We start from the raw sequence: 57,671 nt of genomic DNA, 5'->3' as shown, positions 1-57,671 counted from the left end.
AGTATTTTACTAAAACTTTAAATTTGGCATATATCAATAGGTAGATTTTTTGATTTACTTACTTGCTTTTCATACCTCTATACCTCTACAGATAGATTTATTGATACGGTTATTTGCTTTTTATACGTCAATAGATAGATTTTAGCTAACAGGCTAAAAATTTTTGACCGATAGGCTGATCCATTTTTAGTCAATTATTTCCGACATTAGAAAGAGTACATTTAGCCAGTTATTGAGGTAAGTCATGAAAAACATTAGAGCAGCAATTATCGAAGACAACAATTTGGCAAGGGTCGGTATCAGTAGTTGTTTAAACGAGCAAAAGAATATTCAAGTTGTGGGAGATGCTGAAAATGCTGCTGCTGGTTTAAAACTACTTCAAGATACTAAGCCAGATATTGCCATTGTTGATATTGGTTTACCAGACATGGATGGGATAGCACTGATACAACAGTTTCAACAATCTGTGCCATCAGCAAAAGAAACAAAAATCATTATGTTGACTTCTTTTGCTAAAGAGCAGATGGTTCTAGCCGCGTTTGCAGCTGGGGCAGATTCTTACTGTATCAAAACCATTAAGTTTGAGTTGTTGTTAGAAGCACTGTACATGACTTATGAGGGATATTCTTGGATTGACCCAGTAATTGCACGGGTCATTCTCAAGCATATTCGTCGCTCAGTGACGGCAAAACTAAATATTACTTCCAAAGCGATTATCTCTGCTATTGAACCAGAGCAAGCAAGTATTTTGGCAGCAGATCCATTAACAGACAGGGAAATGCAAGTTTTAGAGTTAATTGTCCAAGGATTCAGCAATCAAGAGATTGCTGAAAAACTGTATATTAGTTTGGGAAGTGTAAAAGTATATGTGCGGGGTATTTTGAACAAACTTTGTGTCAGTGACCGCACTCAAGCTGCTGTTCTAGCATTGCGGGCTGGTTTACTCAATTGAGGTCTTTTTTGGTTATTTAGGACTTACATAAGATGTGACCAAATAATTACAAATACTGTCTTTAGTTCCGCCAGGGATAAGTAATTCGTAATTATTTGGTCAAGTTTTTGTTGTTGACTGAATCAGGACTTACACAAACTACTGTCAAACATCTTTTCTCTGTTACCGCTGCGCCTCTGCGGTCAAGCATTAAGTGAATTATGCGTAAGTCCTTTCAACAATTCACAATAGACAATTGACAATTAGCTCTCAGAAGAAAATCAAAGGATTGGGTAATAGGAAATTTTTCTTTTTTCTTCTTGAAAGGAGAGGCTTTAAACCTTGAATTAAACAATCATCAATTATCCATTGATGAATTATAGTTAATCGTTGAAGTCTTGAATTGCTGTTGCTGTTAAAGCATAAACAACCCGACGCTTACGTTCAACATGAGTACCATCAACAGGAATTCCTTTCTTCCAAGCAGCAATAATTGCTTTCTTATCTGCTGAGTAAACAGTCTTTTCTCTGCGGTATTTTAAAGGCAATTTTTCTGCATCTATAAGTACATCACAACTTGGTGGATTTTCTTTAATTGTGATCCGCAGTGAATTACCAACTATTTGCTCAGGGATAATTCCTGTGGCATTATGTTCTAAAATGGTTTCATCTAATTTCTCTCGCCAGCGTTCTAGTCTTAATAGTGCTGATTGATGCACAGCTTTGAGATGTTCTAATCGTTGCTTAATAGCTGCTATTTCTGCATCTAATTGCAATGCCAATTCGGCTTGAATATCAACAGCTTCAGATTGTACTTCTTGAGTTTCCCAAATAGCGGTGATGATAGCAGCTTCCTCTTCAGAAGTCTGACAATTGGTTAACTGTTCCCAGAGATGAGCAGCAGTTTGGGATAGTCCTGCTAAGGATTGTTGAGCGAGTGATAAAACCATGATTACCACCTACCGCAAGTTTGATAGTAGTTATGTTCAGCTTCAATTTGGTTTAGAATAGCTATCGTGCCTGCATCTAAATTAGTATGGAGGCATAAATCAGAAATGACCTTTTGTGTAACTTGATTATTTTGGTCAGTCACAGCAGTCAACTTAGGTTTAAGTGTGGTTACACTTTCTGTTACAATTACTATTAGTTGTTGCATTGTTTGGGTTACATAACGCCATAAATTTGAGCGCGGTAGCGCATTTGTCTATGTTGCTATTCCACCCTTTCTAAGTTAATTTGGTGTCATCTGTTTTTTTTATCAATATCAAAAGTTAAACCTGTCAATAGATATGAAACTCATCAAAAAATCTGAAAAGCTCGTTCAAGAAACAAAAATAAACAAGGAAGCGAAAAAGGAACCTAAAGAACCAAATTTGCAAGTTGATTTTGCAAATAATCCTGACTTTGTAAATAATATAGAAGAACTAACAGGTGTAGAACAGCCAAAAGTAGGGATAGAATATCAAGAACCTAATTATGTTCCTTTACGATATAATCCCATAGTTCACTCTGTTGGCAAGACGGGATGGCAGGTTTCTGATATTTGGAAAGATATTAGATTGGATAGTTTTTAACTATTACTTAATTCCACTGCTTTTGAATTGGTAAATTTTTACAAAAAGTGTGGTTATTTGGTTATGTCTACTGCTTATTATCCCCTAATTCTTTACCCACCGTTAGCTAGGCAGTTTACTGGTGGTAATCAAGGACAGAAGCATCTGAAAGCTTCGTTTCAAGGATGTGTGGCATTACCAGATGATAAGAGTACAGCCAAGCAAGGTGTGAGTGAAAAGCAGTTTTTTCGGCATTTACTGGCGGCTTTTCCTGGAAATTTGATTTGTCAAGCGGTTGAGTTTGAAATTCCCGGTTATTCTCTCCGCTACTCGGCTGATTTTATCTTTTATCATCATTCATCTGGGTTAGCTTTGGATATTGAAATTGATGAACCTTATGCTGGAAATACAGGGAAACCTCACCACTGTATTGATGTTGATGATGATAAAATTCGTAACCGATTTTTCTTAGAACGGAATTGGGGTGTAGTCAGGTTTGCAGAAATTCAGGTGGTGCGTCATCCTTGGAATTGTTGTAAGGTTATTGCTCAAACAATTGCTAAGTTGACAGGAGATAATAGTGTGTTTATGCTGCTGCAAAGATTGGCTGATGTACCTTTACAAAAATGTTGGACAAGGCGTGAATCTAGGTTAATGGCTAAAAATAATTATCGTCAGTCTTATCTGCCCAAAATGGTAAAATAAAGCCAGATATAACAAAAGTAAAATTGTAATTTTTTATGAAAACATATTCAAATGGATATTTTTTTTATTCTTGCTGACATGAATCATCAATAGGTAAGTAGGTTCGTGTGATAAAATCCAAATATATTGGGTTTTGTTAAATTGCTAAAACTCAACAAGAATAACGGATTGAATCAACCTTACATACCGTTACATGATTTGAATTTTTCCAGCCAACCTGCTGCTAACCAAAGTTGACGAGAATTGAGAATAAATCCATTATCTATGATTTTTGCAAAAGCCCAGTAATCAATAATTATTTATGAGTAACACAGAAGTAGTCGTAATTGGTAGCGGTATTGGCGGATTGAGTTGTGCTGCACTCTTGGCACGCTATGGAATTGATGTCACAGTAGTAGAAAGCCACTCGATTGCCGGTGGTGCGGCTCATGCTTTTGAACGCAATGGCTACAAGTTTGAGTCTGGACCATCTTTATATTCTGGTTTATCTTATACCCCTTCACCTAATCCCTTACGTCAAGTTTTAGATGCCATTGGCGAAGATTTACCCTGCGTCAATTATGATACCTGGGGTTGTTATTTACCAGAAGGCTACTTTGATGCTCAAGTTGGTGCTGACCAGTTCTGTGAAATATTGCAAAAACTGCGGGGAGATAAAGCTATAGCACAATGGCGCAAACTCCAGGAAATTATGACACCTTTGGGTAAGAGTGCGATAGCGAAGCGCTGCTGCAAAGCAGTTCGCTCTCCCACCCTCTGCCTTGCGCTACGATTTAGGTGCGGTGTTAACTATGGGTAAATTTGCCCCAGCTTTACTGCAACAAGCCGCTAACGTCATCAAATTAACAGGGTCTTTTTCTAACATTATTGATGGTGTAATCACAGACCCTTTTATTCGCAACTGGTTAGATTTACTTTGCTTCCTCTTATCTGGATTACCCGCAGATGGGACAATTGCCGCAGAAGTGGCTTTTATGTTTGCAGACTGGTATCGTCCCAATGTCCAGTTAGATTATCCCCTTGGGGGAAGTGGTGCATTGGTTGATGCACTGGTACGGGGGTTGACTAAACATGGTGGTAAGTTAGTTTTGAATGCTCATGTCGAGCAAGTTTTAGTAGAAAATAACCGTGCTGTCGGGGTACGTCTGCGGAGTGGTCAAGAAATCCGAGCCAGTAAAGCTGTTGTTTCTAATGCTTCTGTTTGGGATACTCTCAAACTCATTCCTGAAGGTGCTTTACCTAAACGGTATGTAGAAAAGCAACAAGCAATACCTGAATGTGATAGTTTTATGCACCTGCATTTAGGTATTGATGCAGCAGGATTACCTGAGAATCTAGGTATTCACTACATTGTAGTTAACGATTGGGACAAAGGCGTAACTGCACCGCAAAATGTGGTAGTTGTATCTATTCCTTCAGTTCTTGATTCGTCTTTAGCACCAGTGGGTAAGCACGTAATTCACGTTTATACTCCTGGTAATGAACCTTATGCTATTTGGCAAGGACAGGAACGCAATAGAGAAGAATATGCGTTGTTAAAACAAGAACGTGCAGAAGTGATGTGGCAAGCTTTGGAAAGAATTATTCCTGATATTCGTTCCCGTTGCGAAGTTAGTTTGGTGGGTACTCCCCTCACTCATGGGCGATTTTTGCGTCGTCATCATGGTAGTTATGGACCAGCTATAGCGGCAGGTAAGGGTTTATTTCCTGGTGGGAATACGCCTTTATCGGGGTTGTTGTGTTGTGGAGATTCGACTTTTCCGGGGATTGGGTTGCCGGCTGTGGCTGCTAGTGGGATGATAGTTGCTAATGCGATCGCTCCGGTACAGAAACATTTACAATATATTTCAGAGACATTTGGTTAAAATATCTTTACGCATGATTTGTATATCAGAAAATATAAATCTCCAATATCTGGGAGTGTAATTAAGTTAATACCAAAATACTTTCCATGTCACTACTATCAAATTGGGTAATTGTGGACAAATTATCTCTCAAAATCTGCACAATCTTTGATGTGGGACTATTACCAACACGCAGATAAATAAATTTTGGTGGATGACCATAAAGTAAACTACGTTGATGAAAGTCAGAATCTTTGGAAATAATCACAAAACTATTCATTTTGGCGAATTCCCAGATAATGGCATCATCAGTATTTATAAGTCCTAAAGTTTTAACGTGTTGAGAATCAGGATACAGATCAATAATTTTATCAACCATCCGATCTGACAAATTTTCGTCTAATAGCAATTTCATAAAGATGCAACAAATAACTTTTTCTCTCGGTCAGCAGCAAAAGAAAGACAAGCTTTAATATCTTCAGATGTCAGTTCTGAAAAATCTTCCAGAATTTCGGCTTCTGTCATCCCACCTGCTAAATATTCTAGAATATCATACACAGTAATACGCATTCCGCGAATACAAGGTTTACCACTACGTTTTCCAGGTTCAATGGTAATAATATCTTGATAATTCATGATCTCTCCTGTTGTTTAATCTTTGGTCTATATAATTTTAGGGTAAATCATGGCAAATTAGTCTTAAGATAGCGATCGCTTACTGAGAGAGAAAGGAAAGGATGAGCGATCGCTAAAATCATTACTTGGTTAATGGATCAATATAGTCAAGAGGAAAATTCTTGTATATTTGAACTTAATAAAGTTCCCTTATCAGCTAATCTTTTCCAATTAAATATTATATCATTACCGGATTTATTGGAATTACCTTGTAAACCAATCAATACTTCTATCGTATTACTATTATATCCACAAAAAGTAGAAGATTGTTGATTAAGTTTTGAGAAAATCTCTTGTAATGTTTTCCATGCAGATTGAATCTGAATCATTTTAGTAACTGTAACACCAACATGGAGAACTATGAATAATTCATACTTGTTTTGATTCTCAAGTATACACATTTTATGCCACTCATTTGGTGTTATCCGAATTACATCATTATAATTGGGATTAATTGTTTTTACTTCTACAAATAATTCACTGTTTGATTTAACGCAACGAAAATCATAACCAGTTCCATCTAGCTGTTTGGAAACAGTATAACCAAGCTTTTTGTAAAATAATTCAGCCTTGTTTTCTCCAAACTTACCCCAATCTTCCGCATCTTCTCCAAGACCTTGTTGGTAGCTTGAAGTCGTACTACTTGTTTCTTGAACTATCGTGAAATCATTACCATTCAAATTTTGTGAAACAGATTTTGCATTATCTCGCATTTCAGGAGATGGATCAGGAATGTCAAAACCACCTTCTCTGAGATAACTAATTACTTCATCTAAAGGATCATCCAAGAAATCTAATAACTTTTCACTACTAATTTTTTTCTTATCTAATCCCAATCCTTTAATGAGGTATTCACCAATTTTAGCATTTTTTCTGCTATTCCACCGACCAACATAAAAAATTCCATTGCTACCATCAAAATTATAAATTGGTTCTTTATAGTTTATATCTTCAATAGCATAGTAAAGCTTACTAGGATTACTAATAGTAAGTTTATCTAACGCATTAAGAATTTTTTGGCTTTGATTATTAACTAATTCTAGAATAGTAGAGTTAGCTAGATAAACACTAATATAGTAAACTCTATTACCTATCAATTTTGGTAGAATTTCACATGGTTTATTTTCGTCATAATAACCCTGAGCTTTTGTAATTTTTTTAACATTAAAAGCAGATAATAAATTTTCAGCATTATAACTGCTCAAACTTTCTGGAAACTTAACGAGTCGAGGATTTTGTTTATAAGGTAAACCAAGTGATGAATCAAGATAATATAATTCATTAGTAGGATGAAGTTTATCATCACAACCAAGCAATTTACCAGTTTTACTCCATTGACTAATCAAAATTTTATCTTCAGAATTTCCACTCTGTACAACTTTAGATAGTCCTTCATAAACAGACAATAATTTTTGTATATGGTTTTTTGAGAAATTGGCATTTATATTGTCTATTATTTGTAAATATGCTCTAACATCTAAGGTTCTCTTAATTCCTAAAAAAGATTCTATGTTACTGGGAAAATCTATTGATGATACAGGTAAACCCAAAGCGATTAAATCATTTTTGGTAGGAATAGAATATGAATAAATTTCAGCAGGTTTACGACATCGTTTATCTATGCAAGGAATTGATGGATATTGGGTAAATAAAAACTTGAAGTAAGAAGAAACTTTTCGTCTCTTGTCAGAACTAATCCAAATTTGGGAATCAGCTTCTAAATTGATATTCCAAATTTGCTTCAAATATGACCATAGTTGGTAAGCAAAGTCATAGTTTTGAATATAATCCTCTATGTCAGTAATTTCAACAAAATTTTCCATATCATAGCTATCAGCATAATCCACTTGAATATATTTTAAATATGCTTTTTCTATATCTTTAGTAGATATAAAAGATACTCGTTCCTCATATTTTAAAACTCTAAGCTCTTCTGCGACTTGAATTTTGACAAAAAATTGCTTCCATAATTCTGCATTATTTTCAGTAATATATTGAGAACTTACAATTTTGTGAAATTCTGTACTAGCAAATAAACTTTCTAAATCTTGTTTAGGATGATAATCATTAGATAGATAACATTCATTTGCTGGTGCAAGTTGACCGTTTTTTACTAAGATGGGTAGTTCAGATAATTTCTGAAAATCATCCTCTGTTAAATCACGGTTATAATTAAATATTTCTATAGTAATTTGAATAACATTCTTGGGATTAATAAAATCCTTGTTAGTTTCTAACAAAGCAATTTTTTTTCTAATTAATTCTATTCCATTAACCTCTTTAACACCTATTTTAACAAAAAATTGTCTCCATTTTTCTGGAGATTCATTACCACTGCAATATTGATTAATAATACGGTTAGGAAGTTTAAATTCTTGTAGAAAATTTGATGATTGAGAGACATTAATGTAAAATTCAGATAAATTACATTCAATAACTTGTTTTAACCCTTCATTAGTCAGCAATAATAACTTACTAAGTTTTTGCTTAATATCAATATTGATTATTTGATTATGAAGTACACTAAACATAAATCTGGTAATTTGTATAGTGTTACTTTCATTAATTTGATTATTATCAATCAGGGGTAAAATATACTTTTTAATAATTTCTAACCCATCTGGTTTAACAATATTAATTTTAAGGAAAAATTGTTTCCATGAGGTAATATCTTTCTCATGTTCACAGTAATCAGATGCAATAAATTGAAAATTATTAGCAATTTTATTATTTTCGCCTAAATTTTTAGCTACTGACTCTAAAGGATATTGTGGTTGATAGTAATCAGATAAATAGCAGCTAGAAGCTACCGCAGGAAAATATTTTTCCTCTATTATATAAAGAAGTTTGAGGTTACTTAATCGTTGATATTCAATATCAGTAAGTTGATGGCGGTTTTGAAAAATAAAACGAATATGATTAATATGATCATTAACTGTATTAGCTATAGGTTCATATTGACTTTTTGTAATTCTTTCCTTAATCACTTGTATAGGATTAAAATCTTTTACTCCCAGTGATGTTAAAGCAGAACGCAAATGAGTATTTTCAGAACTGTCCTGATCTAGTTGAGGGAGAATAAAGGCAAAATTATCAAAAGTCAATAACTTTTTCAATTCTATTGATGGTTGAAAATATACAGTTTGATCAGATGCAGATGCTATGATTTTTTCATTTTCATCCCAAATAATTGGTAATTGTTTTTCTTTTATCTTGGTTGCATATTTTTTATTTTCTAAATGAATAATAATTTTGATATATTCTTCTAAAGATTCATAAGAATATTGCTTAAGTAAGTTAATAAGCTGATTCAAATCAAATGTTTCAACACCTAGTCGCTGTAATTTGTCAGAATTTCTTAATGATCTACTTACAAAACACTTTTGAATATTTAAGATAGACTTGATTTTTGCAGTAGGAATGATTTCAGTAATACCTGTATTGTCAATAATTGCTTCATTTACTTTCAAAAGTTTATCTGTTTCATCTGATGGGATAAAGGCAATATTTTCTATACCTTTAGCAAATCCATCATTAAAACTTTGTGATACCTTCTCTTTGCTATTTAATGGAGAAGGTATTAAGTCAGTAATATAATTTCTATATGTTGGATAGAAATTACATATCCAAGCTAAAAATTCAAAAATATGGTAGCCTATTTGTTCAAAAATAAAACAATTCCAGTCATTGTCCCGATGTAAATCTTCACGATCAGCTTTAGTCAAAAAATCTGCATTAACTAACAAAGGAAACTGATAATCTTTAACATTAGTAGGTAAATAGCTAAATAATACTGATTCATCAGTTGATAGAGCAATTAATTTTTCATTCTCAATTTTAGTACCAAAACTTAATTTTGTTTTTGTAGCTTGTTGTAATTTTGTAGGTACACTGTTATCATTTTTAACTCTATCCCTTACATTTTGAGTAACTTCAAATACAAAATCTTGGACTAACCAGTTGTTTCTAAATTTACCATTAGATGATATTTTGCTAAAATTGTTTTCTCTATCTAATTGCAAGCTGATTTTTAAATCATGAACTAACCCTGATATTTCTATTAAATTTACATGACGTAAAAATAGCATAAATCTAGGTTCAGAAAAAATTTCTTTGATTTTTTGTCTATATTCATTTACTTTATCTATTCCAACATGAATACCAATTGCAACAGGATGTTCAAAAAAATCGCCAGCTAATCTGATTTCTTCTGGTAGTTCCTGTTTATCTGTCCATATTGGTTTAATTTGCCAAGGAGTTATTTCTGGTTTATCATAGTAGTTTTTATCATATCTAAACTGATAATTACCAGAAAATATATAAACACAGTCTGCATGAACAAAAACAGATTTAAAACCAATACCTTTATAGCCAGTTGTAGAAGCATCTTTTAATTTTGTGGTATTACGAATCATACATATTGCTTCTACTTCTTCTCTGGAAAATGGTTTGCCAGTATGAAGAATCAATAAATGCTCTTGTAAAAGAATAAATTTAATTTGTACTTTTCCTGATGCTCCTGGGAAATCATCAGCATTCTGTAAAAGCTCAAAAATAAAACGTTCTGCTTTTGTGTATAAATCTTCAGAAAATATGATTAATGAACCTGCTATATTTCTCGCATCTCGTTCGGTTTTTCCATTCTCATCAAATATTTCCTGCACCCATTTCTTGTAATTTCCAAGTTGTGGTTTTTGTGTTTTAATGACTAATTTATTTGAATCTGTATTATTTTTATTTTCTTGATTATAATCAAGTTTAATAATTTCCTGGCTTCTATCGGTTTGAATCAGAAAACGATTCTTTTTATTTTGGCGTTCTTTTAGAGATGCTAAACAGAACCTAAATTTATAATAAGCTCCTTCCTCTAAATCGTCCCGATAAATATATACACTTACTTCACCTAATCGCTGCGGATATGATAAAAGTTTACCAGCTTTATTCTTAACATTATTAAAAAAACCGAAAGGTTTGTCTTGAACTCTCGTATATTGTCCCATCAGTATTGGTTCTGACAATCCCCAATATTGCAGAAGTTGCTGCATGAGATTATTATCATCTTGACTAAAGGGTGTTGCGATTTGGTTGTTTGTCATAATCTATGGTAATTGGGTTAGTTAGTCAAAACCGATTATACCGAGTATAGCAAGTTCATAGAGACAAAATTTACATCTATACCCAATCAAAAGTTTTAGTAACAGCCTTCTTCCAAAGCCGATAACAACCTTCCCTCTCCACAGCATCCATCTTTGATTCCCAAGTCTGATCTAAAAGCCAATTCTCAGACAACTCCTCCAAACTACTCCAGAAAGCAGTCGCCAACCCAGCAGCATAAGCTGCCCCTAAAGCAGTAGTTTCTGATACCTGGGGACGAATCACTGGCACACCTAACACATCGCTTTGAAATTGCATCAGTAGATTGTTATAAACCATCCCACCATCTACCTTCAAAGCAGTTAAATTTACCTGCGCGTCTTCTCTCATGGCATCCAAAACTTCACGAGTCTGCCATGCTGTCGCTTCCAACACCGCACGGGCAATGTGTCCTTTATTGGTGTAGCGAGTCATACCCACAATTACACCCCTAGCATCATTGCGCCAATAGGGAGCAAATAACCCAGAAAACGCAGGGACAAAATAAACACCACCGTTATCTGTAACTGTACTGGCTAATGCTTCTACCTCTGCACTGCTTTGAATTAATCCCAAATTGTCACGCAACCATTGAACCAAAGCACCAGCGATCGCAATACTCCCCTCCAAAGCATAAACCGCCGGAGTATCACCCAACTTGTAAGCTACCGTTGTCAGTAAACCATGTTGGGAAACCACCTTTTGCTGGCCTGTATTCAGCAGCATGAAGCAACCTGTACCATAGGTATTTTTGGCTTCACCTACCTGAAAACAAGTTTGTCCAATTAATGCGGCTTGTTGATCACCTAAATCAGCAGCAATGGGAACTTCTGCTAAAATACCTGTAGCTTTGCCATAGATAGCTGATGAAGAGCGAATTTCTGGCAACATTTGCCGGGGAATGCCCATAATATCCAAAATTTCCGGTTCCCAGTCCAGAGAATTCAAATTCATCAGCAAAGTCCGGCTGGCATTGGTAACATCAGTAATATGCAAACCGCCTTCTGTACCACCTGTTAAATGCCAAATCAAAAAAGTGTCAATTGTGCCAAAAAGAGCATTACCATTTGCGGCTGCGGCTTTTAATCCTGGTATGTTTTCCAATAACCATTTGATTTTGGGGGCGCTGAAATAGGTAGCCAGTGGTAAACCTGTTATGGCGCGAAAACGGTCTATCCCACCATCTGCTGCTAGTTGATTACAGATGTAGTCAGTTCTGGTATCTTGCCAGACAATGGCGTTGTAGTAAGATTCGCCTGTTTGCTTATCCCAAACTACTACTGTTTCTCGCTGATTCGTAATGCCAATCGCTGTTATCTCAGCAACAGTAATATTACTCTGCTCTAAGGCATCTTTAATCACAATTTGAGTAGATGACCAGATTTCCTTGGGGTCGTGTTCTACCCAACCAGGTTGAGGATAAATCTGCTGGTGTTCTTTTTGGGCATAGCCAACAATTTTACCCTGCTTGTCAAAGATGATAAAGCGGGTGCTGGTCGTTCCTTGGTCAATTGCAGCGACGTATTTGGTCATGAGTTTATGTTGCTTGGCTATGCACGTTAGTATCACGAAGTTTTCGCCATGTGAATACCAGTCATATACTAAGACAAATATTGTTGACAAAAAGAAATTGCTCCCATTCCTAAAAAAAGCAGCAAGCTACATCGCAATATTGTATTGCTTTGCTTCAACTAGAAAAAGTCAGCTTTTTGAGTTTAAACTCAGTATTCAGGTTCTACTTTAGCTAAGTACAAAACCAAACTACGCTTAATCTCATCATGAACCTCCTTCGGTAACACAGATATCAAACAATCCATTAAAAAAGCTTTGATTTCTCGACAAGCTGTATTTACAGCCCTAGAAAACCCATTCCAGCCAAGATGTTCAGCAAATGTGATCACCTGTTCAATCACCACTTCCACTGATTCATTCCCCACTTCCCTATCCTGTTTAAGAATAGGCAAATACTCATCAATCAGCCACTGTTGCTCTTGAGTCAAAATCTCTAGAGAATTATTATTACCCCTATAAAGAGAGTTATATAGGAGCAGTAATAATTTTCTGAAACTTTTCCACCCATCCCAATACTTATTAGCAATTTTACTAATCCATTCTTGAGAAATACCAGCCGCCTTACCCAGCATCTCCTGAGTAACTTTCTCCCACTCTGTCACCCCATCTGCTACCAATTGCTTAAACCCTTCAAAAATACCCCGGCGTGTTTGCTGTATCTGTGTTCCTGCTTCTGGACAAATATCAAAAGCATCAGATTTAATAAACCTAGCATTAGGGTAGTAATCCGCTAAATAAGATAAATCTTTGTCACTAACCACATAAAAAGTAACCTCCTCCGTCCTGCGGTTAGCTCTAGTTCGACCTGCACACTGAACAACTTCAGTCTGAACCAAATGGTTAATTACATCTTGAAAAGCCTTATTCTCTTTACCAACACTTCTATCTCCTGTTAAAGTTATATAACTTTGCCCAGACGCGCCAATATCCTGGTAAGGAGTACCAAAACTGCAAAGAGCTTGCTTATCTTGATAGGCATTACTGCCGCGATTATCAGCAAACCAATGTCCATCACCCTTGTTTTTATGTGCCAAGTGGTCTATATAGGCAATATTGCCATCATGACGCTGATTTAATTCTTCACGCAATGCCGCAATTCGTTCTTTTAATTTATTACCTCGGTCTTTATTCAGTAATCCAAAGCCCGTAATTTGGTGAATAGTCAGATTACTGTAATCTGGTGGAATTTCCGAAATCACCAGTATTTCCTCTGGATTAATGCCCAACTGCATAGCCACATTGTCACGGTTAGCAGTAGCGTCCATCAAGAAAACAAAGTCAAAAGCTTTGAGAACATCAACTTGACGACTGTTTTTAGTAGCAATAATTAAATGTTTGTTCTTAACCCGTAAAGCCCCTGGTTGAATGTCTCCGATAACTTCTAGAAGGGGAATTAACCATCTCACAGGTAAATCGCTGATATTCCTGTAAGTCTCTTGGGCAGCTTGTTTATTCAGGTGGCTACGGATAAATTTTAAGGTTTTTCTGTTGATATTTTCGCGATGGCTTCGCCCGCCGCAGGCATCGCTCTTATCAACACCATACAATGTCACACTATCAGCCTGTTGTACCAATTCCTCAATATCTGGAGCAATAGTTTCCAGTTCAGTGATAATTTCCGGTAAATCTGTAGGAATTGCTCCTAATAAAGCCCGGATTAACTCATCATTGTACCCATGATATGTTTCCTCAACAGGGGGAATTTCACCAGTTAGCAGTACCCGCAGTGGTAGAACTAAACTTCTAATTTTGTCATACACTGTCGGTAATTTAGTTTGCACCTCCATCATTGAGGAATCAAAATCTCGTAAACTAACTTTAATAAAGTCAACTGGTTGTAGTTGTCTAGAAGCTTCATCAACAAAAGCACCTGACTTCATAGCAGTAATATCTGTAGCTTGGGGTAAGGAGTTGATATTGGCACGAATCCGCTGAGATGCTAGAGCATCCCTTCTATCACGTCGGAAGGTTGCACCATTAACTTTCGGGAGGACATTACCAGCAGCATCTCTACCTGCACAATTAGCCCTGAGTTTACAACCATTGCAGATAGGATTAAGGCTGGCTTCTGCGGATGTTTCTTTTTTGTATCCTTTGGTTGCAAGAGCATTAAAAAAATCTGTCAGAGGACAAGTTCCTTCAACGTTGGGTTCTTCCCCCGGTTGAGGCCAGTGTACTTGTGGGTTTCCCAGTGGAGTGAGCTTATAAGCATCTGCTACTAGTCCATTGTGACGTACTGGTAAGTCTGTCCAGTTTTCAATAGTTGCTACAGTGGGATTACGGTGTTCATTGCTGAGGTAGAAAAGTGTATTGACTCCTAACTGCTCTGGCATAAATTCACCAACTGTGTGAGATTTTCCAGCACCTGCGTGTGATAAATCTAAGATGAATTTTTTACCTGATTTAGCTGCATCTAGGTAAGTCTGAGTGCGATTCTTCGGTTCAAACCAGATATCAACGTCTAGGTTGTTGTTTGGTAAAAGTATAGTTGGTTTTGGTTGGTAAACAACGTTACCTATAAACCGTTTGGCTTTATTAGTGACAGTAATTAAAGTTTGCAGGAACTCTTGAAAGTCTCTCTTTATACCGTATTTAGCTTGCCATTGTTCTTTGCTGATTGTGGGATCTGTTACGGTGGGGTGTAGGTTATTACTGGAGTATTTTCTGCGGTAATTTTCAAATATCTCCCTTTGATAATTGTTTAACTCTTCTTGTTGGTAATCTTGAAATACAGCACTTTGGTAATTGTTTAATTCTTCTTGTTGGTAATCTTGGAATACAGCATTTTGATAATTGTTTAATTTTTCTTGTTGGTAATCTTGGAATACAGCATTTTGATAATTGTTTAATTTTTCTTGTTGGTAATCTTGGAATACAGCATTTTGATAATTGTTTAATTTTTCTTGTTGGTAATCTTGGAATACAGCATTTTGATAATTGTTTAATTTTTCTTGTTGGTAATCTTGGAATACAGCATTTTGATAATTGTTTAATTTTTCTTGTTGGTAATCTTGGAATACAGCATTTTGATAATTGTTTAATTTTTCTTGTTGGTAATCTTGGAATACAGCATTTTGGTAATTGTTTAATTCTTTTGTTCGGTAATTGCTGAATCTCTTTACTTGGTATTTGTTATACTGGCTATCTTGGTAATTACTATTAAAAGTTGTACCTTCAACTTTTGGAAATTTAAACCCATACCGTTTAGCAATGTAAAATAGTGTACCAATAGAGATACCAGAACGACCGCGAAAACTCTTAATTTTAGCTCGAATATTCCAAGTCGTCCCCTTAATTGATGGACTCCACTGTTCTCCTATAATTTCAGCATCTACAGCACCATAATGAGCATTTAGCGCCATTAATACATCTATGCACTCTTTGTAGTTGTTGCTACCAGGACTACGGGAAGGAATGTAAGTTAAAGCTTGTTGAATTAGCTGATCAATATCCCAGTTGTTAGCTTCTGCACGTTCTTGAAACTGTATCCGACGGGCTGTAATTTCAGCTATGCGTTTTTCGTACTCGATTTTTTCTTGATGAGCGGTGGTGACAGCTTCATCTATCCAAGATTGCGGTAATCTAGCGTTAGGGTTGATCAGTGGGAATGTTGCCTCAGTTGACCCGTAAAACACCCGTGAAGCATCTTTACAAGCTGGGTCATGGGGCAGGTGTTTCATTAAGTAGCGTGTTAGCACTTCTACAGTTTCTGCACCCTGAACGTATTCGGGTAGTACGAATACTAGCCGGAATTTATGCCAGTCTGGTTGATGACTGGCTGTGGTGTAGATTAACGCGCAATATTGCTTAATGAATGGATGCTCTATTGCTTCATCTAATGTGAGTTGATGTTGGTAGATTTTTTTTGCTTGTCTACCATCTGATTTTTCAATGACATTACCGTTAATATCTACCCAAGCTCCATTAATCTTGATCGGTCTGCCATTTTCATCAAGTGGATTATTATTTTCATCTTTCCAAGTTGCGGAGTTGTCAATATCTAGTAGTACCCATTGAGAACCAATAATATTGGCTTTACTTCGCCATTGCCCACCCAGTAAGCCAGCACATAAGGCGTGTCCTGCTTGTACTTGTCTAGCAACGTCCCAAATTGTGCCTTTTGTATCTTGGAAGTTGGCGGCTAGTTTACGAAAATCCCAGTCTTTATTTTTACCAGTAGGATTAAAAGCGAATTTGATTTTGTCGTTCTGGATAGGCTCTGGTTCTAACCGTGGTGTAAATTGAGGCTGTTGTACGGTTGGTGATTGTAGTTTTGGCTGCTGTTGTAACTCTGTGGGAGTTTCAATTTGTTGACTGGTTGGTGGTTGTAGTTCGGACTGGTTATGAAATTGCTGTTGTTCAGCTGGGTATTGCAGTTCAGACTGGTTGTTAAATTGTTGTTGCTCGGTTTGATGCTGTGTTTCTAATGGGTTGTAAAAATGCTGTGGACTGCTTGGTTGCTGCGGTTCTTGTTTGATTTCACCGGGAGATTGAGTTTGTTGATCAGCTAGGTGTTGCTGCTCCCACTGATTGTTAAACTGCTGTGGAGTGCTTGTTTGTTGAAAATTGGACTGGTTGTTAAACTGTTGTTGTTCGTTTGGATGTTGTGATTCTGACTGCTTGTTAAATTGTTGTTGAGCGGTTGGTTGTTCTGTTTTTGACTGATTGTTAAATTGCTGTTGTGACATGAGAGCCAATCCTCCAGTAAGTGTGTTGGAGGAATTGGAGCCATCCCGTGTTAGTAATCTTTTACACACATACTCAGGAAGATAAGAAGATAAAATTCCTGAATTGCTGATTTACTAGGACTTACGCACGAGGTATGAACAATATGGGTTTGAGATTGTTTCCCGGCGATCGCAATGACAAATATACTTTTATCTTGCTTAAGTCCTAATTTATTTGTAAAATCAGTGTTCTTCTGGTTTTACATCTCAACTTTTTGAGATAGGATTACTAACAGGGATATAAAAATTAGGCTTGTCAACCCAATACCCCGCTCCAATTCCATGACGGAATGTATTTTGAAAACCTCGGTATCCCGACGGGACACGTAGTTTTCACCTTTTAATCTTTTTTGTACCTAGCTAACCAAGCTTTAATAAACTCGACTACTTCCTCCTTTTCAATCACAAAGGCAGTGCCTTTTCTTCTGAAAGCCAGAATTTTCATGTTTCCTACTTCAGAATAAAGATGTTCCTTGTGATTTCCAATTGCCTTGGTGGGAGGCCATAAAACCAGAACTTTAGCTGTGGGAGTCTTTTGCGCCTCACGGGAGGACATCCCAAATAAGTCTCTATTCTTATTGAGCCACTTTTCATAATCTGCCAATTCAACTAATGGGCAGGGTTTCCAGATTTTGAGCGCATTCTTGTCTTTACGTTTTACCTGTAAAGCCTCTCTCGCTTCGTTGTAAACAATCTCCCTATGTCCTTGGGAACGAATAGAGATAAACAGGTGAGTTTTGCGCGGAAACCTGATAAACAAGTCAATAGGGTTCTTATCTTCAATTTGAAGCACTGGAAAAACTTGTATTCCTTCGCTTTTAAACTCCTCTAAAAGTACAGTGGTTAAATTTTCCAGTCGCGCAATCTTTTCCACCCTAACCAACGGTTTGTAAGCCAAGCCAAAAAGTAACCAGCCAGCCGGGCCGATTGTGCTTGTAGCAATTGTTGAATCACTAGCGGCTAGAGCAACAGTGGAGTCAACGTTTTTTGCTTCCCTAAGTCCCTCTAAAGCCGCTTCGTTGTGCGGCGGTAGCTGAAAATCGGTTGGTGGGTCTTTCACGGTCAACATTGGCGACATCAACAATTAATGATGTGAAAATAACACTTCCTTTCCAAATACTAATGCCTAATATGGCATTTTGAACCAATGGTTGTTTAATGTTATCCAGTTTAATAGCTATCCAAAGGAATGCGTTTATACAAGAAATCGACCTTTTGATAGGGATTAAGCGCGATGGGTTATATCTAACGCTTGCTCCCATAATTTTTGAGTTTCTTCTTGACTGGAAACACCTAAAAGCAATGTACACCAAAGTCGAGCATCTCTTTGCAGTCCTATTGAATACCAGCCTGAAAAATATCCAGGATTTTCTACTGATGGTTGCGGCTCACAGAGAGTTTCAATTTGTGAAACCGTTTTAAATTTTGTTCTATAACAGTTCTCTGTCCAGGGAAAGATAGGACTATTTCCCAGGATTATCGTTCTGTCGTAAGAACAATCTGTGATTACAGCTTGTCCAGGGAGAAATTCTGAACATAATTCTGATAAGTCTACGAACTCATGGTTGAACGGATGGGCGCACATGATTTTCTTGGCTATTCCAGATGGGAATTTGGAGCTAATATCTATTGGTTCTATCTCACAGTAAAAATCTAAGTACAACCATTCATTTGTTACATTACGGACAAATCGCATTCCCACTTTAAATTTAGGAAACCAACCTGTGAATCCTTCTTGACAATGGGGTGTGTATTCCCAATCAAGATCCAATAAATCAAAATATGCTGCCCACCTCGCTTCTAGTTGTGAGTTAAAATTTACTCCTCTATACTGAAATGCTTTCACTTTTTGAAAGCCGTAACTTGTTTTTTTGCGGTAATTATTCAAATAACTTGACATATTCACCTCTATTAATTTCTTTTTAAGCTATTTTTTTGAGGTTCTAATCAGTTTTTTTCCTCGTTTTTGCTCAATAAATGACTCTGTACAGACTTAAAGTTCCCAATTTAGAGTTTGTGTAAATTTGCGCTTTTTGACTGGTTGTTTCCTGTCATATAACAGCTGATTCCAACCAGCTTGACCGGGAGACACTCTTTTGGCTTGGGGGAGTTCAGTCAATAGGTCAGATATCAAGTCTTCAACTTTTTCATTATCTTTAAAAGCGATGACCACTGTATCAAGCGAGTCCAAAAATTCTAAAGGTATTTGAGAGCGTTCGCCTATAGCGGGCGTTTCGCCATCGCCTACACTCCAATACAATGTCGGTTGTCGTTGTTTTTTGTCAACAGTTGATTCTAAGGCAATAACAGAGAGAACTTCGATAGGGTCACTGAGTAACACTGCTCTTGTAACAGTGGTATCCGTAGCAATCCAAAAACTACCGTTTTTTGTTGTTTCAGAGTTGAGGGGAATAGCAGTAAAATCACCAGTTGGTTCTAACTGTTTGGCAAGAGTTGGAACATCATCAAGCGTGCGTTCTACAAAAACTGGTTGACCAGTTTGACTGGGATACAGCCAACCCTTTTGATACAGTTCATTGAGCAGAGAAACGGGTATATTATATTGCTGGTTTAAGTTTTGGCGTATTTGTTTCCAGTTTGCGGGTTTTGGTGTAGGTAAGCAATTTGTTTGTGTTGCAGCTGGTGTGACATTTTCAGCAGTTTGCTCTGTTATATTTTCGATATCCTGATCATCTCGTGTTGCTTTTACTGTTAATGTAATATTTTCAACTGGTTGTCTCATCAGTTTTTGGATATCCTGATCATCCTCCGTTGCTTTTGTTGTTGATGTAATATTTTTTACAGGTTGTCCTAGAAGTTTTTCGATATCCTGATCATCCTCCGTTGCTTTAACTGTTGATGCAATATTTTTTACAGGTGGCTCTAGAAGTTTTTGGATAAGCTCAATATTCTGTTCTGTTTCTACTGCTGATGTTGAATGGTCAACAGTTTGTTGGTTTTGAATACGGTTTTTATTGTGTTTTCGAGAAACAACTGATATTGGAGTTTCAGTAGTTTGCCCAATTTGAATCCGGTTTTTATCTTCTTGTAAAGAAATCAGTGCCGTGTTATTTATTACATTATTATCATTTTTAATGCGTTGTTCATTTTGTTGAGTTTTGCTGAATGCAGCATTGACAGTAGGTTGCTTGGTTGGTTTTGGCGTGTGCTTATTATTGTGTTTATCTTGATTGGATGTAGTATTTTCAACATTTCGCTTCATTAGTTCTTGGATGCGTTTATCATCCTGTTTAGGAATATAGCTAACACCACGATGCTTTTGTAAACCAGGAAAAGTATATGCTTTACCCAGGTGTGTACCACTGAAAGCTACTCCATCAAGTTGATAACTAATGCCTTTGACCTTGCCTGTGCGAGTATAACCAACGCAAACATTAATACCTTGTTGTTGCGCTCTTTCTATCAACTCTGGCATAGTTGGGCGGTCATGGGTTACTTTATCGAGCGATAGCGAAGCGCTCCGTAGGAATCGCTGAAGTTTGACTCTCACGCTTTCTTCCCCAGTTCTAGCAAGTTGCCTACATTCCCCAGTAGTGGGACTGTGTTTATCTTTTTCCCAACTAGGTTGTACTGATTGTAGATTGTATTCTTTTTCTAATCTACGGATGATAATTTCACTTCTGGGATTGTCCCAACTATCAGAAACTGTAGTGCCATCTAATTGAATGCGACTGGCTGCAATATGTGCATGATCATGAGTGCGGTCAGTGTGTCGCACTACAATATATTGATTCATAGTGAAGCCCATTGCCTGTAGATATTTTTGGGCGATTTCATCCCAAGTGTCATCATCTAAACTTTCGTTGTGAGGCAAGCTGAGAGAAGCGTGATAAACAGCCCTGCTTACCTTCGGGTTTAATCTTCGAGATATACCAAATTCAGCCGCTAATTCCCGTGGGTTTGTTCCTTCCATATTCCCACCGATTTGTCTTGCTCCTTCTTTGCTAAAAAGGTAGTTTAGTAGTCCCCGGAAACTTTTACCTTTGATGTGTTTGCCAATCATATTAATTTCCTAGTAGTCTTTCTTTATACTCAATCGTGTAGTGTTGGGAACTCCAGAAAATAAAATATGCAGTTTCTGTAATCAACACAACTGTCTCTTAACCCTCTTCCATTAAACTGGGAATCACAAAAGTAATTTTCTAAGTTTGAAATCCAGATGTGATAAAGGTTTGAGCATTTTATTAAAAATAAAATATGGCGAACATTTTGGAACATTAATAAATCGCCAAAACCCTTGTTAAATAAAGGTCTCAAATTTTGCGTTACCTAGAGTGATGGAAGAGGGTTAACCTGCTCCCTTATTATCAAAACAATGGGATATTTTTGATTTGGAAGTCCCTCAGTGGTGCAGAATTTACGCTTCATCCTGTATATCAGTAATTAAATCAACCTCCGTGATTTCTCGCCGCACTTGTCTGACCAAATTTCTCACCTCTTCCAACAATGCTCGATCAACAACCACTGGTTCACCCATAAGTACCGATGTATTGATAGCTTTAGCGATTTGGTTAAGGTTGTTACCGATTTTTCCCAACTCCCAATAAGTTTGACCTGCCACTTTAGTGACACGCCTGGGTAATCTATGTTTGATAGTCTTGGCACGGAATAACTCTGCCATCGTCAAACTGTTTTCTGCTGCCATTCGTTGCACCTGTTCTTTTTCTTCTGGTGTGAGGCAGATATGAAACCTGATTGTGCGCTCTTTTGGAGGCATGGCTGAATTGCTGAATTTCTGACAAAGATTATGTTGTATTTCTAGTTTGAAATATTTAAGCTAATCAGTCATTAGCCAAGTGGATATTTTTTTCTTGTTTTTTATGACTGATGTTAAAACTGAATTCAGTTTTCGTTGAGTCTGATTTTTTTCGTATCGTCTCCCCCTCCGTCACGGTGGTTTACCTACTTAGGTAGGGGAACCGTGAAAGGAGGGCGAGCTTGTCGCTGTTCCCCTGAAAATTACAAAATTTTTTGTCATAGAGATGCACATTGCGACATAGCTTGCTACGCGCCAAACGTTTTTTTGGGCTACTCAAATCAAAAACTTAGGTGGCTTTGAAATGGCGCTGAGTTGGCGTAGTATTGGCGTACACTTGGCGTATTATTTTGTCAATAAGCTTTTTTATTGAAACTAAAATATATACATAGTGTACTTGTTTATGTAGTATTGGCGTGTACTTGGCGTATTACTGGCGTTAAAATGGCACTGAGTTGGCGTAGTATTGGCGTAAGCTTGGCGTAGTATTAGCATTGAAATGGCACATTTTTCAAATTGAATTCAAGAACATAAAAATAACTCGTTGATCACCGCTTGTGAAAAAAATAGCCAACTGGATAAAAATTTTGGCAAAAAAATAGTCAGTAGATAGATAGGCATAATTTTTATTTGCACTTAACTTAAAAAGAAGTTGTTAGACAAACCAGAATCAATGTCAAACTTGATCGTCAGTTTTGACCCTGGTGCTTCCTTGACCAAGATTGTTTATGAACTAGCAACTGAAGGCAAACCATGTTTGATGACAATGGAACCAGAAATGCTAAGGTTGCCGCAAAGTTCGATTGACGCTTATATGTCAAGTCGCAAGGGTCTAGAATCTTCTCATCCAGTAGATGAAGCCTGGGTATCTTGTACAGCAGATGGTGATACACAATGTACAGTAGTGGGATTTTTGGCACGTCAGTTTTCAGCATCGGCCAGACTAGATAAGCTCAAGTACGAAACTTCAATTGATAAAGCTTTAGCAGTAATCGGTGCGATCGCTCAACACAATAAACTGCCCAACAGATTTTCATTATCACTGACTTCACTACTACCCTATGGTGAATATCAAAATCGCCAAGCCTTTGAAGAACAGTTGCGGGTGGCACTCAAAGATTTTAAATTTCGGGGTCAAAGGTTGCGGGTAAAACTAGAACGATTCGAGTGTCTGCCTGAAGGTGCAGGATTGGCTATGATTCGCCAACGCCAGAATGGGAAAGCATGGTTCAATGCTCAAAGCATTGCTGTGCTGATGTTTGGGCATCGAAATACCAGCCTTCTTTTATTTGAACGCGGCAAGATGACGGCGGGTTATACGAATGGGTTGGGCTTTCACCAAATGGTAAAGCGGGTAATTGAACGCACATCTGGACAAGATGCCACTACTTTAACTGCTGCTATCTATGCAGCCGGTGCAGATATCACAGCAGATAACCAAGCAATTCGCGCTTTGGTCAAAAGCAAAGACCCAAAAAACATTAATTATGAGTTGCAGATGATTGTTAATGCCATTGCTACTGCCAAAGCAGAGTATTGGTCTAGGCTTTACGACTGGCTGGAATCCACTTTACCTGCGGTGAATGAAGTCATTTTGAGTGGTGGTGCAGCTTTGTATTTAGAGCAAGAATTACAGGAATGTTTTGAAGAGATTTCCACTTACTGGGGTACAGATTTACAACAACAAGTACAGGAAGCATTTAATAATGCCAGTAATGATGATCACCATACATTTCGAGAGCAGGAAACTTTGTCCTTTAGGTTAATTGATGCTTTTGGTTTATTTATGCGATTTAGAGCGCAAATGGAGAAAGTAGCATGACTAACAAGAAACAAGGAAAAAATAACGGTAATCACAGAGAACGCAGCACTAATGGTAAGGGTAGATCGCCTCAAGAAACTGATACTGACAAACATTATAAAAATTTGAATTATCGGTTTCGTGCTTATTCAAATACTTCCGATGGTAAGTTAATTACATACTTACAACAAGGTAATGGACTTAGTACCACCAAAGAAATGATATTGCAGGCATTAAGAATGTGCTGGTTACCGTTAGCATACAAGGCACAAACAGATGCAGGTATTAGTGAGCAAGAAGTGCATCAGATAGGTTTGATTTGTTGTCATGCTTTAGAACAACACTTAGCTTATTTACGAATCGAATTAGGATTACCACACAAATCAAGTGATGTTTTACCTGTACCTCTAAGTACGATGACTAATCCTCAAACCTTGGCTGCTATGTTTGGTTTGGATGCTAGTAATTTTACTAGTAATGATGATAGTAGTAGTGAAAGCCAAGGTAATAGTGAACAGGCAAATAATCAAATTGATTCTGACTCTTTCATTCCTGGTAAAGGCTCTTTTTATGATGAAGATAATGATATGTTTTCAGATATTTAAGCATCTATAGGACTCTATTTATTTTTTGAACTTTTTTCAGATAAACCCCTGTTTGGATAAATATTTAACTCTCATCATATTTTCAAAATTCCAAACAGATTCCTATACGAATGCACAGTTAGTTAAATAACAAAGGAGAGAATAAGATGACTGCAATTCACTTCATCGATGGTGAAAAAGGTGGTGTTGGCAAGTCTTTGTTTGCCAGAGTCATGGTGCAATATTGTATTGACAATAAATTACTTTATGAATTGGTGGAAGCTGACCAAAGTAATCCAGACGTAGGTGCATTTTACCCTGATAATCATAAAACAGCAGTGTTTAGTGAATCAGAACGCAAAGCTTATGAAGCTGATGAGATCTTTGATTTAGCACTGGAAAATTCTGTGATTGTTAATTTACCTGCTCAAGTATACCCAGCAGTAACAGATTGGATTGAGCGTAATCAAATTTTAGAAATTAGTGGTAAAAACAAGGTCAAGATACATAAATGGTTTGTTTGTAGTGGAGGATATGACAGTCTACAGTTATTCATGCAGTCTTTAGAAAGATTTGAAAAAAAAATAAAACATATCTTTGTCCGTAATTTTGGTTTATGTGATGACTGGAAACACATAGATGAAAATCAGGAGTTAAAGGATTTAATCAAGACGTACAAAGTTCCAGTAATTGATTTCCCTAAGTTTAGCTACCGAGAAAGGAATATCCTTGATGCCAAACGGATAAACTTTTCTGAAGCTAAAAATTATGGTGAACTAGGAATATTAGGTAAACAGCGATTGCATAGGTTTCTCAAACAAGCTTTTGAGGAAATTGAAAAAGCTAAAATTTGGAACCCACCAGCAGCTTCAATTACTCCACCCTCAGAAAAAGTTGATAGTGCTAATAGTAATGGGAAAGTCGCTACCAAGAAGTAAAGTAAAGCCAAATAATTATGACTCATTATCACACTGAAGAACTCGATTTAGATGATGATTTTTTGGATTCAGTAGCAGCCAGAGGTAAAGGTTTAAGTCGCATTCCTTACCCTACTTTATTAGATTTAGCCATTCGCGGTAAAGATGATAATTTCAAAGCTAGGGTTTGGGAAATAGTTGTTCAAACTGGACTAGATCCTGATGACCCAGCATTTTTAATGATGATTGCTACTGGTAGGTTGCAAGTGCTATTGGAAGACAGTCCTAAAGAAATGGAGACCATGTTTGACCAATGGCAAACACAACTTTATGACCATCTTCAAAGCTACGAAAAAGCAGCAGTCAAAGGTCAACAGAAAGCGATTGCTCATTCAGTCACAGCATTAATCAAGCGTACAGAATTTGAGCGTGCTATTCATTCAGTTCCATCATTAATTGCAGCTGGAATACTATTATTGATTACCGCAACAGTGGGTGGAATCCTGGGTATAGGTGCAATGCTTTGGTATCAATCTAGCAATTTAGATCCAACTGGTTCACGTCAATTGACTCAACAAGAAGCTAATGCTTTAGCATGGGCAACTACTAATGAAGGTAAATTTGCTCGCAATTTTATGGAATGGAATCGAGATTTATTGACCAAAGATAGTACCGGTCAACTTGCCTGTACTAGAGAAGTAAAACGTTTGGGAGTAACTCTAGAAATGGGAGCAAGCAGTAGAAAAGCTGTATCAGGTTTTTGTACTCTTTGGGTACAACCTCCTAATCAACGCAAGTTTGTTTCTCAGTAAGTATTAAGCTGTCCGCAATCTGTTTTTAACCGTATTTGATATTAGTTGTTAAATTGTGAAATAGGAGTAAATCAATGTTGAAGAGAAAAGTAAACTGTTTTTTGTTAATGATAACAGGAATGTTTCTAGCAGCTTGTACTCCTGATACTGTAGATACAAATAGCAAAAGTGAAAGCAATATTGCCAAAGCACAAGCTCCCTCTATTCCTGATTATCCAACAATGTATAATGTTGAGGTAAAGGTTTGTGGTAATATTCTTGCCCCGGTTAAAGAGGGTAAACGCTGTATTAATCAAAAGCTACGTTTGTGGGGTTCAGTGGAAGGAGTTAAATTGGTTCAGACTGGTATTCCTCTCCCAGCACTGTCTGCTGTACGACATAAAATTGCTATTAGTTCTAAAGGTTGTTATCCTGAATATTCTCAACCTTCTGAGCAGAGGTTTTATTGGGCAGATACTATGATTCCCGTAAATAAGACAGGAAAGAAACCAACAATTGAAGTAAACAAAACTCAACTGTCAAATCAAGAAATTTTCAGTTTAATGAATAGTCGCTTTTCTACTCCAACAATTGCCACGTTTGGTGGTGTTGGCTGTAAACCTCTACCTGTTAAAAAATAGTTACACCGGATTCCTTTGTTATGAGCTACAGTCTAATCTTCTTGGTTTTTTACTTTTACCTTCTGTATTAAAATAAACTGTACCTCATTACATCGGGAAGGCTGTAGTTTATAGCAATAAGTTTTCTCTAACTTGTAGCAAGATATTCTGTATTTTGAATACTTGCCGACAAACATCAAAACTCAAAACTGCTTTCTTTTCAAGGCAATTTTGAGTTTTTATTTAGAGAATTGAAGAGATTATGCAAATTTGGTTTGTACTTTCTTCTGAAGTAAGTTGATAATTGCAGCTTTTTCTAAAATTCCGACTAACAACCCATTGTCACGAATTACAGTCAGTGCTGATAATTTTTGTGTTTCGAGTAACCGTACTACTTCCAGCAATGGTTGATCCGATTGTACGGTGCTAGACTGCTCAATTGGTTTCATTACTTGGAAGACTTGAGTTTCTGACCATAATGTATTTGGGATGGTTCGCAAGTCATCAACTGATATTGCTCCCAGCAATTGTCCTTCCTCATCTGTCACCAAGAAACGACGGTATTCCTGAGCATTTAAGAGATGTTGATCTGCAAACTCTCTTAAATTCAAATTCGCTTTGACAATCGGGCTATCGTTGTTTACAGCGTCCGCTGCTGTTAAACCTGTGAGTTTTTCTTGCACTCTAGCAAATTGGGCAGCATTACCAGCATTTTGCAGCAAGAATAAGCCAATTAACAAGTTCCAGACGTTAACAAAGCTACCAAATAATAGTAGAGGAATTAAACCAGATGCGATCGCTAACCAACCAAAGATTTGTCCAATTCGGCTGGCAACAACCACTCCTTTATAGGATTTACCAGTAATTTTCCAAACTATTGCTTTAAGTATATTTCCTCCGTCCAAAGGCAAGCCAGGAATGAGGTTAAATAGAGCTAAGGTCAAATTAACAGAAGCTAGTAGACCCAGGATAGCAGCCAATGGTCCAGATGCAGCAGTTGCAAAACCAACTGTTGTCGCTGTAGCAAATAGCATCAAACTAACTATTGGTCCTGCAATAGCTACCCAAAAAGCTGCTCCTGGAGTTGGCGATTCTTTTTCTAAGCTTGCCAGTCCACCAAATATAAATAGTGTAATTGATTTAACATCAATTCCTTGGCGAATAGCGACAAAGCTGTGTCCTAATTCATGGGCGACAACTGAGCTAAATAACAGTAGCGCCGTCATCAATCCTAGTACCAAAGGCAATCCCCCACCTAATTGGGGAAATTGTGCCGCCAGTCCGCTGCTGTAGCTCCAAGTTACCAAACCTAGAACTAAAAACCAGGACGGATGTATATAAAAAGGTATTCCAAAAAGGTTGCCAACCCGAATTGTGCTATTCATGGCGTTTACCTGTGACATGGGCATTGAGAAGTTTGTTGTTTCTCTCAATGCCCTTATCGTAACGAAATATTAAGTAAATTTAATTTTTGTAACGGTAGTGGTGTCCGTCCGTTCAGGTGTGGTTATGCGAATTTAGCCTCGAAAATACAGTTTTTATGGGTAAGGGTGGGTGGGCAAAAAGTTACCCCACAAAGAAGCAGGGGAGCAGGGAGCAGGGAGCAGGGAGCAAGGGGATAGTTCGGGTGGAGTCCGCCCGTTCGCTCTGATCAACGGCAGCAGGGGGAAATGACCCCTGCTAGAAAGCCCCTTTCACCCTGCCTCTTTGGCTGCTATTTTCACTAATAGATACTTAAGACGCTTCAGCAAATCTAGCTGCACGTTGTTGTTTGTGAGCCTTGCGTCGCTCTCGTACTGCATCCAAATCTTTTAAGCCATAAAAACGTTTAGCATAAGCTAACAGTTCATTGATGGGAGTATCAGCATAGTCCTGGCGAAACTCTGTGTTGTGTTCATTCCAATCAAATTCTTCTTCATTAAACCGCGCTTTAGCAGCGAGTTCTCGTCCAGTCTCCTCTCGTAAAACTTCGAGTACCATTAATCGTACTTTATCTTGATATCCCATTACTTTTTCCAAAGCTTTGGTTTCTTGTTGATTACGTTTCCGTTTAATTGGATTTTCCTTACTTTGATATTCCATCGCTTTTTCTAAAACTTTAGTTTGTTGCTGATTACGTTTCATAAAATTGTCCTTTGATTAACGAATTAATTACTTGTAAGTAGGTGAACAAAATAAAATTAAATTTTTCTGTTCATCTACTTATCTCGCATAGATAGCATCGACAGATGCCTTCTGAATTAAAATTCACTTTCTGATTGCTAAAGCTAAAATTCAGTTGCAATTATTGTCTTCAATTCTGTTTGTTGTATTAGCTATGCGCTCAAATAAAATGCCCCGACTCAGATAATTCGGGGCATAATAATTAATCTTCAACCTCTAAATCTTCGTCATCTTCATCCTGTTCAAAATCGTCATCTATCCAGTCATCTGAGTTATTACTTAAACCATTAAGTCCCTCCATGCGTTTAGAGCGAGCAGCTTTATGAGCAGCACGTCTATCTCGAATTTCATCCAGATTATTCAAGCCGTAAAGTTTGCGGGCATAATTCACCAATTCTTTCAATGGTGTGTTCAGATAATCGTTACGAAACTGTGTGTTATGTTTTTCCCAATCAAACTCTTGTTCATTAAATCTGGCAGTAGCTGCTAATTCTCTCCCCGATTCTTCCCGTAATACTTCAATTACCATCAAATGGACTTTCTCCTGATAAGTAATTACTCGCTCTAAAGCTGGAATATGCTTTTTAGTTTTAGAGGCTGTTTTAGTGGCTTTGCGAGTCTTCAGCATGAGAATTACTCCTTGATTTTTTCTGTTTTTATCATAGAAACCGCATCGAAAGATGCAATTCGCTGAAATTCCTATTCGTTCATTCTTTCCAAAGTTTTATTAAATTTAGTTTTTTTATAGGCATTCCTGTGGAAGCATTCACTTTTGGCGAATTGCCTTTTTTAGATGAACCATATAGTAGGGTTTTTGGAGTACGAAAATTATGTTTATTCCAAAAGTGGATGCTCCCCATTCCTGTTAGCATAACTTGGCGTATTACTCCTATTTCTTCATACAAGCTATGGCTCATGGGATAAAATTTTGTACTTTAAAACTGAAATCATCTAATTTCAGTTTCTAATTAATTCCGCATTTAGACAACAATTTATAAATTCAAAAAATTGTTTGAGATATTATAAAAAGTAATAATTCTGATTTTTCTACATTCTTTAGTTCAAACTCAATAAAAAAATAACCTGTATTGTTGGTAGCAATACATGGTTATTTATAGTTGTAATTCTGTTACTTGTTGAGAATCAATTACTCGTCATCGTCCTCATCATCTTCATCTAAATCGTCATCTTCATCTTCATCCAAGTCCTCATCGAGTTCATCGTCATCATCCTCATCTTCGTCCAAGTCCTCGTCAAGTTCGTTATCTAAATCATCCAGTTCTTCCACTTCTTGTTCTTGGAATGAGTTGCGACGTTCTAGTGACGCACGGTTGAATTCGACTAAATCAGCTATTGCTTGCTCCGGGTCTTTGCTGATTGTGTCGTACAGCATACTCATGAAAATAGCAACTACTTCTGGTGGTATCTCCAATCCCCTGGAAGTGATTGAGCAAATTACCTATCTGCTGTTTTTGCGTCGTCTCGATGATCTGCATACCCTAGAAGAAAACAAGGCTAACCGACTCAAGCGCCCAATGGAACGGCGGATTTTCCCAGAAGGGGAATTTCCAGAAGGGGAAAATATCAAAAAGCGTCCTTATGATGATTTACGTTGGTCGCGGTTTAAGCATTTTGCAGCAGCAGATATGTTTACTGTGGTGAATGATTTTGTTTTCCCTTTTTTGCGATCGCTCGGTGGAGATGATTCAACTTACGCCCACCACATGAAGGATGCCCGGTTCACAATTCCTACCCCCGCGCTACTGTCTAAGGTGGTAGATTTGCTGGCTGATATCCCGATGGAGGACAGGGACACTAAGGGCGATCTCTATGAATATATGTTGGGTAAGATTGCCTCAGCAGGACAAAACGGACAGTTTAGAACACCGCGCCACATTATTCAGTTGATGGTGGAACTGACAGCACCCAGTCCGGGGGATGTGATTTGTGATCCAGCGAGTGGGACTTGTGGCTTTTTAGTGGCTGCTAATGAATATTTGCGGGAACATCACCCGGAAGTTTTGCGCGATGTCAAGCTGAAGGAACATTTTCATCATGGGATGTTTCACGGGTTTGATTTTGATAATACTATGCTGCGAATTGGCAGTATGAATATGCTCTTGCATGGCGTGGAAAGCCCAGATGTGCGTTACAAGGATTCATTAGCACAGGAGCATTCAGGGGATGAGGAGGCTTATACCCTGGTATTGGCTAATCCTCCCTTTGCTGGGTCTTTGGACTATGAAAATACGGCTAAGGATTTACAGGAAATTGTCAAGACTAAGAAGACTGAATTGTTATTTTTGGCGCTGTTTTTACGATTGCTGAAGCCGGGGGGACGGGCGGCGGTAATTGTGCCGGATGGGGTGCTGTTTGGTTCTTCTAAGGCACATAAGGAACTGCGGCGGTTATTGGTGGAGGAGCAAAAGCTGGATGGGGTGATTTCGCTGCCTGGTGGTGTTTTTAAGCCTTATGCGGGTGTTTCTACGGCGATTTTACTATTCACTAAGACTAATTCGGGGGGAACTGATTTTGTTTGGTTCTACAATGTCAATGCTGACGGCTGGAGTTTGGACGATAAAAGAGCGCCTTTGCTTGCTGAGGATAAGTTAGGAACTGTACCTACTGTGCCGTTAACAGCAGAGGAGCATCTTAAAAATAATCTCCCAGATGTGTTGAGTCATTGGCAACTGCGGAATACTACGGAACGGGAGCGCCCCCGCACGGCTCAGAGTTTTTGTGTACCCAAGTCTGATATTGCGGCTCAAGGTTATGATCTGAGTTTGAATCGTTACAAGGAAGTTGTGCATGAGCAGGTTGATCATCTTGCACCTCAAGAGATTCTGGCTAATTTGGCGAAGTTAGAGGTGGAAATTCAGCAGGGGATGGAAAAATTAGAAGCATTGTTAAAATAGTTAATACAAGCCGTTTATGGGAGAAATAGCTATGACAGTTGCAACTGCTAAAAAGATGACTTTTGAGGAATTTCTTAATTATGACGATGGGACAGATTATTTATATGAGTTGGAAAATGGGGAGTTAATTTTTATGCCTTCTGAAAGTGAAATAAATCAAAGAATAGCAATATTTTTATTAATCTATTTTTCTCAATTAGGTATTCCCTATTATCGGTTAAGAATGAAAACAGAAATAGCTGTATATAGTCGGATGGTGGGGGTGCGTGTTCCTGATTTGGTGGTGTTTTCTGAGGAGTTAGCCCAAGTGATGCAAAATGCTACACGCTCTCTTATTTTAATGGATATGCCGCCCCCTTTGTTGGTGGTTGAGGTGGTGAGTCCAAATCAGGAAAATCGTGATTATCGTTATAAGCGTTCTGAGTATGGAGCGCGGGGAATTGCTGAGTATTGGATTGTTGATCCGATGGGGCAAAAGGTGACGGTTTTGGAGTGGGTGGAAGGTTTTTATGATGAGCGAGTTTTTACAGGGGATGAGGTGATTTGTTCGCCGTTGTTTAGTGATTTGAAGTTAACTGTGGCTGAGGTTTTACAGGGATAAAATTTGATGAAAACTATTAAGGAAATTCGGGAAGTTTTATCACTACAAAAGCAATCTCTCTGTGAAAATTATCAAATTACAAAAATTGGGATCTTTGGTTCTTACGCTAGGGGTGAGGAGACAGAATTGAGTGATGTTGATATTTTGGTTGATTATGAAACAGCGCCTACTTTTATTATGTTGGTGGAACTTAGGGATTATTTAAGTCAGTTGTTTGGCTTGAAGGTGGATGTTGTTACTAAGAACGGGCTTAAACCCCGGATTCGTGAGCGTGTTTTAGCTGAGGCAATTTATATATAATTTATATTACCGAAGAGCAAAAAATTATGCAAATTACTTTAGACATACCTGATGAAATGGCGCGAAATTTAGAATCTCGCAAGGAAGATTTACCCCAAATTTTGGCTTTAGGATTGCGAGAAATTAGTGCTAATCCGGGGACGGGTTTTTCTGGACTAACTGAAGTTTTAGAGTTTTTGGCAAAGTTACCATCTCCTCAAGAAATTTTAACTCTCCGTCTTTCGCATGAGGTTCAGGCTGAAATTGAATCTCTTTTAGACAAAAATCGTAATCAAGGTTTGGATGAAAGCGATGGTTCGACTCCGCTCACCAACCATCTGTGTCTGTGGCAACATTATGAGTTTATTGAGCATTTGGTACGTCTTGCTAAGGCTCAGGCTTTGCTCAAGTTACAACAAGGTGATGTTCCCTTCGACTTCGCTCAGGGAACGGGAGCGGGAACGGTTGTTTTCAGGACGGTTGCTTAGAATAAGGATTACAAATATATGGCTTATATGTATATTCTTGAATGTGCTGATGGTAGTTATTACACAGGTAGTACAAAAGATTTGGAGCGGCGACTGTGGCAACATCAACAGGGAGAGGGTGCAAACCACACAGCGAAACGGTTGCCTGTGAAGTTGGTTTTCTGTGAATATTACGATCGCGTGGTGGATGCTTTTGAACGCGAGAAGCAAGTACAGGGTTGGAATCGAAAAAAGAAGCAAGCTTTAATTGCAGGGGATACAAATCTATTACATCAGTTAGCTGAATGTCAAAATGAAACTCATTACAGTAGGTTAGCTGGTAATGGTGGTGATGGTTTCGACTTGTCTCGACTTACTTCGACTTCGCTCAGTACAAGTCGCTCGACAACCATCGCTCAACCATCAGAAGAACGTTCCCTGAGCAACCCAGATGATCCAGAATACCGCAACCGCTCCCTGAGCGAAGTCGAAGGGAGCATTTGAATGATAAAAGAATTGGAGGAGATGCTGGGATGAGTAATTTGCCTAAAGGGTGGATAGAGAAAAAGCTGGGAGAAATTTGTACTATTACTTCTAGTAAAAGAATTTTTCAAAGTGAATATACCCCAAGTGGAATTCCTTTTTATAGAACCAAAGAAATAAAAGAGCTTGCTAATGACAAAGATGTAACAACTGAATTGTTTATTTCGGAAGAAAGATATAAAGAAATAAAGGTTAATTTTGGCATTCCAATAGAAGGAGATATGTTATTAACCGCTATTGGAACTATAGGTGAAATATATATAGTAGAAAAAGATAAAGAATTTTATTTTAAAGATGGTAATGTTTTGTGGTTAAAAGACTTTAAATCGGTCAACACTTACTATCTTAAATTCGCTTTAAGGATCTTTATTGAACAAATTAAAAAGTTGTCAAATGGATCAACATATAATGCTTTACCAATTGAAAAATTAAAAAATCATAAGATTTCCCTCCCTCCCCTAGAAGAACAGAAACGGATTGCAGAGATACTAGATCAAGCGGAAGAACTGAGGACTAAACGACGGGATGCGATCGCACAACTCAACACCCTCAATCAATCCATCTTTCTAGAAATGTTCGGCGATCCAGTTACAAATTTAAAAGGGTGGGATAAGAAATTTATTAAAGATATTGGTCAAGTAATTACAGGTAATACTCCTTCACGAGCTAATACTGAATTTTACGGTGATGCAATTGAATGGATCAAATCGGATAATATCAATACTCCCCTAGATTACCTAACGCAAGCAGAAGAAGGTTTATCCGAATTAGGTAAATCAGTTTCAAGAATTGCTCCTTCAGGTTCAATTTTAGTTACTTGTATAGCTGGAACACCTTCTTGTATAGGTAACGCGGCAATTGCAAATCGTGACGTTGCATTTAATCAACAAATTAATGCCCTAGTTCCATTTACATATAATGTCAAATTTGTCTATACTCAAATTTTAGTTGCTAAAAAGCTTATCCAAGAAGCTTCTACAGCATCAATGAAAGGAATGGTGAGTAAATCACGCTTTGAAGAAATTAGGTTTATTTGTCCACCGCTCCAATTACAAAAAGAATTTTCCCATCGCGTCGAAGCTGTAGAAAGCCTCAAAGCAGCACACCGCGCATCACTATCAGAACTCGATGCCCTTTTTGCTTCCCTCCAACATCGAGCCTTTAGAGGAGAACTATAACCTGAATAAAACCATGCAAAACACAGCCAACATTGAACAGATAATCCTCAACAACCTACGCCAACTACCCCCAGAAAAACAACAAGAAGTTTTAGACTTTACCGAAATTCTGCAACAAAAACTCACAACAACAAAAACAAAAACATCTTCACCATCCCTCAAAGAAATTGCAGCCATGCCATTAACACAAAGACATCAGCACCTTGCCCAGTTCATTCCTCAAACCGCCACAGACTTCCTCACCAACCCAGAACTAACAGAATTTTCCGTATTAGACACTGAAAACTGGGAGCTTCAACATGACTAACCTTTACAATCATTGTTATCAGGTCTAGTTATTTGCATTGATTACGAACCCAGTCCATAATATATTATTATACACAAAAGCTTGATTAACTGAATGAGCCAGTTTACCTTCCTGCAAACCGAATTTCCGACAATTTACGAATCTGCTCACAAAGCCTTTAAAACAGCCTATCGTGACCCTCGTACAGCCTGTTTCTATGCCCGTCGCGCTTTGGAATTAACGGTAAACTGGCTCTATAAATACGATACATCCCTAAATTTGCCCTATCAAGATAACGTTAGCGCCCTGATTCATGAACCTACCTTTAAAAACTTAGTTGGTGAAGCCGTATTTAACAAAGCAAAATTAATTATCAAACTCGGTAACAATGCAGTTCACAAAGAAAACAAAGTTCCCGTTAATGATGGCATTACCGCAGTCAAAGAATTTTTTCATATTGCTTATTGGTTAGTTCATACCTACGGACGCACCACCAAACCAGAACCAGGACTAACATTTAATGTTGATGCTATTCCTAAAACTGCGACAGTTTCTCAAAAAACCGTTGCCCAACTTCAGAAATTAGGAACAGAACTCAAAGAAAAGGATGAAAAACTTTCTGTACTTCTGGCTGATAAAAATACTCTAGATGAGACAATTAAACAACTACGGGCAGAATTAGCATCTGTAAAACAAGCAAATACTACCCAACCAGATACTCACGACTATTCTGAACAACAAACCCGCGACATCTTCATAGACTTGCTATTAAAAGAAGCAGGGTGGGCGTTAAATCAAGAACGTGACCGCGAATTTCCAGTGATAGGGATGCCCAATTCGTCGGGTACAGGTTTTGTAGATTATGTTTTATGGGGTGATGACGGTAAACCTTTAGCAGTGGTAGAAGCCAAACGTACCCGCACAGACCCCCGCAGCGGTCAGCAACAGGCTAAACTCTATGCTGATTGTTTAGAAAAACAATTTAATCAACGTCCGCTGATTTTCTACACCAACGGTTACGAACATTGGTTATGGGATGATACCAATTATCCACCCCGACAGGTGCAAGGTTTTTACAAAAAAACTGAGTTGGAATTGATGGTACAACGCCGCACTACTCGCAAGTCCTTAGCAGCAGCCAATATTAAACCTAGTATTGCCGAACGCTATTATCAAACTCGTGCTATCCGTCGGATTACTGAAGCCTTTGAGACAGATAAAGACCGCAAAACTTTGATAGTCATGGCTACAGGGGCAGGAAAAACTAGAACAGCGATCGCATTAGTAGAAATTTTGATGCGTTGTAACTGGGTAAAACGGGCATTATTTTTAGCCGACCGGGTAGCTTTAGTAACGCAAACTATCAACGTATTAAAAAAACATTTACCCGACGCTTCACCAGTGAATTTAGTCACAGAAAAAGATGGAGAAGGGCGAGTATTTGCTTGTACCTATCCAACTATGATGGGATTAATAGATGATAGTCGTGAAGGAGAAAAACGTTTTAGTGTCGCTCATTTTGATTTGATTATTATTGATGAAGCCCATCGTTCTGTATTCCAAAAATATCGGACTATTTTCAATTATTTTGATGCGTTATTATTAGGACTAACTGCCACACCCAAGGATGAGATAGACCGCAATACTTATGGATTATTTGATTTAGAAAGTGGTGTACCTACAGATAATTACCAGCTTGAAGATGCGGTAAAAGATGGTTTTTTAGTACCAACTCAAGCGGTATCAGTTCCCCTGAAATTTCAACGTCAAGGTATTAATTATCATGAACTTCCAGAAGCAGAAAAAGAAGAATGGGATAATTTAGAATGGAATGATGAAGGTAATATACCCGAACGAGTAGAAGCAGCAGTAGTAAATCAATGGCTGTTTAATAAAGATACTGTAGATAAAGTATTAGAGCATTTAATGACTAGGGGTTTAAAAGTTGCCGGTGGGGATATTTTAGGTAAAACAATTATCTTTGCTAAAAATCAAGATCATGCCAATTTTATCGCGGAACGTTTTGATGCTAACTATCCCCAATTCAAAGGTGAATTTGCTCGGATTATTACCTTTCAAACTAAATACGCTCAATCTCTAATAGATGACTTTTCCAAAAAAGATAAACAGCCCCATATTGCTATTTCTGTAGATATGCTGGACACGGGAATAGATGTGCCAGAAGTAGTAAATTTAGTCATGTTTAAATTGGTTCGTTCTAAAACTAAATTCTGGCAAATGCTAGGACGGGGAACTCGTCGTTGTGAGGATTTATTTGGTATAGGACAAGATAAACAATTTTTCTATTTATTCGATTATTGCCAAAATTTAGAGTTCTTCAAGCATAACCCAGAAACGACTGATGCACCTATAGGAAAGTCTCTAAATAAACAGTTATTTATTACCCGCTTGGATTTAATTGCGGAATTAGATAATATTTCACCCCAACCCCGTTCGGTGAGCGAAGTCGAACCGAGCGAAGTCGAAGTAGTCGAAGGGAGCAAATTTGAAGATAACTTTGAAGAACCAAAAACCAATGCTGAACTGCGTAGTCAATTAGCCAATTTACTGTATACAGAAGTTGCAGCTATGAATAGCGAAAACTTCGTGGTTCGTCCTAAGCGCCGATTCGTAGAACAATATGCTAACTCTAAATCATGGGAATCTTTATCAGATGAAGATTTTATTACTCTCAACCAAGAAATAGCCGGTTTACCTTCTCAATTGGAGACAGAAGCAGAAGAGATAAAACGATTTGATATTTTGGTATTGAAATTACAATTAGCGATATTGCGCTCTCACTCCAGCGTTAAACATTTACGAGAACAAATAAAGTCACTTGCTGGGTTACTTGAAGAAAAATCAGCCATTCCCTTAGTACAGCAACAATTACCTCTAATTCAGGATATACAAACCGACGAATGGTGGGAAGATGTAACATTACCCATGCTAGAGGTACTACGGAAACGCCTACGGGGTTTAGTCAAGCTGATTGAGAAACAAAAACGTATACCCATTTACACTGATTTTGAGGATGAAATGGGTGAGGAAATTGTAGTAGAGCTACCTGGTTTTACATCATCTGATAATTTTGAAAAGTTTCGCGCTAAAGTACGGGCGTTTTTGCGATCGCATCAGGATAATATAGTTATTTTCAAACTCAGAACCAACAAACAACTGACTCCATCAGATTTATCCGAACTAGAAAGCATATTAGCAGAAAGTGGTATTGGGGAAACTGAAGATATTATCCGCGCTAAAGAAGAGTCACAGGGGTTAGGCTTATTTGTTCGTTCTCTAGTAGGACTAGATAGGGAGGTAGCCAAACAGGAATTAGCTCGTTTTATATCTAACAAGAAACTTAATGCTAATCAGATAGAGTTTGTGAATATGATCATTGACTACCTCACAGAACACGGTGTCATGGATGCTGCACTTCTCTACGAATCTCCATTTACCGACATTACTCCACAGGGACCCGATGAATTATTTACCTCTTCCCAAGTAGATGAATTGATTTCTCTACTGGAAGAAGTTTATGGTAGGGCAGTGGCTTAGTTATTCAATTAAACCTGACCTTACGTTGCGCGGAATATATCGCTATTGCTCAAATAAAAAACATAGTCTGCTGGATACTAATAATTGTCCATAAGGCTAAGACATCAGCAATCAATTTGCTCTACAAGGGGAAAGGAAGTCATTCAAATCAAACTCATGAAGTTGACAGACTGGCCTGCCTTAGCTAACCAAAATACGGCAATTGTGGCTGTGGAATATCATACACCTGACAGAATGCAGATTTTAGAGCAGTTTTACCATTGGGGTGAGGAGCAATCTTTGTCAGTCTTTCTCTGGAATCCCGGTTACTGCGAACTACAACAATTAATTCAGCATCAAGGCCAGTACATCTTACAGTCAACTGATAGGGGTAACAATGAGGATATTCTTCAGTATCTTTTGTCAGACTATCAACCAGGTATTTATTTGTTGGAGGGAGTGTTACAAGAAGATGATGGTAGCCAAATTAGTCAAAAACTTAGCTATCAATTACTGAATGCTTATCATCAAGCTTTGTGGAGTCAGCAAGCTAATTATTGGGTATTACTAGAAACTTACGTTCAACTACATCTAGAATTACAGCCTTTTATTCCTGTACTGTCTAATCCATTGCCAAACCAACAGCAGGTAGAACTGATTGTACAGCAGTTTTTTGATTGTTGTTCGCACTCGACTTTAGCCAATGGCTATCCTTACTCAAAAACAAATTCAACAAACCAAGCATTGCAATTGCTAATTCGTGCCTGTCAAGGTTTACCCAGAGGCGAGATAAATTTGCTACTGAAACAATGTTTAGGTTTTGCAAATCAGCTTGAGGATATCGCCCAATTAGTTCTTGAGCATAAAGTTAACAAATTACGAGGACGTGGTTTAGAGTATATTGCACAACCGGATATCCCCTCATCTGCGGGGTTAGATTTATTGGCAATAAGGTTAGAAACTATTACCTGTTTGCTGCAACCAGAAGCACAAACATATCACTTGAAGTTTCCCACGGGAATGTTGTTATGGGGACCACCAGGAACAGGTAAAAGTTTATCTGCCAAGTTAGCAGCCAAGAAAATGGGTTTGCCACTGTTAGCCGCTAATTGGGGTGTACTATTGGGTAGTCCTCATCCTGACAGAGCCTTAAAGGAATTTATCGCTTTGGTAACATCCCTTGCTCCCTGCGTTCTCTACTGGGATGATTTTGATAAAGGTTTTGCTGGTTGGGACTCGAACGCAGATGGAGGTGTAGCCCGGCGGTTGTCTGCGGGTTTGTTAACGTGGATGCAGGAACACCAAGAACCTGTTTATACAATTGCCACTATCAACCGTCTAGAAATGTTACCAGCGGAATTAGTGCGTCGTTTTGATGATATCTTTTTTGTAGATTTACCCCATGAGGGGGCAAGATACGAAGTTTTCAATTTACATTTAGCTAAGTATTTTTCAGCTTTTTCAGGTAATGATTCGCCTTGGAGTGATGAGCAATGGCGGAGGCTGTTGGCTGAGTATAGGATTTGCACTCCAGCCGAAATTGGTAATGCTGTGCGTCGTTGTGCTGAGAATGCTTTTGCTCAAGGTAGAGCAGGACAAATTGAGTTTGAGGATTTACTAAAACAGCGATCGCAATTTACCCCAGCAATGGAGCGAGAATCAGAACAAATGCAAGCTATTCGCAATCAGGCTATTTATGCTCAACCTGTGTCAAGTGAGGATATTTCACCGTTTGCTTATCAGCATCGAGAATTATTTGAATAAGCTGACTGACAGATGAGATTGGTAAATTAATTGGTTCTTCTTGACATTTTTCCAACCTTACATTGTTGAGGAAGGGGCATTCGGTGGATCATGGTGAACACCTAACTTGAAATCATTAATATAGATCACGTCTGTACTTGATTTGGGATTGTCAATTGCCAAATGAACTTTTTGGGCAGGAAAATAAATTTTTTGGTAATCCTCAAGTATCTGTTCTGGTGAAATGTCTTCTTGGTTTCGCTGAATTGCTCTCTCCAAAGCAGTGACAAATGAACAATCAATCCAAATCTTAAAATCATAGAAATGTTGGAGCGATCGCTTCAGCAAAAATATTCCTTCAAGCACAATTATATCCACATTTGCAAATTGATAATTATAGGTTTGTGGTATACCTGTAATTCCAGTTAAAACAGTCGTTAAATTAACCATTCGTTGATTTTTTAACGGCAGTATCAATTTTTGAAATAGATCATCAAAATGAAAAGCATGATGATAAAAATACTCTCCTGGATGTTCAGAATTAAATCGCTCGCTTGGTAACTTATGCCAAGGATCTAAATTAATAGCAACAGCATGAAGATTTTGCTGATTCAAAGCAGTAATTAATTTTTCAGTAATATAACCTTTTCCAGAGCCATCAATACCACTGACAGCAACTAAAAAAGCTCTATCTATTGATAATTTTGATTGCTTTTGGAGGATAGAATTAGCTAAATCTTGAATATCTATCATAAATTTCCCCCTTTTTTTGTTAATTGATAATCTTCAAAAATTACCTCATACCCATTTCCTTGTGGTGATGCACACATAATTCCGACTTGAATATCTTGCTGAACTGGAAAATAAGCCATTCTCAAGGGAACATAGCGGTCATATTCATCTAAATAAGCGATATGAATAGCCTCTTGACATCGCTCAACCCGTAGCTGAAAAATCTGAGGAGGATTTAATAAAGGTGTAAATGACCAATCTGAATAGTTATGAGTGACAACAGCACTCACATTTTGCACTCCATCAACATATTCAATTCCAGTTTTAATCCAATGTTTTTCATCGGCACGAATCATAATTCCTGCCTGATCATATAAGTCTTGATATTTGCCTTTTATCTTGACATCAACAACAAAATCTGTACTCACTCGGTCAAAGTAGAAATGTCCACTATCACGAATAAAACCATAGTGAGTTATCCGCCAAAAATCAGTTTTTGGTGCAGTTCTAATGATGATTTGCTGCTCAGAATGCGACCAGTTAGCAGGTTCATTAAGCCATTCCATAGTTTTTGCTATTCTTAGATGTAAGGGAATAAGTTGTGTAATTTTACCGTGAGCAGATGAGTTTAAAAATATAGCAATTTTCAAACTTATCCTCGGCACTAATTGACATTTTTATGAAAATAGTTTGTATCCAATTGATTAATTAGAATCGCTATTACTAATGTGGCAATTCCTAATATTTTAGGTGTAGTAATGGGATATTTAATAGCACCAAACCATCCCAATTTTGATACTGTGGCGTGGTGTAGCGTGGCGTAAGCCATACAAGCTCGTAAACCCCATCGAATTAACGATTGAGTCTCAGTATAATGAACAAGAATCAAACCGGATTCCAGGGGAAACGCATCTAAATCTTATTGACAAAATACCGTTTTAATGTATGAACCAAAAAATCCCTATTTATCGTTTGATTGATTTTTTCAGGATCATAGTAATGGACTAAAATATTGTCAATAAGTGGTCGTTAATGCGAATATTTTGGTCATTATTGAGATTGAATCGCCCTTATTGATAAGATGCGTTTTCCCTGAACCGGATTCCTATAGTTTACGCACAGTTTTCAATTAAGGATAAAAATGATAGGGGTTGGCTCATATTAGCAGCAAATCCGAGAATTCCTGGATCTCGATGTTTGTAAAGTAACTGACCTTTGCGATCAAACAAAAAAGTGCCACCGCGCTGAGTTAAGTAGGCAGAATTCGGTACATAAGTCTGCCAATTTCTGAGAACTTCCACCATATTCCGTAGCCGCAGAGTAGCTAACTCAAAGGGGCGTTGAAAGCCACTTCCGCCGGCTAATTGGAAAAACGAGCCTTGAAAAGCAGGTAGAGGAGTACCTTGAATGATTTCATTATCCCCAATAAGTTGAGGGGCTTTGCGATCGCCCTTGTATCCCCGAAAAACTTCAGCTAGAGTTCCCGGACTACCAATCCCTGCACACATCAAAATTAGATTTAGCCAAGCTTTCCCAGACTCAGCAAGCCCAGGGAGAGAAATATTCAGACCAGAATAGAGATTGAGTTGGCGATGTAGTTCTCCATTCGGTTCAACAAATAAATTTTCCGGCGGAAATCCTGTATATTCACAGAATTTTTTTCCAGAAGCGAGATTACCAATTCCCACCGCACGAATAGCGAGTTTTTTATCTGTCAAGTTTTTAGCTTCGCGCTGTAACCACCACGCATATTCCAGACTATCAAAATCTCCAAGTTGTGGCCAAACTAAAATAAGGATATGTGAGGCAGTCTCGCAGTTTTCTAGCAAGGGTCGGCTCATGCCATCACTAACACGCTGATATTTGCTCTGATTAAGGATAGCGTAGGGGTTCATTGCAAGGTATAAACTGCTATTTAGCTATTAAATTTTAGCTCAATTTAACAGAATTTACATTGATTTTATCAAATTGCCGTAATATCCCGTCCCTTTATAGAGCGGGAGCATCAAGACAATTTTTGTTGAAGTTCCGTAGTTACCAGCTATCACCTACCGTAATATCTACTACCACAGGCACAGGGTTGAGAAACTTTTCAGCCGCAGCCACCATACATCTGTGTAGCATTTTGCTCACTCGTTCCACCTCATTCTCTGGACATTCCAGGACAATTTCATCATGGACAACGCAGATAAACTTTGCATGAGTTCTACTTAACGGCTTAACAAGCTTCACCATCGCCAACTTATTAATATCTGCATTCAACCCTTGCACAGGATGATTAAGCATTTCTGCTAACCTGGGTTTATCAGCCCATCTCCGTCTTCTCCCTGCTAAAGTCCGACTTTCTTTAATACCCCGCAAATATGCCTGCTTAATCGTTTCGTGCCACTTAGTCACACCAGAATAAGCATCAAAAAACCGCTTTCTAAAAGCCTTCGCCTGATCCAGTGTCATCGTCACACCATACTTAGTTTCAGCATAAATGCGAAGTTTAGCAGCCCCCATACCGTAAATAAGTCCAAAATTAATCGCTTTAGCCAGTCTGCGGTCTTCTTCAGTAACCTCCATGATCCGCTTACCAGTTACCAAAGCTGCCGTAAGTTTGTGCAAATCAGCACCTTGACGGTAGGCTTGGCGCATCTTAGCATCACCAGAGAGACGCGCGACAATTCTTAATTCGATTTGCGAATAATCTGCTGCTAAAATTTGGTAGCCAGGTGCAGCAATAAAGCAATTTCTAGCCGCCGCATGACGGGGAATGGTTTGTAATGGTGGGTGACGACAGGAAAATCTTCCAGACCTTGCGCCTAGTTGATAGTAATTGGGGTGAATTCTCCCAGTTTTGGGGTGAATGTGTTTAGGTAAACTATCAGTAAAAGTAGCAGTAATTTTGGCAAGGTGGCGATAGTCTAAAAGAGCCTTAATAATAGGATATTGATTAACCAAAGGGACTAAATCTTTTTGGTTAGTTGATTGTATGGCAATACCCAGAGCCTGGAGAGCAGCTAATACTTGTGGGGGTGAATTAGGATTAACAATATCCGTTAATTCGGGTAACAGTGATAGTTGAGATTTACCAGCAAGACGCAGTTGTTTTAACTGTTGAAGTGCAGTTATTTTATCAGCTTCTAACTTTGCACCCAGCGTTTGCCATCTGGATAAGTCAAACAACATTCCATTGAGTTCCATTTGGGCGACAACAGGCAGACAATGAAATTCCAGTTGGGCAATTTTTAGCAATTTCGCCTGTGTTAATTTCTTGACTAAAATCGGGTAAAGGTCAAGTAAAATAGCAGCATCTGTAGCAGCATATTGTAATTGTGCTGGAGTCAGTTGTTGATGCCAATTGCTAGTTTGTAAGGTTTTATCTAGTTGTATACGCAACAGTTTACGAGCTACATTTTCTAAAGATGCACTAGTTTTAATTCCCGCATTCACAACTTGGTAAGCAAGTTGTGTATCAAAGAAATATCCAGAAGGTTGAAGTCCAGCTTGAGTGAGAAATTGCCATTCAAATTTGGCATTATGAGCAATTTTCACAGCAGAGTTGCAGAAGAGTTTTTTGAGTAGCAAATGATAAGTTTCAGTGCGAGTGCTTCTGGTGCAGTGTAGCTGATTACTTTTGGTATTGTGTTCTGCGCTATCGCGCACAGATATAGCTGGTAAATCAATTAGTACAACTGGGTAATTAGGTGCAGCTATTTGAATTAATCTAATTGTATCAGTTAAAGGATCTAGTCCTGTTGTTTCACAATCTAAGGCTAAAATTTCGGCTTTAAACAAAGGTTTGATAACTCTTTTGAGAGTGGGAATATCTTTGACTAAAGTGTATTCTGGAGAGTAATTCATAGTGATGATAATTTGGCTTTTTAGCCATAAGTATTCGTTGGTATTGTTTGATAAGAATAATTAAATTAATTCATAATGCCTCTTGCTGCCTTTAGAACTGGATGGAGTTTAGACTAAATCTTTTCTTGTAGGCTCAAACCCTGACGTAACTATAGGCTTATGACTTACAAAACCTAAAATAACTGGCAAACCCTTAAAGCCTTGCCTAGAGAGACTTTGGCGGATTAGGAGGGAAAATTAGTCTAAAGTTCAGTTAGAAGCAGGGGAATTCAACCTCCAAACTTTGTAAAAGAGAGGTTTATATGTAATATCCCTCTCCTTATAACTTGATTCAATTAACTAATTTGACGCTGACGTTTACTTGTTTGGACAACCTGATGATGCTGGATATGCTGAGAATTATTAATAGCAGTAGGAGCTAATTCTTGAATAATTGGTTTGACAATTTCTGGGGCAATTTCTAAGCGATTTTTAATCTGTGCTTGTAACCAAGCTAAAGGAACGCTTTTACCATTGACTGTTTGTTTGATAATTAGGTCAGATTTGGTTTTTGAAACTTTTTTAATGGCACTGGCAATTTTTCTGGCTGTGCGTAAATCAATTTTGTCTATGTTAATAGTAACTGAATTGTTGAGTTCAAGTTCTGGTTGTAAAGAAGTGCTATCATTTGATTGATTACCATTGTCATTTTCAAAAATGCTAGAAATACTAAATGTGTTTTCAACTGTGGTTAAATCATCATACTCATGGATATTCGATTGATTACCATTATCATGCTCAAAGTTGCTAGAATTACTGGATTGATTCTGGTTCTCAATCTTGGTTAAATCATCATGCTCAAGAATAGTTGATTGATTACAATTGTTATGTTCAACATTTTTAGAGCTATTGGCAACAGAATTATAGTTAGCAGATAGATGACAATTTTCTTGTTCAACATTAAGATTGCTATTTGTGGTATCAATAGGTTCAATGTTTGATTGCTCAGATGTTTTGTGAGTGGTACAATATTCGACGTTAAGAGCGATTTGATGCCATAAATGCACTAATCCCACCATAAAATCAATAAACATGACAATGATAGAGAATGCTGTAATTACCAGGATGAGATAATTTAAATTTTCTTGAACTGATTGAATATTCATGGTAACTAAATTGAGATTTGATTATCAAAAACAATGAAGCAATAGCTTCCATTTCACTTGCTTTCAATCAACACGATTCAATGAAACTTAGAACATGACAATGGTTAGAGCAAATGTATCCTCAGTCTCGAACTTCTAGTTTAAAACTGAGGATTTTTGGTAACTTTAAAACAAGTCCATTTGTACAGATGAATTGGAGGAAGATTCAGGAGGAGGAGTATTTTCAATTGAGTCTATCTTAGACTTAGAATTAACACGACGTTTACCCCATCCTTCTTGTGCTGCGTGTTTAACTATGCTGCGGCGAATTGATTGACTAATATCGTGAAAATCATTTTTTACCTGCTGAAAATGAATGATGGATTTATTGCTAGTATCACTCGTAGTACCATCAATAAATTCATAAAAACTCTGGCAATCTTTTGGTAATTTATTGTATTTAGTTAAAACTTCATTGCCTACCCAAAGATAAAGGTCAGCGTAATCTCGATGCAAAGGTGCTTCGTAACTTGCAGGCATCATGTAAGTGAGAACTTCTGTAGCTGTGGCATATTCACCAACTTGATTTTGTTCATACTCATTGCAAATTAGTTCTAACCTGTCTTGAATACAAGCAAATTTCAGCCATTGAGGAATTGTATCACTCCAAGAATTGCCGTAAATCACTAATGGACCTGCCAGATAGCGAATATGGTGTATAGAAAATTCGGCTATTTCTAATAAAGTTGCTAACAATTCTTTAGGGGTATTTAAACTAGCGAGAATTTGCAGCATTTTCAAAGTGTTGTCTGGCAGTTTAGCATTTTTATGATTATTGATTTCTGCCATGACTTCGGGTGGAATCAAGTTGATTTGTGCCATTTGTCTTCTCGATATGAGCGCATCACCCAAAATAGCCAATAGGCTAAGACATAATTAGCCAATCGGTTAGTGCCGTTAATCAATCAATTTTTTATGCTGGTATTGGTATTGTTTTTCAGGTCATACCAATGAATCAAGAACCCGCATTAAATCAAAACACTGAGGATGAAAATAATCCTGGTGTTAAGTCTACCAAGGGTTATCAGTCGCATGGTTATACCCTTGAGGAATCAAATTTTGAGGATGAAAATAATCGTCAGGTTAAGTCTGCCAACGGTTATCAATCCCAAGGTGATGAGGATAATATTAACCCTTGGGAAACAGACAGATTTGCAGATGGTTATCAAGAAAATGTTTTTGAAATTAACTTGGGTGATACACCCTATACCGAATCAGCAGCTAATCCCAATCCCAAATTACCAGGATATGGCTCTGGTTTAGGTTACAAGTCTAAGAAAAGTCAACAGTCAACATCCCCAGAATTAGAGTTGTAAATCGTCAGGATTCAGGAATGCGATTTATCAATCATATTTTCTCTAATACGTACATCCCAAAGTCAAACAAATCCAGTCTTGATTCAAGAAAATACTTGATTGATTGGGGTGTAGTTATCGTGTTGCCGTGGTGGTTGCCATCCTCACAGGAAAACTTGAATTATGAACAATTCAAAAAGATGGATATTTTTGCTAATTGTCATCAGTTTTATTATCTACAGTGTCACTGTTCAGGCTGCAAACAGCATATTTAATAATGGCAATCTGCCTACTCGAATTGTAGAAGTTGCTAATGCTCAATCTCGATTACCTGCTAACAAACTTTTGTTGCCAGACTGGAATCGAATTTCTCTGAGTCAACTACCAGGTATCAGTCAATCTGGGGCAATTGATGGCAGTCCCTATAGCCAAACATTAGGTTATGATTTGAGTCGGACTTGGACTGTGGGCATGACTCCTGATGTATATTTGAAGTTAGGAGATATCAGTGAGGCATTGCAAGCAGAAAAGTTTGCTTTGCAAGCTATTGGAGATATTACATCTATTGAGTTCAACAAGATTGCCTTGAGTGAATTTTCTTTGATTAAAGAACAAACATTGAGTCATTTAGCTAAAGTTGTTCCTCAATTAGCTCAAACAGCAGTCAAAGATATTCAATCTATTGCTGCTTTACTGAAAACTAAAGGAATTCAACCAGCAAATTTAACTTTATCTCAGGTATTGACACAATACGAAGTTGGGAACATCAAGCTGGGAGAAATTGACTTGTCCAAGTTTTCGCTGACTTCAATTCCTAATTTAGAAGCAGTACCAATTCAAGATTTAACAAATTGGATGAATAGTTTTGTCAAAAATATTCCAGGACTGGGACAAGTGCCTTTAGGATTGATGCCCAATCCTATCAGTGAAGTTGGTAATTTAGTCATGCGGATTGATGCAGTTTATGGAACAGCAGAAAATCGCCGTAAAAATACTATTTCTGGTTCAGATGTGCAAGGTTTTTCTGTCCCCTGTACTCAAAAAGATTGTGCTTATTTAGAACTAGATGATTTGGAAAATGTAGGTGCAAGCGATCGCTCTTCTTCGGAAGGTAAGCAATGGATTTCCGGTAAATACCAGGAAGTTGAGGGAGGTTCGGGTATCCTCAAAGCGGTTAACAATGGCCGAGAACCAACCGGACGTTTACCCTTTGGTAAAGCTTTTAAAGTTGTGGTCATGGAAACAGATGAAACCACAGATACAGTCGATACGGCTTTATACTTTCGGTTCTGCGCTGGGAAAATGGGTTGTACACCTTATTTTATTGGTCCAATTCCTTTTTTCAGCTATCAGGTGAATGCTTTGATGTTTGTAGGCAATTTGGACAGTGGGAATGAGCAAAGTGTTAATACTACTTCTACACCAACGGGTGCAAATAGAGAGGTGAAAGGTAATCTCAGTCAAAGTAATACAGTAACAAATCAAATTAATCCTTGCACATTTACCCGTGCTAATCGCTCAATTGTCAGTCAATCTTTTTCCGGTGTTAATTTGCCATTACTAGGAAACGCCATTGCTGAAATTGAAAGTGCTGGTAGTGGAGATTATCAAGCTGTTGGTGTGCATACCTGTGCGGATAACGGGTTAAATTGTGGTCGAGGACTGGGACGGTATCAGTTCATGAGTTACAACCCCTATGCAGTGCGGTTAATTGCTGCCAAGTCTGGAGGGGAAGAGTTTCTTAAGCGAGTTAAACAAGGATATCAACCAACTGAAGCTGAATTATTTGAGTTTTTTCCTCCTGCTGACCAGGATAGGGCATTTATGGCTGATATTGCCAATAAAATTCAAGTAACTCAAACGGAAATTGACCCGATTACAGGACAATCATTCACTGGTGAACGACTGATTGAACGAGTAGCTCAAAAGCATTTTGGTGGTGATAATAGCAAAGTTGATGCTAGTAGTTCTGATGTTTTTGGTCGTCTCAGTCTGAAAGATTACGGACAAACTGCTTTAGCTTTTTATGGCAATAAAAACAGCGATAATGGAACGTTGACCTGTATTCCTAGTTTAACTTCTCGATACATTAGTAATGCTAAAAACGTTGGTAATTAGAAGTAGGAAATACAGCACGAGTTATGAGTCAGGAGTGAAAGCCACTTATAACAATTGTGGCTATTGTTATAGCTTATCACAACAAATAAATTCGTTTGATTCGTCTTTCCTTTACGCTACAGCACGAGTTATGAGTCAGGAGTGAAAGCCACTTATAACAATCGTGGCTATTGTTATAGCTTATCACAACAAATAAATTTGTTTAAATCGTTGTTCCTTTAGGTTCTCAAAAGTTGCAAGTTCCATACTTATCATCGTGGTTTTTATGACTAATTTATCTACAACCTCTATATCTTCCGAGCCAGAGACAAAGGATTTTTCTGATACTGACTTGCATTCAAAAAAGCAATTTGAGCAAGCAGCAACAGATAAATTAGCTTCTTCTTTGTCAGCCTTTTCTACTCAGTCTCAACCACTAAAAACAACAGGATATCAATTACCAGAACCTCCCATGAGAATACGTTATTGGGTGCATTGGTTTCGTGTTGGTTTAAGTATCTTTTTACTGCTTTCTGTTCTCTGCGGTTTAGGAGGATGTAGTTTGAATGCAGCAACTGTGACTTGGCACAAAGCTGTTAATCTTGTTTCTAATTCTGTTGTAGAACAGGTAATTGGAGAAAATACAAACTTGAATCCTCAAACATCTGTTGACAATACATTGGCTGTAAATGTGACAGGAAAAGATGGCAAGCTGACAATTTTCAACTTTAATACTCCAAATGTTTGTGGTGCTTTGGGTTGTCTGTATGCTGGTTATTGGTTCAAACCAAATCAACCAATTACTCAGGTATTTTTGAGTTATTTAAATCCTACATTACCACCAGGAAAGCAATTATTAGCAGTAGGAGAAAACCGGAATCAGTCTTTACCTTGTATTAAGGTATTGCAAACAGAAAAACAGCAATTACGACAATTGAACTTTTGTTTTAACGGTAATCGTTATCAACTTGCCGATAGTCAACTTTTGGCTACTATGAATAAATCACCCAAATAACAGTTTCGATTAGTCAACAAAAAGCTCATTGCAGGTATTAAAAAAACAAATTAGGACGGTCTTGACGAGAGGTAATTTCTAAAGAATAATCTTCTTCAATACATAGTTGCTGGAGTTCCTTAATATCATCAGCTAACATCTTTGTTTGTTGAGCTTGTTCTAGATTTGTTTGTGTATAATCTAGAGAAACCTGAGATTGGTTTAAAAACACTTGAGTTTTTGAAAGTGAATCAAATTCTAGTAACTGTTGAATTTGTCCAGCAGTCATGATACCACTTCGATAAGCTTCTATTGCTAAAGTTTCTAAGATTTTTTGGGGTAAGTCTTGCCAGTTCTGTTGTAGTTGGTTGCCAATATCTTCAGGAATTTCGATAGTGATTTGCATAATTGTACCTTTTTTCCTTTCATCAGTATTAATAGGATTTATTTATTTAATTATATAAGACTTCTATTAAATCCAAACAGCGATACCTAAACTAGTCCATCCTGTACAATTCTATCAAACATTTGTCCTCCAAAAACCCTACTATATGGTTCATCTAAAAAAGCACACCCCGCTTTCGCGGGGGTCTATCTACCAAAAGTGGATGCTCTCAATTTATGTTCAACACAAGTAATTTGAGTAACCGCTCAATAATCCGGGGTAAATCCTTCAATGACAAGCATCAAATGGCGTAAATTCGTTCTCGAATAGGTAGTCCACCCCCATTTATTGAGCGGTTACTAATTTGATAGCATTCAACTATTCGTCGTCATCGTCAAATTCAAAATCATCATTGTCCAAATCGGTTTCTAAATCGTCATTTTCATCATCGTCATCTTCAATTATTTGAATTTTCCGAGGTGGTTTAGTTGTTGGTTTAGATTTACGGACAGCTTGAGTTTTACTTTTATTCTTCTTTGGTGGTAAAACTTCCACCTCTACAGAAGTTGATTCTCCTGGTAAAGCAGGTAGAGATTGTGGTTCATTGAAACCAGCGATAGCATCATGCTGTTGCCAAATTAAACTTTTAGCTGTGGTTTTACCTAAATACAGTTGGGGGAAATTTTCAACTGTGGGTTTAGTGTAGGCTACAGTTTTGCAACAGTTATGTTTATTCTTACCTTCACCTTCTTTAATGGCTCTAAACTCAATTTCTAGCACTCCTAAACTCCGCCATTTATCACTTTTACCACTAAATGGTACTTGGAAATAATCAGCAAAAGTTTTCTCTAATGAACGGTAAAACTCTTCACGGACTGATTTAAAACTCCAGAGAGCTACATTCTTGAATCGGACAACAACAGGAGTAGTATGTAATGGTTGATTTTTGTCATCAAGAAACATGATTGCGTGTTCTGAACAGACATCCATTGTTCTTTTATCAAGACTATTTCTGTAGTCGTCATAAAGCCCAACAAACGAACCACCCACATCTTCAACATCTGATTTATAGCGGATATATTCTGGTGCAAAAGCTAAAACCAGTAACCGACCTTCAGTAATTAATAGTCCGGTGACATCTTCAGTTAAAGTGACAGTAGTTAAATCATCTTCTTCAGGCATTTCTAGCCAACCAGCTTTTTCTAACTGGTCTTCTGGAATCAATAGTCCAGCAGGTTTATCGTTAACGACAATGCCATAAGGAAGCAGCGGTTTACGGACTTGGTTATAATTATCATTGAAGAGTTCTGGGTCTATTTCAAATTCGGTTTCTTCAAAGTCATAATCATCAGCTTCAGTTGCTCTGGCTTTGCTAGTTTTAGGTTTAGTAGCAGCAGTTTTGGGAGGAGATTGATGGGGGTGTTTAGAGTTGTTTGTAACTTTTGATTTAACCATTGGACTGCATAAATATGATTGTCCAAAGTCTGAGGCGTTAGCCTCTAAATTTAGTAAAAATTAATTATTTTAGGCTATAATATTAGGTAGATATTAACAAATCAAAGTCAAGAAACTGAGGGTGCAATAACTATTCTTAGCATAGCGTTTTATGACCAAAAATGAAATCACTGCAAATTATGACGAATCCTGGAAAGAAGCATTAAACGAATATTTTGATAGTTTCTTATCCTTTTTCTTTCCTGTGGCTTACGAAGCAATTGATTGGACAAAACCACCGGAATCACTAGACAAAGAACTGCAACAAATTACAGCTTCATCATCAACTGAAAAACGGATTGCAGATAAACTGTACAAAGTTTGGTTATTGGATAAAACACAAGCATGGATTTTAATTCATATTGAGATTCAGAGTCAATATGATGTTGACTTCCAAGAAAGGATGTACACTTATAATTACCGAGCTTTTGACCTGTATCATAAATTTGTGGTGGGTCTGGCGATTTTAGGAGACACAAGTTCCACTTGGCGACCTAACAGTTATCATCAAGCTATGTTAGATTGCGAATTAAGTTTGAAGTTCCCCATTGCTAAACTCCTAGACTATGAATCACGGTGGACTGAATTAGAATCTAATCCTAATCCTTTTGCTATCATAGTAATGGCGCATTTAAAAACTAAAGCCACCACGGGGAATTTATCAGAACGTGAGCAATGGAAATGGACATTAATTCGCGGACTTTATGAACGAGGCTTAACAAGAGAACAAATTGTTAAGCTTTTTAAAATCATTGATAAAATGATGACATTAACCAAAGAATTGCAACGAGGATTAGTCGCTAAAATCAAACATTTAGAGGAGGAAAAGAAAATGCCTTTCATTAGTCCAACAGAAGAATTAGCAATGGAACGCGGTGAACAGCAAATAATTATCCGGCAACTAAATCGGCGAATTGGTGGAATTGAATCATCATTCATTGACACAATTCGGACATTAACAATTGAGCAGTTAGAATTACTCGGTGAAGCACTCTTAGATTTCTCCTCTGTTACTGATTTAGAAGAATGGTTACAAAATAAACCAGAGTCTTAGATTAAGTAAAAACCCCACTTTTCATTAACTACTGTGGGGTAACATTGATAACTTCTCACTGAAATCTGGGATTCTTGGGGGAAAATAAAATATCCAAAAGGTCAATTCCCTAACTTTACCTTGATAACTAAAATTGCTGGTAAACCCATACACAACTACTATGAACCTTTACCAGAAAAATCTACCAAACAGCCATATCACTGCTAACTCGACATTAATTGAAGTCTCAACTTACCAACCAACACTAGCCAGTATTGACTTCGGTAAATTCTTTCAACAGTACAACAACCCCCAAGGCTGGACAATGATGGCTGGACTACTGGTAGTTTTAATACTACTGCAAATCAGTGGTACGGGTAAAGGTAAAATCACCACTGGTAAAGTCTGCGGTGTCAGCGAAAAACTAGCAGCCACTAACCTCGCATTTAAGCAAATCCAAGAACACAAACACAATAAAGTTACCCTCTGGTCTGGTACACCCCGTTACTGGACAAAAGGGAAGTGGCGGGGGTTAATGGCTAACCTGCAAACCATGCTGGGTGCTGCACCTACAGTTTGGTTTCCTCATGCCGAACGGGGAACACTGGTAATAGGTGCGCCGGGTTCTGGGAAAACTTATTCAACTATAGACCGGATGTTAGAAAGTGCCATGCAGCAAGGATTTCCAATTTTACTCTACGACAAAAAAGGCGACCAAATGCGACTGCACGCCCCTCTAGCAGCACGTTATGGCTACAAAGTGCGAGTATTTGCTCCTGGTGAAGCTTTTAGCGGTGTCATCAATCCCCTCGATTTTATGCGGGATGCACGGGATGGGGTCATGGCTGGGGAAATTGGTCAAGTGATTAACCGCAATGCTGCCAGTGGGGGTAAAAGTGACGAGTTCTTTGCTAAAGCTGGGGATTTGTTAGCAAAAGCATTATTACAGTTAGTCAAGGGTTCACCTTACCCAGATATGGCCATGCTGTATGCAGTGTTGCGGTTGCCAAAATTGGTACAACGTCTTGATCATGCGGTCCAGTCCAAACGGTTAGATGAATGGGTTGCCACTTCATTTATTCAATTTTTGAGTGCTAAGGACGCAGAGAAGACTATTTCCGGGATTTTGACGACAGCGGCAGGGACTTTCTCATCTTTTATTCAAGCTGATTTGTTACGGGCATTCATCGGTCAATCGGATATTCCTACTCAGCTATCAGGTAGAGAAATGGTGGTGTTCAAGCTGGATGATGAACGTCGTAGTGTGGTTGGTCCTTTACTGGCAGCAGCAATGCACTTAATGATTGTCGGTAATTTGAGCCGCCCCCGTAAAGACCCGTTGATTATTTCTTTGGATGAATTACCATCAATTAAGCTGGATAGACTGCCACAATGGATTAATGAATACCGTTCTAATGGTGCTTGTTTTATCTTAGGTATTCAAAGTTTAGAGCAGCTTTACGATATTTATGGCGATAAAATGGGGAGTGCGATCGCTTCGGCTTGTAGTACCCATGTGTTATTCAATCCTGGTAATTACAAAACGGCGGAGGATTACTCAAAGCGTTACGGTGAAAAGGAAGTGCTGATTAAAAATCGGACCACAGGGCGAACTCTTGGTGGACAAATGAGCCGTTCGATTAGCTGGAGTGAGAATTTACAAAAAATGCCTGTTATCAGTGCAGATGAAATTCTCAAGTTTCCTCAAGGTAAATGTGTAATTACCAGTCCTGGTTACAGTTCCGGGGGACAAGCATCTATTCCTTATCCTTTAATTATTCCTGTGTCGAAAACAGATGAAAAAAGAGCTAAAGAAAGCGAGGGTCTGTGGGAAACACAAGTTAGATTGGCTTTAGAAAGTCAGGTAACAATTCCTGATCTTAAAATGTTGACCCAGGCATTGTATGACCGCATTGAGGAAGCAGGACGGATGTTGCCATTACCAGAGGAAGATGTGGCCACAGTCCAGGAACAGGAGGAACAGGGGTCTGGTAATCATCAAGAAACTGATGTTTTGGAGAATTTTACAACACGAGTTTATCAAACTCCAGGATTGCAATGATAAGAATTTGGCAACTTTTAAAGGGCTAAAATATAGGAAAATATAGGCTAGAATGTTATTTATATAATCCTCTATTTAGGCAAAACCACTTAGGCAAAACCACAAATCCTGGTACTGGAGGTAATATCTACGCATGATTCATATTTGTGCCTTATTAATTAAGAGTATAAATGTATATTATTCGGAGGCTATTTAGTTAGTTACAAAAATTATAAGTTTGAAATTCTTGTTTTTTTATTTCATACTTAAATTTAGCAACAACCATAATTTTAGATTAGCAGTTTACAAAATAAAAATTATGCAAATTCATATTTATGCACAGCAAGGAAACATTGCGGGAGTCGGACATGAAATAGCCAAGGGTGTGGATATTGACTGTATAGACGAAAACGAATACTCCCAGCAAACACCATTAATGTATGCAGTTAGTAGCACCAATGCAGGTATTGATATGATTCATTTCCTCTTGGAACATGGTGCAAATGTGAATGCTATTGCAGAACAATCTGACTATACTGTACTTGGGTTGGTTGTACAATCGGGTAATTTAGAAAAAATCCAATTAATTTTAGATGCTGGTGCGAATATTCACTATCAAACACCTCAAGAATATGATGTTTTAATTGATGCTATGCACGGTCGAGATATTTTGCTAGACCAAAACTTGCTCTCGATTTTAGATTTACTAATTTCTAAAGGTGCTGCTGTCAATGGCATGAGTAGCTATGGTGAAACCGCAATTAAAGTAGCTGCTCGTATTGGTAGATTTGATGCTGTTCAATTACTATTAAATGCAGGTGCTAATTCAGACCAATTGCAATGGACAGAATTAATGCAAGCTGTTGTTTTTGGTAGATTAGAAGAAGTAAAATTATTACTGGAACAAGGAGCAGATCAAGATGTGTATGATTGTTGGTATAGGACTCCTTGGTTGTTGAGTATTCAAGCAGGTGAACTAGCCAAAGCCAAATTACTTCTAGCTACGGGAGCAAATTACAACTATGTGGGAAACTGCGGTAAAACGCCGTTGATGTATGCTATAGAAAACAATCAGCCGGAAATATTACAGTGGTTAATTGCAGAGGGATTTGATATTGAAGCTACTGATGATTTTAGTAATACTGCTTTATTAATTGCAGCCGAGTGTGGTGCAAACGATTGTGTAAGAATTCTCTTAGAAGCTGGCGTAAACCCTAGCAGAATTAATGATTGCAATGATAACGCGATTAAGATAGCTAATAATCTGGAAATTGTCAAAATGTTAGTTGCATCTGGTGAAGACTTGAACGATATTAACGATGATATGCGGCGTGTTTTCACTGGCATTACCAACAGCAAATTTTCGCTATCCCAATTATCGACACAACAATATTTTCCTGGTAAACATTCACGTTTTGGTACAGCTAATCCAGAATTAATGGATATTTCTTTTTGGCAAGCTATGGTTTGTGAAGGTTGTGCGGCTTATACAGCAAAAAATATTTTTAATGATACAGAAAATTGGCAAGATCCAGCATGGTGCTATCAGCGATTTGGCAGAACTATTACACAATTACCAGATGGCAGAATTGTAGAAATAGCTGGTGAACATGAAGATTACTATGACCCTGATTTTTGTATATATAATGATGTTGTAGTTTATCAAGGTGATGGTAATTTTCATATTTTTGGTTATCCCCAAGATGTATTTCCGCCAACTGATTTTCATTCTGCTACATTAGTGGGAGAATACATATATATCATTGGTAATTTAGGATATCTTGGTACAAGAGTCTATAATGAAACTCCAGTTTATAGATTACATATCCACACATTTGCCATAGAAAAAGTAGAAACAACTGGGGATAAACCAGGATGGATAAGTCGTCACAAAGCTTACTACCAAGAACCAGATATAATTTATATTACTGGTGGTAAATTGTATGTAATTGGTAATGATAAATCAGAAGATTATATAGATAACTCCGTTGATTACGTTTTAGATTTAATTAGCTTAAATTGGAGTCGTGCTATTGTGTAAATATACAACAAAAACCAGAAAAATAATAACTTCAGAGGGAACAGGGAACGGGCAACAGGGAACAGAAAAACTCATGTTTAAAAACATGAAATTGAAATAATGACACTGTTTTTTTTCGTGCTACGCATCTTTTAAAAACATCTTTTTTTTCGACTGAGCTTTAAACTAACAGGGAACGGGCAAC

General features: G+C 37.7%; 48 protein-coding genes and 1 pseudogene. 24 read left to right on the top strand and 25 right to left on the bottom strand.

Annotation, left to right across the window (positions count from 1 at the left end):
• The first annotated feature begins 244 nt into the window (after positions 1 to 244).
• Positions 245 to 952 (top strand): response regulator transcription factor, encoded by a 708-nt coding sequence (locus tag A9Y75_RS24670; protein ID WP_071192339.1) that lies wholly within the window; start codon positions 245 to 247, stop codon positions 950 to 952.
• A 362-nt stretch (positions 953 to 1,314) separates the two neighbouring features.
• Here A9Y75_RS24670 and A9Y75_RS24665 read toward each other — a convergent pair whose 3' ends face one another.
• Positions 1,315 to 1,881: a siphovirus Gp157 family protein gene (locus A9Y75_RS24665; protein WP_071192337.1), complete on the bottom strand. Its 567-nt coding sequence runs from the start codon at positions 1,879 to 1,881 to the stop codon at positions 1,315 to 1,317.
• 2 nt (positions 1,882 to 1,883) lie between these two features.
• Positions 1,884 to 2,087, bottom strand: coding sequence for a hypothetical protein (locus A9Y75_RS24660; RefSeq protein WP_071192335.1), 204 nt, complete (start codon positions 2,085 to 2,087; stop codon positions 1,884 to 1,886).
• A 133-nt stretch (positions 2,088 to 2,220) separates the two neighbouring features.
• Between A9Y75_RS24660 and A9Y75_RS24655 the strand changes: the two genes are divergently transcribed.
• The 3 genes and pseudogenes from A9Y75_RS24655 (at position 2,221) to A9Y75_RS24645 (ending at position 5,054) form a co-directional block, all read left to right on the top strand.
• Positions 2,221 to 2,505 carry a hypothetical protein gene (locus A9Y75_RS24655; protein ID WP_083389741.1) on the top strand — a complete coding sequence of 95 codons (285 nt, stop codon included), beginning with the start codon at positions 2,221 to 2,223 and terminating at the stop codon, positions 2,503 to 2,505.
• Between the two features lie 63 nt (positions 2,506 to 2,568).
• Positions 2,569 to 3,189, top strand: coding sequence for a hypothetical protein (locus tag A9Y75_RS24650; RefSeq protein ID WP_071192331.1), 621 nt, complete (start codon positions 2,569 to 2,571; stop codon positions 3,187 to 3,189).
• 301 nt (positions 3,190 to 3,490) lie between these two features.
• Positions 3,491 to 5,054: pseudogene (locus A9Y75_RS24645) on the top strand (NAD(P)/FAD-dependent oxidoreductase).
• Between the two features lie 61 nt (positions 5,055 to 5,115).
• Here the strand turns inward: A9Y75_RS24645 and A9Y75_RS24640 are convergent.
• The 9 genes from A9Y75_RS24640 to mobC form a co-directional block, all read right to left on the bottom strand.
• Positions 5,116 to 5,448, bottom strand: a complete 333-nt coding sequence (locus A9Y75_RS24640; RefSeq protein WP_071192329.1) for a DUF5615 family PIN-like protein — start codon at positions 5,446 to 5,448, stop codon at positions 5,116 to 5,118.
• Positions 5,445 to 5,669 carry a DUF433 domain-containing protein gene (locus A9Y75_RS24635; protein ID WP_053538594.1) on the bottom strand — a complete coding sequence of 75 codons (225 nt, stop codon included), beginning with the start codon at positions 5,667 to 5,669 and terminating at the stop codon, positions 5,445 to 5,447. Before A9Y75_RS24635 ends, A9Y75_RS24640 begins: the two co-directional genes overlap by 4 nt.
• Positions 5,670 to 5,815: 146 nt before the next feature.
• Positions 5,816 to 10,804, bottom strand: coding sequence for a DUF3883 domain-containing protein (locus tag A9Y75_RS24630; protein WP_083389740.1), 4,989 nt, complete (start codon positions 10,802 to 10,804; stop codon positions 5,816 to 5,818).
• Between the two features lie 76 nt (positions 10,805 to 10,880).
• Positions 10,881 to 12,374, bottom strand: a complete 1,494-nt coding sequence (gene glpK / locus A9Y75_RS24625) for a glycerol kinase GlpK (protein WP_071192326.1) — start codon at positions 12,372 to 12,374, stop codon at positions 10,881 to 10,883.
• A 188-nt stretch (positions 12,375 to 12,562) separates the two neighbouring features.
• On the bottom strand, positions 12,563 to 17,101 hold the full coding sequence (locus A9Y75_RS29935) for a PriCT-2 domain-containing protein (RefSeq protein ID WP_236721526.1): 4,539 nt from the start codon (positions 17,099 to 17,101) through the stop codon (positions 12,563 to 12,565).
• Positions 17,102 to 17,480: 379 nt separating this feature from the next.
• Positions 17,481 to 18,209 (bottom strand): hypothetical protein, encoded by a 729-nt coding sequence (locus A9Y75_RS24610; protein WP_177176289.1) that lies wholly within the window; start codon positions 18,207 to 18,209, stop codon positions 17,481 to 17,483.
• 156 nt (positions 18,210 to 18,365) lie between these two features.
• On the bottom strand, positions 18,366 to 19,040 hold the full coding sequence (locus tag A9Y75_RS24605) for a hypothetical protein (RefSeq protein WP_071192322.1): 675 nt from the start codon (positions 19,038 to 19,040) through the stop codon (positions 18,366 to 18,368).
• A gap of 93 nt (positions 19,041 to 19,133) precedes the next feature.
• The gene (locus A9Y75_RS24600; RefSeq protein WP_071192320.1) at positions 19,134 to 21,164 is read right to left on the bottom strand and encodes a relaxase/mobilization nuclease domain-containing protein; all 2,031 of its coding nucleotides are present in this window, start codon (positions 21,162 to 21,164) and stop codon (positions 19,134 to 19,136) included.
• A 354-nt stretch (positions 21,165 to 21,518) separates the two neighbouring features.
• On the bottom strand, positions 21,519 to 21,878 hold the full coding sequence (gene mobC / locus A9Y75_RS24595) for a plasmid mobilization relaxosome protein MobC (RefSeq protein ID WP_236721525.1): 360 nt from the start codon (positions 21,876 to 21,878) through the stop codon (positions 21,519 to 21,521).
• A 712-nt stretch (positions 21,879 to 22,590) separates the two neighbouring features.
• On the opposite strand from mobC, the gene A9Y75_RS24590 reads away from it, so the two are divergent.
• The 5 genes from A9Y75_RS24590 (at position 22,591) to A9Y75_RS24570 (ending at position 26,651) form a co-directional block, all read left to right on the top strand.
• Positions 22,591 to 23,739: a ParM/StbA family protein gene (locus A9Y75_RS24590; RefSeq protein ID WP_071192318.1), complete on the top strand. Its 1,149-nt coding sequence runs from the start codon at positions 22,591 to 22,593 to the stop codon at positions 23,737 to 23,739.
• Complete coding sequence (locus A9Y75_RS24585) at positions 23,736 to 24,323, top strand: hypothetical protein (RefSeq protein WP_071192316.1); 588 nt, start codon at positions 23,736 to 23,738, stop codon at positions 24,321 to 24,323. The genes A9Y75_RS24590 and A9Y75_RS24585 overlap by 4 nt, the downstream gene beginning before the upstream one ends.
• A 146-nt stretch (positions 24,324 to 24,469) precedes the next feature.
• A complete protein-coding gene (locus A9Y75_RS24580) occupies positions 24,470 to 25,240 on the top strand; it encodes a mobilization protein (RefSeq protein ID WP_071192314.1) in 771 nt (256 codons plus the stop codon).
• A 17-nt stretch (positions 25,241 to 25,257) separates the two neighbouring features.
• Positions 25,258 to 26,031, top strand: coding sequence for a DUF6753 family protein (locus tag A9Y75_RS24575; RefSeq protein WP_071192312.1), 774 nt, complete (start codon positions 25,258 to 25,260; stop codon positions 26,029 to 26,031).
• A 74-nt stretch (positions 26,032 to 26,105) separates the two neighbouring features.
• Positions 26,106 to 26,651 carry a hypothetical protein gene (locus tag A9Y75_RS24570; protein ID WP_071192310.1) on the top strand — a complete coding sequence of 182 codons (546 nt, stop codon included), beginning with the start codon at positions 26,106 to 26,108 and terminating at the stop codon, positions 26,649 to 26,651.
• 239 nt (positions 26,652 to 26,890) lie between these two features.
• On the opposite strand, the gene A9Y75_RS24565 is transcribed toward A9Y75_RS24570, so the two are convergent.
• From A9Y75_RS24565 to A9Y75_RS24545, 5 genes are all read right to left on the bottom strand, one after another.
• The gene (locus tag A9Y75_RS24565; protein ID WP_071192308.1) at positions 26,891 to 28,015 is read right to left on the bottom strand and encodes a site-2 protease family protein; all 1,125 of its coding nucleotides are present in this window, start codon (positions 28,013 to 28,015) and stop codon (positions 26,891 to 26,893) included.
• A 349-nt stretch (positions 28,016 to 28,364) separates the two neighbouring features.
• Positions 28,365 to 28,754 (bottom strand): hypothetical protein, encoded by a 390-nt coding sequence (locus A9Y75_RS24560; protein ID WP_071192306.1) that lies wholly within the window; start codon positions 28,752 to 28,754, stop codon positions 28,365 to 28,367.
• 241 nt (positions 28,755 to 28,995) lie between these two features.
• Positions 28,996 to 29,421 (bottom strand): hypothetical protein, encoded by a 426-nt coding sequence (locus A9Y75_RS24555; protein WP_016948729.1) that lies wholly within the window; start codon positions 29,419 to 29,421, stop codon positions 28,996 to 28,998.
• A gap of 79 nt (positions 29,422 to 29,500) precedes the next feature.
• Positions 29,501 to 29,710: a hypothetical protein gene (locus A9Y75_RS24550; RefSeq protein WP_071192304.1), complete on the bottom strand. Its 210-nt coding sequence runs from the start codon at positions 29,708 to 29,710 to the stop codon at positions 29,501 to 29,503.
• 230 nt (positions 29,711 to 29,940) lie between these two features.
• Positions 29,941 to 30,186 (bottom strand): hypothetical protein, encoded by a 246-nt coding sequence (locus tag A9Y75_RS24545; protein ID WP_201788442.1) that lies wholly within the window; start codon positions 30,184 to 30,186, stop codon positions 29,941 to 29,943.
• 4 nt (positions 30,187 to 30,190) lie between these two features.
• Here A9Y75_RS24545 and A9Y75_RS24540 point away from each other — a divergent pair, with 4 nt between their 5' ends.
• The 9 genes from A9Y75_RS24540 (at position 30,191) to A9Y75_RS24500 (ending at position 40,363) form a co-directional block, all read left to right on the top strand.
• Positions 30,191 to 31,708 (top strand): class I SAM-dependent DNA methyltransferase, encoded by a 1,518-nt coding sequence (locus A9Y75_RS24540; protein ID WP_071192301.1) that lies wholly within the window; start codon positions 30,191 to 30,193, stop codon positions 31,706 to 31,708.
• Between the two features lie 31 nt (positions 31,709 to 31,739).
• Complete coding sequence (locus A9Y75_RS24535; protein WP_071192299.1) at positions 31,740 to 32,309, top strand: Uma2 family endonuclease; 570 nt, start codon at positions 31,740 to 31,742, stop codon at positions 32,307 to 32,309.
• A 6-nt stretch (positions 32,310 to 32,315) separates the two neighbouring features.
• Positions 32,316 to 32,609, top strand: coding sequence for a nucleotidyltransferase family protein (locus A9Y75_RS24530; protein WP_071192297.1), 294 nt, complete (start codon positions 32,316 to 32,318; stop codon positions 32,607 to 32,609).
• Between the two features lie 26 nt (positions 32,610 to 32,635).
• Positions 32,636 to 33,076 (top strand): hypothetical protein, encoded by a 441-nt coding sequence (locus A9Y75_RS24525; RefSeq protein WP_143046499.1) that lies wholly within the window; start codon positions 32,636 to 32,638, stop codon positions 33,074 to 33,076.
• Positions 33,077 to 33,094: 18 nt separating this feature from the next.
• Positions 33,095 to 33,559 carry a GIY-YIG nuclease family protein gene (locus A9Y75_RS24520; protein WP_071192295.1) on the top strand — a complete coding sequence of 155 codons (465 nt, stop codon included), beginning with the start codon at positions 33,095 to 33,097 and terminating at the stop codon, positions 33,557 to 33,559.
• 29 nt (positions 33,560 to 33,588) lie between these two features.
• Entirely contained in the window at positions 33,589 to 34,776 is a 1,188-nt protein-coding gene (locus A9Y75_RS24515) for a restriction endonuclease subunit S (RefSeq protein ID WP_177176288.1), read from the top strand.
• Between the two features lie 13 nt (positions 34,777 to 34,789).
• Positions 34,790 to 35,083 carry a DUF2281 domain-containing protein gene (locus tag A9Y75_RS24510; protein WP_071192291.1) on the top strand — a complete coding sequence of 98 codons (294 nt, stop codon included), beginning with the start codon at positions 34,790 to 34,792 and terminating at the stop codon, positions 35,081 to 35,083.
• Between the two features lie 93 nt (positions 35,084 to 35,176).
• Complete coding sequence (locus tag A9Y75_RS24505; RefSeq protein WP_071192289.1) at positions 35,177 to 38,620, top strand: DEAD/DEAH box helicase family protein; 3,444 nt, start codon at positions 35,177 to 35,179, stop codon at positions 38,618 to 38,620.
• A gap of 156 nt (positions 38,621 to 38,776) precedes the next feature.
• Positions 38,777 to 40,363, top strand: a complete 1,587-nt coding sequence (locus A9Y75_RS24500; RefSeq protein ID WP_071192287.1) for an AAA family ATPase — start codon at positions 38,777 to 38,779, stop codon at positions 40,361 to 40,363.
• Between the two features lie 57 nt (positions 40,364 to 40,420).
• Here the strand turns inward: A9Y75_RS24500 and A9Y75_RS24495 are convergent, their stop codons facing one another.
• The 7 genes from A9Y75_RS24495 to A9Y75_RS24470 all read right to left on the bottom strand — a co-directional run bounded on the left by A9Y75_RS24495 (position 40,421) and on the right by A9Y75_RS24470 (position 46,929).
• Positions 40,421 to 41,095 (bottom strand): uridine kinase, encoded by a 675-nt coding sequence (locus A9Y75_RS24495; RefSeq protein ID WP_071192285.1) that lies wholly within the window; start codon positions 41,093 to 41,095, stop codon positions 40,421 to 40,423.
• Complete coding sequence (locus A9Y75_RS24490; protein WP_236721524.1) at positions 41,092 to 41,724, bottom strand: DUF1349 domain-containing protein; 633 nt, start codon at positions 41,722 to 41,724, stop codon at positions 41,092 to 41,094. The genes A9Y75_RS24495 and A9Y75_RS24490 overlap by 4 nt, the downstream gene beginning before the upstream one ends.
• Before the next feature lie 14 nt (positions 41,725 to 41,738).
• Complete coding sequence (locus tag A9Y75_RS28005) at positions 41,739 to 41,903, bottom strand: hypothetical protein (RefSeq protein WP_236721523.1); 165 nt, start codon at positions 41,901 to 41,903, stop codon at positions 41,739 to 41,741.
• 283 nt (positions 41,904 to 42,186) lie between these two features.
• Positions 42,187 to 42,969: a peroxiredoxin-like family protein gene (locus A9Y75_RS24485; protein ID WP_071192281.1), complete on the bottom strand. Its 783-nt coding sequence runs from the start codon at positions 42,967 to 42,969 to the stop codon at positions 42,187 to 42,189.
• 139 nt (positions 42,970 to 43,108) lie between these two features.
• Positions 43,109 to 44,923, bottom strand: coding sequence for a bifunctional 3'-5' exonuclease/DNA polymerase (locus A9Y75_RS24480; RefSeq protein WP_071192279.1), 1,815 nt, complete (start codon positions 44,921 to 44,923; stop codon positions 43,109 to 43,111).
• A gap of 335 nt (positions 44,924 to 45,258) precedes the next feature.
• Positions 45,259 to 46,068 (bottom strand): hypothetical protein, encoded by an 810-nt coding sequence (locus A9Y75_RS24475; protein ID WP_071192277.1) that lies wholly within the window; start codon positions 46,066 to 46,068, stop codon positions 45,259 to 45,261.
• Positions 46,069 to 46,233: 165 nt separating this feature from the next.
• Positions 46,234 to 46,929, bottom strand: a complete 696-nt coding sequence (locus A9Y75_RS24470) for a hypothetical protein (protein WP_071192275.1) — start codon at positions 46,927 to 46,929, stop codon at positions 46,234 to 46,236.
• Between the two features lie 128 nt (positions 46,930 to 47,057).
• On the opposite strand from A9Y75_RS24470, the gene A9Y75_RS24465 reads away from it, so the two are divergent.
• The 3 genes from A9Y75_RS24465 (at position 47,058) to A9Y75_RS24455 (ending at position 50,514) form a co-directional block, all read left to right on the top strand.
• Positions 47,058 to 47,423 carry a hypothetical protein gene (locus A9Y75_RS24465; RefSeq protein WP_071192273.1) on the top strand — a complete coding sequence of 122 codons (366 nt, stop codon included), beginning with the start codon at positions 47,058 to 47,060 and terminating at the stop codon, positions 47,421 to 47,423.
• A 162-nt stretch (positions 47,424 to 47,585) separates the two neighbouring features.
• Positions 47,586 to 49,520, top strand: coding sequence for a M23 family peptidase (locus tag A9Y75_RS24460; RefSeq protein WP_236721522.1), 1,935 nt, complete (start codon positions 47,586 to 47,588; stop codon positions 49,518 to 49,520).
• A gap of 265 nt (positions 49,521 to 49,785) precedes the next feature.
• A complete protein-coding gene (locus A9Y75_RS24455; RefSeq protein ID WP_071192272.1) occupies positions 49,786 to 50,514 on the top strand; it encodes a hypothetical protein in 729 nt (242 codons plus the stop codon).
• A gap of 37 nt (positions 50,515 to 50,551) precedes the next feature.
• Here A9Y75_RS24455 and A9Y75_RS24450 read toward each other — a convergent pair whose 3' ends face one another.
• Together A9Y75_RS24450 and A9Y75_RS24445 are read right to left on the bottom strand one after the other, a co-directional pair.
• Positions 50,552 to 50,899: a UPF0175 family protein gene (locus tag A9Y75_RS24450; RefSeq protein ID WP_071192270.1), complete on the bottom strand. Its 348-nt coding sequence runs from the start codon at positions 50,897 to 50,899 to the stop codon at positions 50,552 to 50,554.
• Positions 50,900 to 51,256: 357 nt separating this feature from the next.
• Positions 51,257 to 52,333 (bottom strand): DUF5895 domain-containing protein, encoded by a 1,077-nt coding sequence (locus A9Y75_RS24445; protein WP_071192268.1) that lies wholly within the window; start codon positions 52,331 to 52,333, stop codon positions 51,257 to 51,259.
• Between the two features lie 151 nt (positions 52,334 to 52,484).
• Between A9Y75_RS24445 and A9Y75_RS24440 the strand changes: the two genes are divergently transcribed.
• The 3 genes from A9Y75_RS24440 (at position 52,485) to A9Y75_RS24430 (ending at position 57,487) form a co-directional block, all read left to right on the top strand.
• Entirely contained in the window at positions 52,485 to 53,426 is a 942-nt protein-coding gene (locus A9Y75_RS24440) for a DUF4351 domain-containing protein (protein WP_071192266.1), read from the top strand.
• 160 nt (positions 53,427 to 53,586) lie between these two features.
• Positions 53,587 to 55,467 (top strand): type IV secretion system DNA-binding domain-containing protein, encoded by a 1,881-nt coding sequence (locus A9Y75_RS24435; RefSeq protein WP_071192264.1) that lies wholly within the window; start codon positions 53,587 to 53,589, stop codon positions 55,465 to 55,467.
• Positions 55,468 to 55,765: 298 nt separating this feature from the next.
• A complete protein-coding gene (locus A9Y75_RS24430; protein WP_236721521.1) occupies positions 55,766 to 57,487 on the top strand; it encodes an ankyrin repeat domain-containing protein in 1,722 nt (573 codons plus the stop codon).
• Positions 57,488 to 57,671 lie beyond the last annotated feature (184 nt).

Origin of the sequence: Trichormus sp. NMC-1, from assembly GCF_001858025.1 — a bacterium.
In the GTDB taxonomy this organism is placed as follows: domain Bacteria; phylum Cyanobacteriota; class Cyanobacteriia; order Cyanobacteriales; family Nostocaceae; genus Anabaena.
The sequence above is the reverse complement of the archived record's forward strand: the minus strand, read 5'-3'. Positions and strand labels throughout refer to the sequence as shown.

What these genes read in the sequence shown, in the direction of transcription:
- A9Y75_RS24670 (WP_071192339.1), top strand. Translation starts at nt 245, where the DNA reads ATGAAAAACATTAGAGCAGCAATTATCGAAGACAACAATTTGGCAAGG.
- A9Y75_RS24665 (WP_071192337.1), bottom strand. Translation starts at nt 1,881, where the DNA reads ATGGTTTTATCACTCGCTCAACAATCCTTAGCAGGACTATCCCAAACT.
- A9Y75_RS24660 (WP_071192335.1), bottom strand. Translation starts at nt 2,087, where the DNA reads ATGCAACAACTAATAGTAATTGTAACAGAAAGTGTAACCACACTTAAA.
- A9Y75_RS24655 (WP_083389741.1), top strand. Translation starts at nt 2,221, where the DNA reads ATGAAACTCATCAAAAAATCTGAAAAGCTCGTTCAAGAAACAAAAATA.
- A9Y75_RS24650 (WP_071192331.1), top strand. Translation starts at nt 2,569, where the DNA reads ATGTCTACTGCTTATTATCCCCTAATTCTTTACCCACCGTTAGCTAGG.
- A9Y75_RS24640 (WP_071192329.1), bottom strand. Translation starts at nt 5,448, where the DNA reads ATGAAATTGCTATTAGACGAAAATTTGTCAGATCGGATGGTTGATAAA.
- A9Y75_RS24635 (WP_053538594.1), bottom strand. Translation starts at nt 5,669, where the DNA reads ATGAATTATCAAGATATTATTACCATTGAACCTGGAAAACGTAGTGGT.
- A9Y75_RS24630 (WP_083389740.1), bottom strand. Translation starts at nt 10,804, where the DNA reads ATGACAAACAACCAAATCGCAACACCCTTTAGTCAAGATGATAATAAT.
- glpK (WP_071192326.1), bottom strand. Translation starts at nt 12,374, where the DNA reads ATGACCAAATACGTCGCTGCAATTGACCAAGGAACGACCAGCACCCGC.
- A9Y75_RS29935 (WP_236721526.1), bottom strand. Translation starts at nt 17,101, where the DNA reads ATGTCACAACAGCAATTTAACAATCAGTCAAAAACAGAACAACCAACC.
- A9Y75_RS24610 (WP_177176289.1), bottom strand. Translation starts at nt 18,209, where the DNA reads ATGTTGACCGTGAAAGACCCACCAACCGATTTTCAGCTACCGCCGCAC.
- A9Y75_RS24605 (WP_071192322.1), bottom strand. Translation starts at nt 19,040, where the DNA reads ATGTCAAGTTATTTGAATAATTACCGCAAAAAAACAAGTTACGGCTTT.
- A9Y75_RS24600 (WP_071192320.1), bottom strand. Translation starts at nt 21,164, where the DNA reads ATGATTGGCAAACACATCAAAGGTAAAAGTTTCCGGGGACTACTAAAC.
- mobC (WP_236721525.1), bottom strand. Translation starts at nt 21,878, where the DNA reads ATGCCTCCAAAAGAGCGCACAATCAGGTTTCATATCTGCCTCACACCA.
- A9Y75_RS24590 (WP_071192318.1), top strand. Translation starts at nt 22,591, where the DNA reads ATGTCAAACTTGATCGTCAGTTTTGACCCTGGTGCTTCCTTGACCAAG.
- A9Y75_RS24585 (WP_071192316.1), top strand. Translation starts at nt 23,736, where the DNA reads ATGACTAACAAGAAACAAGGAAAAAATAACGGTAATCACAGAGAACGC.
- A9Y75_RS24580 (WP_071192314.1), top strand. Translation starts at nt 24,470, where the DNA reads ATGACTGCAATTCACTTCATCGATGGTGAAAAAGGTGGTGTTGGCAAG.
- A9Y75_RS24575 (WP_071192312.1), top strand. Translation starts at nt 25,258, where the DNA reads ATGACTCATTATCACACTGAAGAACTCGATTTAGATGATGATTTTTTG.
- A9Y75_RS24570 (WP_071192310.1), top strand. Translation starts at nt 26,106, where the DNA reads ATGTTGAAGAGAAAAGTAAACTGTTTTTTGTTAATGATAACAGGAATG.
- A9Y75_RS24565 (WP_071192308.1), bottom strand. Translation starts at nt 28,015, where the DNA reads ATGAATAGCACAATTCGGGTTGGCAACCTTTTTGGAATACCTTTTTAT.
- A9Y75_RS24560 (WP_071192306.1), bottom strand. Translation starts at nt 28,754, where the DNA reads ATGAAACGTAATCAGCAACAAACTAAAGTTTTAGAAAAAGCGATGGAA.
- A9Y75_RS24555 (WP_016948729.1), bottom strand. Translation starts at nt 29,421, where the DNA reads ATGCTGAAGACTCGCAAAGCCACTAAAACAGCCTCTAAAACTAAAAAG.
- A9Y75_RS24550 (WP_071192304.1), bottom strand. Translation starts at nt 29,710, where the DNA reads ATGAGCCATAGCTTGTATGAAGAAATAGGAGTAATACGCCAAGTTATG.
- A9Y75_RS24545 (WP_201788442.1), bottom strand. Translation starts at nt 30,186, where the DNA reads ATGCTGTACGACACAATCAGCAAAGACCCGGAGCAAGCAATAGCTGAT.
- A9Y75_RS24540 (WP_071192301.1), top strand. Translation starts at nt 30,191, where the DNA reads ATGAAAATAGCAACTACTTCTGGTGGTATCTCCAATCCCCTGGAAGTG.
- A9Y75_RS24535 (WP_071192299.1), top strand. Translation starts at nt 31,740, where the DNA reads ATGACAGTTGCAACTGCTAAAAAGATGACTTTTGAGGAATTTCTTAAT.
- A9Y75_RS24530 (WP_071192297.1), top strand. Translation starts at nt 32,316, where the DNA reads ATGAAAACTATTAAGGAAATTCGGGAAGTTTTATCACTACAAAAGCAA.
- A9Y75_RS24525 (WP_143046499.1), top strand. Translation starts at nt 32,636, where the DNA reads ATGCAAATTACTTTAGACATACCTGATGAAATGGCGCGAAATTTAGAA.
- A9Y75_RS24520 (WP_071192295.1), top strand. Translation starts at nt 33,095, where the DNA reads ATGGCTTATATGTATATTCTTGAATGTGCTGATGGTAGTTATTACACA.
- A9Y75_RS24515 (WP_177176288.1), top strand. Translation starts at nt 33,589, where the DNA reads ATGAGTAATTTGCCTAAAGGGTGGATAGAGAAAAAGCTGGGAGAAATT.
- A9Y75_RS24510 (WP_071192291.1), top strand. Translation starts at nt 34,790, where the DNA reads ATGCAAAACACAGCCAACATTGAACAGATAATCCTCAACAACCTACGC.
- A9Y75_RS24505 (WP_071192289.1), top strand. Translation starts at nt 35,177, where the DNA reads ATGAGCCAGTTTACCTTCCTGCAAACCGAATTTCCGACAATTTACGAA.
- A9Y75_RS24500 (WP_071192287.1), top strand. Translation starts at nt 38,777, where the DNA reads ATGAAGTTGACAGACTGGCCTGCCTTAGCTAACCAAAATACGGCAATT.
- A9Y75_RS24495 (WP_071192285.1), bottom strand. Translation starts at nt 41,095, where the DNA reads ATGATAGATATTCAAGATTTAGCTAATTCTATCCTCCAAAAGCAATCA.
- A9Y75_RS28005 (WP_236721523.1), bottom strand. Translation starts at nt 41,903, where the DNA reads ATGGCTTACGCCACGCTACACCACGCCACAGTATCAAAATTGGGATGG.
- A9Y75_RS24485 (WP_071192281.1), bottom strand. Translation starts at nt 42,969, where the DNA reads ATGAACCCCTACGCTATCCTTAATCAGAGCAAATATCAGCGTGTTAGT.
- A9Y75_RS24480 (WP_071192279.1), bottom strand. Translation starts at nt 44,923, where the DNA reads ATGAATTACTCTCCAGAATACACTTTAGTCAAAGATATTCCCACTCTC.
- A9Y75_RS24475 (WP_071192277.1), bottom strand. Translation starts at nt 46,068, where the DNA reads ATGAATATTCAATCAGTTCAAGAAAATTTAAATTATCTCATCCTGGTA.
- A9Y75_RS24470 (WP_071192275.1), bottom strand. Translation starts at nt 46,929, where the DNA reads ATGGCACAAATCAACTTGATTCCACCCGAAGTCATGGCAGAAATCAAT.
- A9Y75_RS24465 (WP_071192273.1), top strand. Translation starts at nt 47,058, where the DNA reads ATGAATCAAGAACCCGCATTAAATCAAAACACTGAGGATGAAAATAAT.
- A9Y75_RS24460 (WP_236721522.1), top strand. Translation starts at nt 47,586, where the DNA reads ATGAACAATTCAAAAAGATGGATATTTTTGCTAATTGTCATCAGTTTT.
- A9Y75_RS24455 (WP_071192272.1), top strand. Translation starts at nt 49,786, where the DNA reads ATGACTAATTTATCTACAACCTCTATATCTTCCGAGCCAGAGACAAAG.
- A9Y75_RS24450 (WP_071192270.1), bottom strand. Translation starts at nt 50,899, where the DNA reads ATGCAAATCACTATCGAAATTCCTGAAGATATTGGCAACCAACTACAA.
- A9Y75_RS24445 (WP_071192268.1), bottom strand. Translation starts at nt 52,333, where the DNA reads ATGGTTAAATCAAAAGTTACAAACAACTCTAAACACCCCCATCAATCT.
- A9Y75_RS24440 (WP_071192266.1), top strand. Translation starts at nt 52,485, where the DNA reads ATGACCAAAAATGAAATCACTGCAAATTATGACGAATCCTGGAAAGAA.
- A9Y75_RS24435 (WP_071192264.1), top strand. Translation starts at nt 53,587, where the DNA reads ATGAACCTTTACCAGAAAAATCTACCAAACAGCCATATCACTGCTAAC.
- A9Y75_RS24430 (WP_236721521.1), top strand. Translation starts at nt 55,766, where the DNA reads ATGCAAATTCATATTTATGCACAGCAAGGAAACATTGCGGGAGTCGGA.